Source organism: Paenarthrobacter sp. 22069, assembly GCF_052046035.1.
GTDB lineage: Bacteria > Actinomycetota > Actinomycetes > Actinomycetales > Micrococcaceae > Arthrobacter.
This window is the reverse complement of the sequence record NZ_JBQEQF010000026.1, coordinates 1-55,204: the sequence shown is the minus strand read 5'-3', so window position 1 is coordinate 55,204 and position 55,204 is coordinate 1. Positions and strand designations below refer to the sequence as shown.

Annotated in this window: 57 protein-coding genes (1 of these 57 cut by a window edge); 38 read left to right on the top strand and 19 right to left on the bottom strand. The window is 67.2% G+C overall.

From position 1 onward, the window contains the following. Positions 1-757: the 3' portion of a cation diffusion facilitator family transporter gene (locus ACTJK0_RS18445; RefSeq protein WP_440746194.1), read on the top strand. 26 nt of this gene lie to the left of the window's left edge; the window shows 757 of its 783 coding nt (coding positions 27-783); its start codon lies off the left edge, out of view; its stop codon occupies positions 755-757. 3 nt (positions 758-760) lie between these two features. Beyond that, positions 761-1,684, top strand: coding sequence for a cation diffusion facilitator family transporter (locus ACTJK0_RS18440; RefSeq protein ID WP_440746193.1), 924 nt, complete (start codon positions 761-763; stop codon positions 1,682-1,684). Between the two features lie 90 nt (positions 1,685-1,774). Here the strand turns inward: ACTJK0_RS18440 and ACTJK0_RS18435 are convergent, their stop codons facing one another. After that, a complete protein-coding gene (locus tag ACTJK0_RS18435) occupies positions 1,775-2,944 on the bottom strand; it encodes an acyltransferase family protein (protein ID WP_440746192.1) in 1,170 nt (389 codons plus the stop codon). A gap of 455 nt (positions 2,945-3,399) precedes the next feature. After that, a complete protein-coding gene (locus tag ACTJK0_RS18430) occupies positions 3,400-4,851 on the bottom strand; it encodes an FAD-dependent monooxygenase (protein ID WP_440746191.1) in 1,452 nt (483 codons plus the stop codon). Positions 4,852-5,045: 194 nt separating this feature from the next. Here ACTJK0_RS18430 and ACTJK0_RS18425 point away from each other — a divergent pair, with 194 nt between their 5' ends. Together ACTJK0_RS18425 and ACTJK0_RS18420 are read left to right on the top strand one after the other, a co-directional pair. Next, entirely contained in the window at positions 5,046-5,381 is a 336-nt protein-coding gene (locus tag ACTJK0_RS18425; protein ID WP_440746190.1) for a YciI family protein, read from the top strand. After that, positions 5,357-6,634: an RNA polymerase sigma factor gene (locus tag ACTJK0_RS18420; RefSeq protein ID WP_440746189.1), complete on the top strand. Its 1,278-nt coding sequence runs from the start codon at positions 5,357-5,359 to the stop codon at positions 6,632-6,634. The genes ACTJK0_RS18425 and ACTJK0_RS18420 overlap by 25 nt, the downstream gene beginning before the upstream one ends. A gap of 262 nt (positions 6,635-6,896) precedes the next feature. Here the strand turns inward: ACTJK0_RS18420 and ACTJK0_RS18415 are convergent, their stop codons facing one another. The 4 genes from ACTJK0_RS18415 to pdhA all read right to left on the bottom strand — a co-directional run bounded on the left by ACTJK0_RS18415 (position 6,897) and on the right by pdhA (position 12,105). Then, entirely contained in the window at positions 6,897-7,910 is a 1,014-nt protein-coding gene (locus ACTJK0_RS18415; RefSeq protein WP_440746188.1) for a family 16 glycosylhydrolase, read from the bottom strand. A 291-nt stretch (positions 7,911-8,201) separates the two neighbouring features. Then, a complete protein-coding gene (locus ACTJK0_RS18410; protein WP_440746187.1) occupies positions 8,202-9,743 on the bottom strand; it encodes a dihydrolipoamide acetyltransferase family protein in 1,542 nt (513 codons plus the stop codon). Between the two features lie 2 nt (positions 9,744-9,745). Beyond that, the gene (locus tag ACTJK0_RS18405; RefSeq protein ID WP_440746186.1) at positions 9,746-10,873 is read right to left on the bottom strand and encodes an alpha-ketoacid dehydrogenase subunit beta; all 1,128 of its coding nucleotides are present in this window, start codon (positions 10,871-10,873) and stop codon (positions 9,746-9,748) included. Continuing rightward, on the bottom strand, positions 10,870-12,105 hold the full coding sequence (gene pdhA, locus ACTJK0_RS18400; RefSeq protein WP_440746185.1) for a pyruvate dehydrogenase (acetyl-transferring) E1 component subunit alpha: 1,236 nt from the start codon (positions 12,103-12,105) through the stop codon (positions 10,870-10,872). The genes ACTJK0_RS18405 and pdhA overlap by 4 nt, the downstream gene beginning before the upstream one ends. 160 nt (positions 12,106-12,265) lie before the next feature. On the opposite strand from pdhA, the gene ACTJK0_RS18395 reads away from it, so the two are divergent. Further along, positions 12,266-12,727, top strand: coding sequence for an Lrp/AsnC family transcriptional regulator (locus ACTJK0_RS18395; RefSeq protein WP_043449375.1), 462 nt, complete (start codon positions 12,266-12,268; stop codon positions 12,725-12,727). Between the two features lie 59 nt (positions 12,728-12,786). Further along, the gene (locus ACTJK0_RS18390) at positions 12,787-13,230 is read left to right on the top strand and encodes a YdeI/OmpD-associated family protein (protein ID WP_440746184.1); all 444 of its coding nucleotides are present in this window, start codon (positions 12,787-12,789) and stop codon (positions 13,228-13,230) included. Between the two features lie 185 nt (positions 13,231-13,415). Here the strand turns inward: ACTJK0_RS18390 and ACTJK0_RS18385 are convergent, their stop codons facing one another. Further along, positions 13,416-13,637, bottom strand: coding sequence for a hypothetical protein (locus ACTJK0_RS18385; RefSeq protein WP_440746183.1), 222 nt, complete (start codon positions 13,635-13,637; stop codon positions 13,416-13,418). Positions 13,638-14,209: 572 nt separating this feature from the next. Between ACTJK0_RS18385 and ACTJK0_RS18380 the strand changes: the two genes are divergently transcribed. The 10 genes from ACTJK0_RS18380 (at position 14,210) to ACTJK0_RS18335 (ending at position 22,932) form a co-directional block, all read left to right on the top strand. After that, a complete protein-coding gene (locus ACTJK0_RS18380; protein ID WP_440746182.1) occupies positions 14,210-14,800 on the top strand; it encodes a hypothetical protein in 591 nt (196 codons plus the stop codon). Positions 14,801-14,923: 123 nt separating this feature from the next. Further along, positions 14,924-15,673, top strand: a complete 750-nt coding sequence (locus ACTJK0_RS18375) for a YcnI family copper-binding membrane protein (protein WP_440746181.1) — start codon at positions 14,924-14,926, stop codon at positions 15,671-15,673. A gap of 13 nt (positions 15,674-15,686) precedes the next feature. Next, the gene (locus ACTJK0_RS18370) at positions 15,687-16,256 is read left to right on the top strand and encodes a copper resistance CopC family protein (RefSeq protein WP_440746180.1); all 570 of its coding nucleotides are present in this window, start codon (positions 15,687-15,689) and stop codon (positions 16,254-16,256) included. Positions 16,257-16,689: 433 nt separating this feature from the next. Continuing rightward, positions 16,690-17,160, top strand: coding sequence for a hypothetical protein (locus ACTJK0_RS18365; protein WP_440746179.1), 471 nt, complete (start codon positions 16,690-16,692; stop codon positions 17,158-17,160). Positions 17,161-17,290: 130 nt separating this feature from the next. Beyond that, the gene (locus tag ACTJK0_RS18360; RefSeq protein ID WP_440746178.1) at positions 17,291-18,373 is read left to right on the top strand and encodes a COG1470 family protein; all 1,083 of its coding nucleotides are present in this window, start codon (positions 17,291-17,293) and stop codon (positions 18,371-18,373) included. A gap of 1 nt (position 18,374) precedes the next feature. Next, complete coding sequence (locus tag ACTJK0_RS18355) at positions 18,375-18,878, top strand: hypothetical protein (protein ID WP_110541496.1); 504 nt, start codon at positions 18,375-18,377, stop codon at positions 18,876-18,878. Next, on the top strand, positions 18,875-21,007 hold the full coding sequence (locus tag ACTJK0_RS18350; RefSeq protein WP_110541497.1) for an OmpL47-type beta-barrel domain-containing protein: 2,133 nt from the start codon (positions 18,875-18,877) through the stop codon (positions 21,005-21,007). Before ACTJK0_RS18355 ends, ACTJK0_RS18350 begins: the two co-directional genes overlap by 4 nt. Before the next feature lie 62 nt (positions 21,008-21,069). Beyond that, positions 21,070-21,468 (top strand): nuclear transport factor 2 family protein, encoded by a 399-nt coding sequence (locus ACTJK0_RS18345; protein ID WP_110541498.1) that lies wholly within the window; start codon positions 21,070-21,072, stop codon positions 21,466-21,468. Between the two features lie 172 nt (positions 21,469-21,640). Next, positions 21,641-22,771 carry a glycosyltransferase gene (locus ACTJK0_RS18340; RefSeq protein ID WP_440746177.1) on the top strand — a complete coding sequence of 377 codons (1,131 nt, stop codon included), beginning with the start codon at positions 21,641-21,643 and terminating at the stop codon, positions 22,769-22,771. An 11-nt stretch (positions 22,772-22,782) separates the two neighbouring features. Then, positions 22,783-22,932 carry a hypothetical protein gene (locus ACTJK0_RS18335; RefSeq protein ID WP_181422333.1) on the top strand — a complete coding sequence of 50 codons (150 nt, stop codon included), beginning with the start codon at positions 22,783-22,785 and terminating at the stop codon, positions 22,930-22,932. A 65-nt stretch (positions 22,933-22,997) separates the two neighbouring features. Here ACTJK0_RS18335 and ACTJK0_RS18330 read toward each other — a convergent pair whose 3' ends face one another. Further along, positions 22,998-24,167 (bottom strand): glycoside hydrolase family 26 protein, encoded by a 1,170-nt coding sequence (locus ACTJK0_RS18330; RefSeq protein ID WP_440746197.1) that lies wholly within the window; start codon positions 24,165-24,167, stop codon positions 22,998-23,000. Positions 24,168-24,434: 267 nt separating this feature from the next. On the opposite strand from ACTJK0_RS18330, the gene ACTJK0_RS18325 reads away from it, so the two are divergent. From ACTJK0_RS18325 to ACTJK0_RS18315, 3 genes are all read left to right on the top strand, one after another. Continuing rightward, a complete protein-coding gene (locus ACTJK0_RS18325) occupies positions 24,435-24,836 on the top strand; it encodes an Hpt domain-containing protein (protein WP_440746176.1) in 402 nt (133 codons plus the stop codon). Between the two features lie 152 nt (positions 24,837-24,988). Continuing rightward, positions 24,989-26,062 carry a glucose 1-dehydrogenase gene (locus ACTJK0_RS18320; RefSeq protein WP_440746175.1) on the top strand — a complete coding sequence of 358 codons (1,074 nt, stop codon included), beginning with the start codon at positions 24,989-24,991 and terminating at the stop codon, positions 26,060-26,062. Further along, entirely contained in the window at positions 26,059-27,051 is a 993-nt protein-coding gene (locus ACTJK0_RS18315) for an aldose 1-epimerase family protein (RefSeq protein WP_440746174.1), read from the top strand. The genes ACTJK0_RS18320 and ACTJK0_RS18315 overlap by 4 nt, the downstream gene beginning before the upstream one ends. 144 nt (positions 27,052-27,195) lie before the next feature. On the opposite strand, the gene ACTJK0_RS18310 is transcribed toward ACTJK0_RS18315, so the two are convergent. Continuing rightward, positions 27,196-27,696: a MarR family transcriptional regulator gene (locus ACTJK0_RS18310; protein WP_110541504.1), complete on the bottom strand. Its 501-nt coding sequence runs from the start codon at positions 27,694-27,696 to the stop codon at positions 27,196-27,198. A gap of 70 nt (positions 27,697-27,766) precedes the next feature. On the opposite strand from ACTJK0_RS18310, the gene ACTJK0_RS18305 reads away from it, so the two are divergent. The 8 genes from ACTJK0_RS18305 to ACTJK0_RS18270 all read left to right on the top strand — a co-directional run bounded on the left by ACTJK0_RS18305 (position 27,767) and on the right by ACTJK0_RS18270 (position 36,749). Next, positions 27,767-28,234 carry a hypothetical protein gene (locus tag ACTJK0_RS18305; RefSeq protein WP_110541505.1) on the top strand — a complete coding sequence of 156 codons (468 nt, stop codon included), beginning with the start codon at positions 27,767-27,769 and terminating at the stop codon, positions 28,232-28,234. Beyond that, a complete protein-coding gene (locus ACTJK0_RS18300; protein WP_440746173.1) occupies positions 28,231-28,908 on the top strand; it encodes a gluconate 2-dehydrogenase subunit 3 family protein in 678 nt (225 codons plus the stop codon). The genes ACTJK0_RS18305 and ACTJK0_RS18300 overlap by 4 nt, the downstream gene beginning before the upstream one ends. Continuing rightward, a complete protein-coding gene (locus ACTJK0_RS18295) occupies positions 28,905-30,560 on the top strand; it encodes a GMC family oxidoreductase (protein ID WP_440746172.1) in 1,656 nt (551 codons plus the stop codon). The genes ACTJK0_RS18300 and ACTJK0_RS18295 overlap by 4 nt, the downstream gene beginning before the upstream one ends. Positions 30,561-30,562: 2 nt before the next feature. Beyond that, positions 30,563-32,353, top strand: coding sequence for a thiamine pyrophosphate-requiring protein (locus tag ACTJK0_RS18290; RefSeq protein ID WP_440746171.1), 1,791 nt, complete (start codon positions 30,563-30,565; stop codon positions 32,351-32,353). Between the two features lie 3 nt (positions 32,354-32,356). After that, positions 32,357-33,460 (top strand): enolase C-terminal domain-like protein, encoded by a 1,104-nt coding sequence (locus ACTJK0_RS18285; RefSeq protein WP_440746170.1) that lies wholly within the window; start codon positions 32,357-32,359, stop codon positions 33,458-33,460. Between the two features lie 36 nt (positions 33,461-33,496). Then, on the top strand, positions 33,497-34,126 hold the full coding sequence (locus ACTJK0_RS18280) for a hypothetical protein (protein ID WP_440746169.1): 630 nt from the start codon (positions 33,497-33,499) through the stop codon (positions 34,124-34,126). After that, entirely contained in the window at positions 34,126-34,881 is a 756-nt protein-coding gene (locus ACTJK0_RS18275) for a ZIP family metal transporter (protein ID WP_440746168.1), read from the top strand. Before ACTJK0_RS18280 ends, ACTJK0_RS18275 begins: the two co-directional genes overlap by 1 nt. 62 nt (positions 34,882-34,943) lie before the next feature. Continuing rightward, a complete protein-coding gene (locus ACTJK0_RS18270; RefSeq protein ID WP_440746167.1) occupies positions 34,944-36,749 on the top strand; it encodes a glycoside hydrolase family 15 protein in 1,806 nt (601 codons plus the stop codon). Positions 36,750-36,963: 214 nt separating this feature from the next. On the opposite strand, the gene ACTJK0_RS18265 is transcribed toward ACTJK0_RS18270, so the two are convergent. After that, on the bottom strand, positions 36,964-37,407 hold the full coding sequence (locus tag ACTJK0_RS18265) for a hypothetical protein (protein ID WP_440746166.1): 444 nt from the start codon (positions 37,405-37,407) through the stop codon (positions 36,964-36,966). A 322-nt stretch (positions 37,408-37,729) separates the two neighbouring features. On the opposite strand from ACTJK0_RS18265, the gene ACTJK0_RS18260 reads away from it, so the two are divergent. Next, on the top strand, positions 37,730-38,797 hold the full coding sequence (locus ACTJK0_RS18260) for a S1C family serine protease (RefSeq protein WP_440746165.1): 1,068 nt from the start codon (positions 37,730-37,732) through the stop codon (positions 38,795-38,797). 121 nt (positions 38,798-38,918) lie between these two features. Here the strand turns inward: ACTJK0_RS18260 and ACTJK0_RS18255 are convergent, their stop codons facing one another. The 3 genes from ACTJK0_RS18255 to ACTJK0_RS18245 all read right to left on the bottom strand — a co-directional run bounded on the left by ACTJK0_RS18255 (position 38,919) and on the right by ACTJK0_RS18245 (position 42,517). After that, positions 38,919-39,221: a DUF4193 domain-containing protein gene (locus ACTJK0_RS18255; protein ID WP_440746164.1), complete on the bottom strand. Its 303-nt coding sequence runs from the start codon at positions 39,219-39,221 to the stop codon at positions 38,919-38,921. 179 nt (positions 39,222-39,400) lie between these two features. Continuing rightward, the gene (locus ACTJK0_RS18250; RefSeq protein WP_440746163.1) at positions 39,401-41,830 is read right to left on the bottom strand and encodes a hypothetical protein; all 2,430 of its coding nucleotides are present in this window, start codon (positions 41,828-41,830) and stop codon (positions 39,401-39,403) included. A 6-nt stretch (positions 41,831-41,836) separates the two neighbouring features. After that, positions 41,837-42,517: a peptidoglycan-binding protein gene (locus ACTJK0_RS18245; RefSeq protein ID WP_440746162.1), complete on the bottom strand. Its 681-nt coding sequence runs from the start codon at positions 42,515-42,517 to the stop codon at positions 41,837-41,839. Positions 42,518-42,638: 121 nt separating this feature from the next. Here ACTJK0_RS18245 and ACTJK0_RS18240 point away from each other — a divergent pair, with 121 nt between their 5' ends. Next, complete coding sequence (locus ACTJK0_RS18240; protein WP_440746161.1) at positions 42,639-42,824, top strand: hypothetical protein; 186 nt, start codon at positions 42,639-42,641, stop codon at positions 42,822-42,824. Between the two features lie 44 nt (positions 42,825-42,868). Here the strand turns inward: ACTJK0_RS18240 and ACTJK0_RS18235 are convergent, their stop codons facing one another. Then, positions 42,869-43,843, bottom strand: a complete 975-nt coding sequence (locus ACTJK0_RS18235; RefSeq protein ID WP_440746160.1) for a plastocyanin/azurin family copper-binding protein — start codon at positions 43,841-43,843, stop codon at positions 42,869-42,871. Between the two features lie 549 nt (positions 43,844-44,392). On the opposite strand from ACTJK0_RS18235, the gene ACTJK0_RS18230 reads away from it, so the two are divergent. Then, on the top strand, positions 44,393-45,298 hold the full coding sequence (locus tag ACTJK0_RS18230; protein ID WP_440746159.1) for a DMT family transporter: 906 nt from the start codon (positions 44,393-44,395) through the stop codon (positions 45,296-45,298). A gap of 13 nt (positions 45,299-45,311) precedes the next feature. On the opposite strand, the gene ACTJK0_RS18225 is transcribed toward ACTJK0_RS18230, so the two are convergent. After that, positions 45,312-45,674, bottom strand: coding sequence for a hypothetical protein (locus ACTJK0_RS18225; RefSeq protein WP_440746158.1), 363 nt, complete (start codon positions 45,672-45,674; stop codon positions 45,312-45,314). Between the two features lie 146 nt (positions 45,675-45,820). Here ACTJK0_RS18225 and ACTJK0_RS18220 point away from each other — a divergent pair, with 146 nt between their 5' ends. The 6 genes from ACTJK0_RS18220 to ACTJK0_RS18195 all read left to right on the top strand — a co-directional run bounded on the left by ACTJK0_RS18220 (position 45,821) and on the right by ACTJK0_RS18195 (position 50,059). After that, entirely contained in the window at positions 45,821-46,465 is a 645-nt protein-coding gene (locus ACTJK0_RS18220) for a hypothetical protein (RefSeq protein WP_440746157.1), read from the top strand. A gap of 129 nt (positions 46,466-46,594) precedes the next feature. Continuing rightward, complete coding sequence (locus tag ACTJK0_RS18215; RefSeq protein WP_440746156.1) at positions 46,595-47,347, top strand: hypothetical protein; 753 nt, start codon at positions 46,595-46,597, stop codon at positions 47,345-47,347. A gap of 37 nt (positions 47,348-47,384) precedes the next feature. Then, positions 47,385-48,116 carry a class F sortase gene (locus ACTJK0_RS18210; protein ID WP_440746155.1) on the top strand — a complete coding sequence of 244 codons (732 nt, stop codon included), beginning with the start codon at positions 47,385-47,387 and terminating at the stop codon, positions 48,114-48,116. Positions 48,117-48,168: 52 nt separating this feature from the next. Continuing rightward, positions 48,169-48,645 (top strand): cupredoxin domain-containing protein, encoded by a 477-nt coding sequence (locus tag ACTJK0_RS18205; RefSeq protein ID WP_440746154.1) that lies wholly within the window; start codon positions 48,169-48,171, stop codon positions 48,643-48,645. 159 nt (positions 48,646-48,804) lie between these two features. Beyond that, the gene (locus ACTJK0_RS18200; protein ID WP_440746153.1) at positions 48,805-49,548 is read left to right on the top strand and encodes a hypothetical protein; all 744 of its coding nucleotides are present in this window, start codon (positions 48,805-48,807) and stop codon (positions 49,546-49,548) included. Positions 49,549-49,654: 106 nt separating this feature from the next. Beyond that, positions 49,655-50,059 carry a VOC family protein gene (locus tag ACTJK0_RS18195; RefSeq protein ID WP_440746152.1) on the top strand — a complete coding sequence of 135 codons (405 nt, stop codon included), beginning with the start codon at positions 49,655-49,657 and terminating at the stop codon, positions 50,057-50,059. Positions 50,060-50,126: 67 nt separating this feature from the next. On the opposite strand, the gene ACTJK0_RS18190 is transcribed toward ACTJK0_RS18195, so the two are convergent. From ACTJK0_RS18190 to ACTJK0_RS18180, 3 genes are read right to left on the bottom strand one after another with little or no spacing between them, the layout of a single operon-like run. Beyond that, positions 50,127-50,615: a class II glutamine amidotransferase gene (locus ACTJK0_RS18190; RefSeq protein ID WP_440746151.1), complete on the bottom strand. Its 489-nt coding sequence runs from the start codon at positions 50,613-50,615 to the stop codon at positions 50,127-50,129. Further along, positions 50,540-50,995 (bottom strand): class II glutamine amidotransferase, encoded by a 456-nt coding sequence (locus ACTJK0_RS18185; RefSeq protein WP_440746150.1) that lies wholly within the window; start codon positions 50,993-50,995, stop codon positions 50,540-50,542. The genes ACTJK0_RS18190 and ACTJK0_RS18185 overlap by 76 nt, the downstream gene beginning before the upstream one ends. A gap of 22 nt (positions 50,996-51,017) precedes the next feature. After that, the gene (locus ACTJK0_RS18180; RefSeq protein ID WP_440746196.1) at positions 51,018-52,367 is read right to left on the bottom strand and encodes a glutamate decarboxylase; all 1,350 of its coding nucleotides are present in this window, start codon (positions 52,365-52,367) and stop codon (positions 51,018-51,020) included. A 281-nt stretch (positions 52,368-52,648) separates the two neighbouring features. Here ACTJK0_RS18180 and ACTJK0_RS18175 point away from each other — a divergent pair, with 281 nt between their 5' ends. Beyond that, a complete protein-coding gene (locus ACTJK0_RS18175) occupies positions 52,649-52,792 on the top strand; it encodes a hypothetical protein (protein ID WP_440746149.1) in 144 nt (47 codons plus the stop codon). 170 nt (positions 52,793-52,962) lie between these two features. Further along, entirely contained in the window at positions 52,963-53,478 is a 516-nt protein-coding gene (locus ACTJK0_RS18170; protein ID WP_440746148.1) for a hypothetical protein, read from the top strand. Between the two features lie 321 nt (positions 53,479-53,799). On the opposite strand, the gene ACTJK0_RS18165 is transcribed toward ACTJK0_RS18170, so the two are convergent. Continuing rightward, complete coding sequence (locus tag ACTJK0_RS18165) at positions 53,800-54,906, bottom strand: IS110 family transposase (RefSeq protein ID WP_223992154.1); 1,107 nt, start codon at positions 54,904-54,906, stop codon at positions 53,800-53,802. Between the last annotated feature and the right edge of the window lie 298 nt (positions 54,907-55,204).

Here is a 55,204-nt window from a genome sequence, read left to right as displayed (position 1 = left end):
TATGGAACGCCGCCGGGTCCTAAGCCGCCGGATCAGGCTCTTCGCGGCCGCCACCATTTCCTACAACATCGTTGAAGCGGTTGTGGCGTTATGGGCCGGCGGCACCGCGGACTCGTCCGCCCTGATCGGTTTCGGCCTCGATTCGATCATCGAAGTGGCCTCGGCCGTGGCCCTGTCGTGGCAGTTCTCCGCCAAGGACCCGGAGCGGCGTGAGCACCTGACCCTGCGAATCATCGCCGTCTCGTTCTTCGCCCTGGCAGCGTTCGTAGCGGTTGACGCCATTCGGTCCCTGGCAGGCGCGGGTGAAGCGCAGCACTCCGTGCCGGGCATCGTGATCGCGGCCCTGAGCCTGGCTGTCATGCCGGTCCTGTCCTGGGCACAGCGCCGTGCAGGGCGCGAACTCGGATCACGGACAGCGGTGGCTGATTCGAAGCAGACTCTGCTGTGCACGTACCTTTCCGCTGTGCTTTTGGTGGGCCTGGTCCTGAACAGCACCCTGGGCTGGTGGTGGGCCGACGCCGGCGCGGCACTGGTGATCGCAGGCATCGCCATCCGTGAAGGCGTCAATGCCTGGCGCGGGGACTCGTGCTGCGCTGTTCCCCACGCCGCAGCACCCATCGACACAAAAGACCCCGGCGCGACCGCCTTACTGGCAGCGACCACAGCAGAAGACGGCTGCTGCCCCGGTTGTTCCAGCGCGGCAGCCGCGTCCGACGTACCCCAACCGCTGGGCCTGCCGATCGTCCGGAAGGGCTGACCGGTGGGCAGCGGCCACGGCCACAGCCACAGCGGCGCGGACCCCCACAGCCAGCGAGGCAAACTCCTGCTGGTTTTCGCCATCACGTTCATGGTGATGGTGGCCGAGGTCGTCGGCACGGTTCTCACGGGCAGCCTGGCGCTGCTGGCCGACGCGGGGCACATGTTCACCGATTCGGCCGGGCTTCTCATCGCGGTGATCGCGGCCTCGCTGGCCCTGAAACCCGCGACCTATAAGCGCACGTGGGGGTACAAGAGGGCGGAGATCATCGCCGCGGCCGGCCAGGCCGCGCTGCTGCTGGGGGTTGGCGGGTTCGTCATTGTCGAGGGCATCCGCCGACTGGTTGAACCACCCGCGGTTGGTGGACCGCTGATGTTGTGGTTCGGCGTCGTGGGCCTGGCAGGCAACGCGCTGGGACTGCTGGTGCTCGCTTCCGGGCGCCACCACAGCTTCAATATGAAGGCTGCCTTCCTCGAGGTACTCAACGATGCCCTCGGTTCCATCGCTGTGATCGTGGCTGCACTGGTTATCGCGCTGACCGGGTGGACCAGGGCGGACGCCGTCGTGTCGCTGCTCATCGGCGTCCTGATCATTCCCCGGACGCTGAAACTGCTCCGGGACACCGTGAACGTGTTGATGGAGAGCACTCCCCCGGGCCTGGACCTGTCCGAGGTCCGCCGCCACATCCTGGCGCTCCCGCACGTCATCGACGTGCATGACCTGCATGCCTCCCTGGTGGCCTCCGGGGTACCCGTACTTTCAGCCCATGTCACCGTCCAGGATGAGTGCATGCGCGACGGGCACTCGGCCACCATCCTGGCCGATCTGCAGCGGTGCGTGGCCCAGGACTTCGATGTCAGCGTCGAGCACTCCACCTTCCAGATCGAGCCCGCCGCCCACCGGGACCAGGAGAGCATCCCGCACTGATGACATAGGCGCCACCGGCAGCCAAGCCGCCTGCCGCCGTCGGCGCCGCACGCAACGGCGCCGTCTGCCGGTAGGTCCCCGCTCCCCTGCCTAGGCTGGCACGGACTCCTTGGACCGTTCCGGCACGGAAGGCACGACGGCGGGATCCAGCCTTTTGTTTGCCCAGCGGCGGAGCGGCCGCTCCACGCAGCGGAAGGACGCATAGGCCAGCAACACGGTGAGGGCGGCGGTCAGTGCGATGCGGATGGGAAGGTCCGGGATGAGGGGCATCAGCAGCAGGTAGACAGGCAGGTGCCAGAGATACATGCCGTAGGACAGGTCGCGACCGGGGCGTGCCAGCCAGGGATGGCTGAGGAGGCGCGACAGGACGCCGGCGGGCTGCAGGACCAGGGAGCCGATCAGCACGGCGGCCAGCACCGCGAGCACCGTGGGGCCCGCTGTCCAGAACGCGTTGAACCAGGGGCCGGGAGCGTCCGGTTCCTTGAGCAGGAAGAGCGCTGCCACCAGCGCGAGGCCGGCGGGGGCAGCGGCCCAGCGTGCTGCGGCCGCGAGGAGGGTATGGAGCCGGGAGCCCTGGCGCAGCGCGGTGAACAGCAGGGCGAGCGCGCACCCGACCAGAAGTTCGTCAGCCCGGGTGTCCGGTCCGTTGTAAATGCGGTCCAGCGGTTCGCCGGCATTTACCAGCAGGAACCGGTTCAGGACGAACGCGCCGGCCAGGGCCACCGTGGCCAGGGCGGCCGTACGGATCCTCCAAAAACGGAGCATCACCAGCAGGAGCAGCGGCCACACCAGGTAGAACTGTTCCTCCACGGCCAGGGTCCACGTGGGGCCCATGGTTTCACCGGCAATCGAGTCGCCGAAAAAGCCAAAGTGCGCAAGGTTCATCACGTAGGCGGCCGCCGGAAGGACAAACCCGGCCTGGCCACCCCAGCCCGACTCCGGAAACACAATACCTGCCACGACGATCACGGCGCAGAGTGCCAGGAGCGCAGGCCACAGCCGGGCCAGTCGCTTGGCATAGAAGATGCCGAGGTGGAGCCTGCCGGTGGCAAGGCGCTCCTTCATGATCAGCAGGGTGATCACGAACCCGCTGAGCGTGAAGAACACGTCCACGCCGATGGATCCGCCGGGCATGGATTCGGTGGCGGTATGGAAGAAGAACACGCCCGCCACGGCGATGGTCCGGAGACCGTCCAACGCATGCTTGCGCCCCGCGATGACCTCTGCGCCGGGTGCCGCCGGGCTTCCTGATGCTGACACGTTTCCGCTGCTATTCCTCAAGACCACTAAGCAAGCATATATAACGTTTCCATAACTGCGCTGGGTGAAGTCTGGGTGCACGCTGGTACTGACGTGTCCACGGCCCCTGGTTCCGGAGTTCCTGGCACGCCGCAAAACCGGTGATTGCTGTTGCACAAACAAGTCCGGGAGCCAGCCACGCTGCTGGTTCCCGGATTTCAAGGCGGGGATGTGGCCCACCCCCGAAAATTGGTTTCTCTGGGCCACATCCACGCCGGCTATGAGGGCAGGGGCATGCCAGGAGGTGACGGCAGTGTGGCAGGGGTGGTCATGGCTCGGTCCTCCGACGGCAACTGAAGGCCGTCTGCCTGACCCGGAGTTAGCTTACAAGAGCGACCGCCCGCTGCAACAGGGGGCAGTCCCGCAGTTTTCGCCCAGTTTCCCCGCATTAATGGATATGTGGCGGCCATTCCTGATTAGTGCGCAGGCCGGCCAAACCAGGATTCAAGGGCTTCCGCCAGCCCGTCGGCCGACCCTTCGCCCACCCACGCAACATAGCCATCCGGACGGACCAGGACCGCCGCAGGGGCAGCAACGTGGCCCAGCACCGGAAGCTGCCACCCGCCGTCGTACGTGGCAGCGACGTGCTGTACGCGCCCTTCCGAGGCGCCCGCCTCCAGCGTTTGGCCGCCGAACTCCAGCAGCACCGGCCGGGCGGGGCGCAGTAATTCGTATACCCGGGTTGTTCCTTGCCTGCCAGAAATGTCCAGGTCGGGCATCCGGCGGCCCAGCAGCGGATGCCCCGGCCCGGGGCGGTAGGCAACGTCCAGGCCGGAAATGAGTGCGGCGATGGGCGCACCCGCCCCGTCAACCCGGAGCACCTCGTCGAGCAGGCCGCGCAGCGCCTCCTGCCGGGGGTCGGCCTTCTGGAAGAGGGACTGCGCCATGGTGTATCCCAGTGCCCGGGCTCCGGCGGGGTGGCGCTCGTCATGGTAGGTGTCCAGCAAACCTCCGCCGGAGGTTCCCCGGACCACCTGCCCCAGTTTCCAGCCAAGGTTCACGGCGTCCTGCAGTCCCAGACCGACGCCCAGCCCGCCAGTCGGTGAATGGACATGCGCGGCATCACCCGCCAGCAGCACACGGCCCTTCCGATAGGACTCCGCCTGCCGCGTGGCGTCCGTGAACCGTGACAACCAGATGGGGCTGTGCACGCCGAAGTCCGTCCCGAACACGTCCGCCAGGGCCACCCGCAGGTCCTCCATGGTGGGTTCGGCGGCCGGGCCCAGCGAGGCCTCGGTGACCACAACCCGGACAACCCCGTTGCCCATCGGATACAGCCCGTGGATTCCGCGGGCGTCCACCTTCCCCTGCTGCTCAGGCTCCCCCGCGACCTTTACCTCCGCGATCAGGCTGCTGCGGGTCGCGTCCGGGCCCGCCATCGGAATGCCCGCCGACCGCCGCACCACGCTGCGCCCGCCGTCGGCGCCCACGACGTACCCGGCCCGCAAAGGTCCGTCGGCGGCGAGCTCGACGTCCACGCCGTCGTCGTCCGCGGTAACTCCGGTGACCTCCACGCCGCGCCGGATCTGCACGCCAAGCTCCTCCACCCACTCCAGCAGCAGCCGCTCGATGTGGTTCTGGAACAAAGCCAGCGTGTAGGGGTGGCGCGTGGGCAGGCTGCCCAGATCCAGCTGCGTGCTGCCAAAGGAGGCCGTCTGGACAGTCTTGCCTTCGGCGAGGAACCGATCCGCGATGCCGCGCTGGTCCAGCAACTCGATGGTCCTCGAATGGATGCCGCCGCCTCGCGACCCGGCCAGTTCCTGCGAAGGCCGCCGCTCCAGGACCAGCGCGTCCACTCCCGCCAGCCGAAGCTCCCCTGCCAGCATCAGCCCGGTGGGCCCGCTTCCCACAATTACTACCTCGTGCATCCCAGCCCGCCCCCTCGTTCGTGAACCGCCAGTATGCGCCAACCCCGGGCCCTTGCCGCAAGGCCCCCTGCGCGCGGTACTTTGGAAATGGAAGGGGAATTTCCCTGGCGCTGTCGATGTCCGCTTCCCTTGTGCGTCGTATTGGTAGAGGCTCCAATGGGAAGCCTTTGAAGCCAATCGAAGGGAGCACAAAAATGTCCAAGTACCTGATCCTGATTTACCAGGACGAGACGGTGGCCAGGCAGGCCGAAGGCGAATCCATCAGCGCCAGCTACCAGGAATTCATGCAGCGCCGCGGTTCCTCCCTGCTCAGCGGCGCCGCGCTGCATCCTTCCTCCACGGCCACGTCCATGCGGCGCGACGGGGCAGGCGGGTTCCTGGTGACGGATGGCCCGTTCACCGAGTCGAAGGAAACACTGGGCGGCTACTACCTAATCGAGGCAGCAGACCTCGACGAGGCACTGGAGATCGCCAAGGAGGTTCCCGCCGGCGTCGGGGTGGAGGTATGGCCGGTGCGGGTGGTCAGCTGATGCAGGCGGCCGCCGGCACCGAGGTTGCCGCCGCGGTGGCGGACGCGCACCGCCGCGAGTGGGCCTTTGTGCTGGCGGCCACCGTTCGCGTCGCGGGTGACATCGACACCGCCGAGGAAGCCGTCCAGGACGCGTACGCCAGTGCGCTGACGGCATGGGGCTCGAGCGGGATTCCCGGGAACCCCGCGGCATGGCTGACGGTGGCAGCCCGACGGCGGGCGCTGGACATCCGCCGGCGCGCGGCAACGGCCCAACGGGCGCTGCCGAAGCTGCTGGACCCGGAGGAACGCGGCGGCAGCGGTCCCGAATTCGACGAACAGGAGATTCCCGATGACCGCCTCAGACTGATCTTCACTTGTTGCCATCCTGCCCTGGCCCTTGAGGCCCGGGTGGCGCTAACCCTCCGGCTGCTGTGTGGGCTGTCCACGGGGGAAGTGGCCCGTGCGTTCCTTGTCCAGGAACCCACCATGGCGGCGCGCATCACCAGGGCGAAGAAGAAGATCGCCGCAGCGAACATCCCGTACCGAGTCCCCGCCGTCTCCGAGCTGCCCGAGCGGGTCGAGGCCGTCCTGTCTGTTGTCTACCTGGTGTACACCACCGGGCACACCGCCCCCTCCGGAGACGACCTGATGCGCCGGGACCTGGCCGAACGCGGCCTGGAACTGGCAAGGATGCTGCGGGTCCTGCTGCCCCGGGACCACGATGTGGCTGGACTCCTGGCCCTGATCCTCCTCACAGAGGCCAGGACCGCCGCCCGGGTGGACGAGCACCAGGACGCCGTCCTCATGGAAAACCAGGACCGGTCGAAATGGGACCGGCGGGCCATCGGGGAGGGCACGGCCCTGCTTCGTGAAGCTTTGGCGTCACGTCCGCCCGGCCGCTTCGCCCTCATGGCGGCCATCGCGGCGGTCCATGACGAGAGCGGCTCCTGGGCGGAGACCGACTGGGACGAAATCCTGGGCCTGTACAACCTGCTGATGGAACGGTGGCCCTCCCCGGTGGTCCGGCTCAACCGGGCCATTGCCCTCGGTTTCGCCGCAGGCCCTGCCGAAGGGCTGGCTGAGCTTGATGCCCTGGGAGCCGAACCGCAACTCGCTCGGTATCCGTACCTTGCCGCTGCCCGCGGCGACTTCCTGGCCCGGCTCGGCCGGCTGGAGGAAGCGCGCACAGCGTTCGAGGAAGCAGTGATCCTCACTGACAATGAAGCAGAACGGCGGAACCTCCGAAGCCGGCTGGACGGGCTGGCCCGCTAACGTTGGCCGACAAGGGGAAAGCCCCTCCTAGGAGGGGCTTTCAACGAATTTGTCACTTGTCTTCAGGTAATGGTCAGCGGTGATGCACTCCCCCTTCCCGGACGCCCCCGGCGCCCATCCGGACTATGACCCTCATCACTTTAATAGAGTCCGGAGTTGGGGTAAAGGGGTTTCCTGCCAAAAAGTTGAAAGGACGTACGACGGCGGCACACCGCCCGGGCGTCTTGCCCGGCTTCCAAGGTGGACAGCGTGCCCTGAACGGCTATTCCCTGGTCCAGATGGACACCCAGTCAAGCAGGACGTGTCCCTGCGTTTCCGGCGCGGGGCAGCTTGGCGAGCAGGACTCCGTCTGCAGGATGTAGTGCATTGGCTTGGTCGGCGTGAACCTGGTGGAAACGCCGATTGATTTCCCGTCGAGGAAGAACTCAATGCCATCTGGCCGCCACTCGGTGGTGGCGATGTGCCAGTCCCCGTAGGGCTGGTTGGGCCGGAGGACGTCATTGTCGTGGACGCCGTTTTCCATGCCATGCACGGCAGCATAGATGACCTTGGACAGGTCCCCTTCGGGGAAGTCGATCTCTCCGTCCTCGGGCCACTGCTTGCTGTCGGGCCACAGGAGCCACGCCAGCTTGAAGCCCGGCAGGGCGTCGGCCTTGAAGCGCACGGAGTAGCGGCCGTACAGCAGGCTGTTGTAAGGCCGTTGGCTGGCGCCGTCGAATTTGGGTGATGGCGCCGCACCCAGGGCAACTCCGCCTTCAGAGTGCAAGAACATGTCCAACACGCCGTCGTGGACGGTCAGGACCTTGGACGGGAAATACCCGGAAGTCCGCTGGCCCTTATCCTGCTGCTGGGCCGCCGTGTCCGGCGTTCCGTCAGCGTAGTTGACGCTCCATCGTGTGCTGTAAACGGGGCCCGGGAAGCCGCCAAGGCCAACATCTCCTTCGGCGAAGTCCTCAGCAAAGACCTGGCGCCAGCCGGGGAGGTCACCGGCGGGCATGGCATTGGAGCCCGCAGACGGGTCGGCGGGCCTGGAAGGCAGCGGGGTGACGACGGAGGGCTCGGCGGTCTTGACAGGATCGGCGGCGGTAGCGGGTGCGTCCGTGGTGGGTGCTGCTGAACCGGTGGCGGGTTCCGTATCAGGGTCCTGGGGCGTCCGGTCGGCACTTTGGGGCGGCCCGGAACCCGCTGGACGGCTGAGGTCGCCACAGCCCGCAGAGGTCAGGGTCAACACAGATACGAGGGCCAGAGCCCCGGCGAAGTGCTGGAATGTCTTCATTGGCGTCCATCCCTCCATAGGGAGTGATTGGATTCTACCGCCGGGGCATGCCAAGCCGGCACCGGAACTGCTGCGGCTGTTTGCATGGCCATCCCCCTTGGACTAGCGGGGACGCCGGGTGAAGTCCTGCCCGGCGGCCCCATCCCCTTGTTCGGTCCACCCTACGGACTGCCCGTGAGCCGGTCATGAGTACCGGGTACTCATGTTTCCGGATCCTCACCCCGGCCCGGGCACCCCGGGTACCTGTTTTGCCTCAACAGGCGCCCCGCGAAAGCTGTCCGGTCCGAAGGCTTACAGGTCTAGCAGCAGCCCCTGCGGGTTTTCGATCGCGTCCGCAACGAATCGAAGGAACCCGCCCGCAGTTCCGCCGTCGCAGACGCGGTGGTCGAAGGTCAGGGTGAGCTCGGTGACCTTGCGGACGGCAAGTTCGCCGTTCACCACCCAGGGCTTGTCGATGACCCTGCCCAAGCCCAGGATGGCCACTTCCGGGTGGTTGATGATTGCCGCGGAGCCGTCAACGCCGAACACGCCGTAGTTGTTCACCGTGAAGGTTCCGCTGCCCAGCTCCGCAGGGGTTGCCTTGCCGTCCCGGGCCACCTGTGTGAGCCGGCGGATCTCGGTATCCAGTTCACGGGCACTGAGCTTCTCCGCGCCGCGGACCGAGGGCACCACCAGGCCGCGGTCGGTCTGTGCGGCGAAGCCGAGGTTGACGCCGTCGAACGAGACGATCTCCTGCGACCCGTCCCCTGACGTTTCGATCCGGGTGTTCAGTTCCGGGTACTTCTTCAGCCCCGCGGTGACGAACCGGGCGATGAATGCCAGCAGCCCGGGGACTTCGGCGCCCTTGGCCTTGAGCCCTTCGCGCAGTTCCAGCAGCGCCGTGGCATCCACATCAACCCATACCGTGGCTTCGGGGATCTCGGAGCGGCTGCGGGCCATGTTCGCGGCCACCGCCTTGCGGACGCCCCGGACCGGAGTCCGCGCGGAGACGGCAAGGCCGGTGCGGGCATCGTGTCCCTGCGTTTCTGCGGACTCAACAGGACCCGACGGCGCTTCAACAGGCTCGGCTTCAGGCGCGGCTTCCGGTGTTGCCGCCGGCACTGCCGTCTTCATCGCAGCCTCAACGTCCCGGCGCATGATCAGTCCGCTGTCTCCGGACCCGGAGATATCCCCCAGGTCGACGCCGTGCTCCCGCGCCATCCGCCGGACCAGCGGTGAGATCACGGCCCCAAGCTTTCCGGGAACGCGGGTGCGCAGGAGCGCGAGCTCGTCCTCTTTGGACAAGTCGGGAGCAGCGGAGTCGGAACGGTCAGCCACCGCCACAGAAGACTTCGGCGCACGGGTACGCCGCGCCTGGCCGTGGCCGCCGGGGGTGCCATAACCGATTAGGACATTCCCGGACCCGGCCTTTTCTTCCTCCCGATAGGTCTCGGCGGCTGTTTCCGAAGCAACCGCCGCGGATGATGCCGCCCCGGGAGTGGCATCGGGCCTTCCTGAGCCGGACGGCATGCTGCTTGCAGCATTGCCGTCCGGCGAAGGGGCGGGGGCGGCATCAGCCGCGGCGGACACCGGAGCGGCAACCCCAGTAGAAAGCGGCGTCACTGAGATCAGCGGCTTTCCCACGTCGATGGTTTCCCCCGGCTTGCCGTGCAGCTCGGCCACGATCCCGGCGTAGGGTGAGGGCACCTCGACGGCGGACTTCGCGGTTTCCACCTCGGCGATCGGCTGGTCGACGGCGATCTCATCACCAACAGAGACATGCCAGGAAACCAGTTCGGCTTCGGTGAGGCCTTCGCCCAGGTCCGGCAACAAAAATACGCGTGGTTCGCTCATGGTCAGTTCTCCCACTGAAGGTCGTCAACGGCGTCGAGGATGCGGTCCACGCCGGGCAGGTAGTACTTCTCGAGTTTGGGCGCCGGGTACGGGACGTCGAACCCGGTGACGCGGCGGATGGGCGCGGCCAGGTAGTGGAAGCAGCGTTCCTGCACCCGGGCCACGATCTCGGAGGACACGGATGCGAAGCCGTGGGCCTCCGCGATCACCACGGCGCGGCCGGTCTTCCGCACGGATTCGCAGACGGTGTGGTCATCGAACGGGACGATCGTGCGCACGTCGATGACTTCCAGCGAACGCCCCTCCAAAGCAGCGGCCTCCGCAGCAGCCAAAGCGGTAGGCACGGACGGGCCGTACGCAATCAGGGTCGCGTCGGTGCCGGGACGCGCGACGGCGGCACGCCCCTCGGAGCCAAGTCCCGTCGTCGTGCCTTCCGCAGAACGCCCGTCCTCATGAAGGCGCCGCAGCTCACCCAGGTCCACGGAGTCCTTGGTCCAGTACATCTTCTTGGGTTCCATGAAGACGACGGGGTCATCCGAGTCGATGGCCTCGCGGAGCATCCGGTAGCCGTCTGCCACCGTGGCCGGGGTGTAGACCTTCAGCCCCGCTGTGTGCGCGTAGTAGGACTCGGAGGAGTCGCAGTGATGCTCCACTCCCCCGATGCCGCCGCCGTACGGGATGCGGATGACCATGGGCAGCTTCACGGCGCCCTTGGTGCGGTTATGCATCTTGGCCACGTGGCTGACGATCTGTTCGAACGCCGGGTAGGCGAACGCGTCGAACTGCATTTCGATGACGGGACGCATGCCGTTGATCGCCATGCCCACGGCCATGCCGACGATCCCGGACTCGGCCAGCGGGGTGTCGAAGCAGCGCTGCTCGCCGAACGTGGCGGTGAGGCCGTCGGTGATGCGGAAGACGCCGCCCAGCATGCCCACGTCCTCGCCGAACACCAGGACGGAGGAGTCGGCCTGCATGGCGTCGGTGAGCGCTGTGTTTAGGGCCTTGGCCATGGTGACGGGCTGCGGGCCGGCGGCCTCGGCGGACGCTGCGGCGGAGGCAGCCGCCCGTGCGGTAGCGGCGCTGACGTTGCCGTTGGCTTCGGATGAGGTGGTGATGGTGGGGCTCACTTGCCGGCCTCCCGTGCATCGGAGTTCTGGGTAGCTGCTGCGTCGCGGGCGATCTCGTCGGCGAGCATGGCGGACTGCTCCTTCAGCTGCGGCGTCTGCCGCGCGAAGACGTGGCGGAACAGTTCCTGCGGGTCCACGGGCACGTCGTCGCCGAGGCCCTCGCGCAGCTGCGCGGCAACCGCCTCGGCATGCTCACGGATGCGGGCTTCGCCGTCGTCATCGAGCAGGCCGCGGCCGGTCAGGTAGGTGCGCATCCGGTTGACGGGATCCTTGGCCCGCCATTCCGCAACCTCGCTGTTTTCCCGGTAGCGGGTGTCGTCGTCGGCGTTGGTGTGGGCCTGCATGCGGTAGGTGTTCGCTTCCACCAGCAGCGGCCCGGAGCCTTCGCGGGCGAGCTTCACCGCGCGGTCAAGGACTGCAAGCAGCGCGACGACGTCGTTGCCGTCCACGCGTTCGCCCGCCATGCCGTAGCCCACGGCCTTGTGCGCGAGCGACGGCGCCACGGACTGGTGTGCCAGCGGCACCGAAATGGCGTACTTGTTGTTCTGGACAAAGAAGATCACCGGCAGGTGGAAGACGGCGGCGAAGTTGAGGGCTTCGTGGAAGTCGCCTTCGCTGGTGGCGCCGTCGCCGCACATGGCCATCACCACGGTGTCCTCGCCGCGGAGCTTGGCGGCGTGGGCAACCCCGACGGCGTGCAGCAGCTGGGTGGTCAGCGGCGTGCACTGGATGCCCACCTTGTATTTGAGGGGGTCGTAGCCGCCGTGCCAGTCGCCGCGGAAGATGGTCATCACCTGGACGGGGTCCACGCCGCGGGTCATCACCGCCACCGCGTCCCGGTACGTGGGGAACATCCAGTCGGCGTCGGAGAGGCAGAGCGCAGCGGCCACCTGGCAGGCTTCCTGGCCGTGGCTGGAAGGATAGACAGCCATACGGCCCTGCCGGACCAGGGCGGAGTTCTGGTCGTTGACGCGGCGGCCGACGACGAGCTGTTCGTACGCTGCCAGCAGTTCGTCATTGCCGGGCACCGGGTATTCGTGGCCGGGCTGCGTGCCTTGTTCACTGTCCGGGATGAGCCGGCCGTCCGGATCCACCATCTGGATCTGGTGCCGGGCGGGGAGCATGTAGTCCTCCACCGTGATGCCGAACTTCTTCACAGCCTCCGTAAGCGCATCGTCTGCGGGTGTGGTGCTGGCGGTGTCCGGCGCGGTGTGGTCTGCGGAGATCGTCATTGGTCCGTCCTTCGGTAGCCACTATTCCCTCCCAGTATTGTCCTGACGGAGGTTTCGTATCCACCACCTGCGCAAATCGTGGAGAAGCTGCTCCCAAGTGCCTACTATGGAAGACAATTTGCAACTGTGACGTGGATTACCGACGGGAGTCGTGGACAAAATGGCGGGCAAGGATGCTGCTGCTGAGGTTCCGCTCGATGAGATCGACCGGCGCATCATCAGTGAACTCACCCGGGACGGCCGGATGTCGGTGACGCAGGTGGCGGAGAATGTGCACATTTCGCGGGCACACGCCTATTCCCGGATTGCCCGGCTGACCGGCGACGGAGTACTCACCCGGTTCACCGCACTGGTGGATCCCATCAAAGCGGGACTGAAGTCCTCCGCCTACGTGACGCTGAAGCTGAAGCAGGATTCGTGGCGCGAGCTCCGCGACCAGCTGGGTGCCATCCCGGAGGTACACCACATTGCCCTGGTGGGCGGCGACTTCGACGTGATCCTGCTGGTCCGCGCCGTGGACAACATCGACCTGCGTCGGGTGATTTTCGATCAGCTCCAGACCATGCCCGGGGTGCTGGACACGCAGACGTTCCTGGTCTTCGAGGACGTCGATACGCGGTAAAACCGTTGGATCCGCGTGCCCGCGCGCGGTTCCCCTTCCAACGGCCGCATACTGTGGACATGAAATTCACCACGACAATCCAGGGCAGCGGCAACACGACAGGCATCGAGGTACCCGACGAGGTGGTCAGCGCCCTGGACGCCGGGCGCCGGCCGCCGGTGGTCGTCACGATGAACGGTGCGAGCTACCGCAGCAGCATCGCCGTGATGGGTGGCCGGAACATGATCAGCGTCAGTGCTGCAAACCGCCAGCTCACCGGGGTAGCTGCCGGGGATACGGTCGAGGTGGGCCTGGAACTGGACACGGAACCGCGGGTGGTGGAGGTGCCCGAGGATCTTGCCGCCGCCCTGGCGGCCGAACCCGAAGCGAAAGACTTCTACGGGACGCTGAACTACAGCAGCCAACGCCGCTATGTGGAGCCCATCGCGGACGCGAAGACCCCGGAAGCGCGGTCACGCCGCATCGCCAAGGCGGTACAGGACCTCAAGGCGAAAAAGAAGTAGGCAGGTCACCGCACCTCATGACGCGGCGCATCCACTCGACGGCATAACCGCGGCCCCGGGGCGCATGGAACGCAGCGCCACACTGCTGGACACCACGCCCCTTTGATCAGTCTACTTACTATCTGCGGAATTGTAAGGGGAAGCTGAACGCTGGAAGCCAAACCCAGCCTGGGAGTCAGCTGCCGCTACATCTGCTCAGGTATCCAGTAGGGGGCATCCACTCCCGCCCCCGTCAGGTTGTCGCAGCGGACCAGCTGGCTGCCGATGCGCTCCAACGGACAGTCAACATAGGTGTTGAGGACCTCATCGTCGGAGTCCGACGTTGCGGCGGCTGGTATCGCCGAGAGGAAGAGTGCCGGGAAGACGGCAGCAAGGAATTGAGGGGAACTTGATGCATTCTTGACCAAATCCGGACAAGTCCTTGAGGCATGCCCTCCAAAGTGATGCGTGAAGGACGGGAGCGCAGTTGATGCACCTGGGTACTGGGCCCAGCCACCCCGCTCCTGCGTCGGAGAAATCCGATGGTCTCAGTTGCCTGGCGNCGCGCCGCCAGGCAACCACCTCCACATTCCACGAAAGCCAGGGGCCTGCCGCGGAGGCACGGATCAGCGTCGATCCGAAAAAGCCGGCGGGCCCCCTATCCGTCCCGCGCCGCATGGCTGTGCCCCGACACCACGACATGCACGGCGTTGCCCTCCGCTGTGAAGTCGGTTCCTGACGGGTCACTTCCTGCGGCGCACCACCAGCACGATATACAGGGCGGCGGCAATCGCCACCAGCGCCCCGATGCTGATCCCTGCGCTTGGACCGTCCAGCATGCCGGAACTCCTTTGCAACCTTGCATGGCTAATCGACATCATCACCCTACGCCCGGACCCACGGCCACATCGGCGGCCCCGCACCGGCACCGATTAGCTGCCGAAGCGCAGCTTCCCTACAGTGGAGGGTGGCAACAGCGGATGGAAGGGCGGCGAGTGGCATGAGTGCTCCCTTCCGCTTCCCCCGCGCCGTCGCCTTCACCGCGGCCATGTTCGCCCTCGCCGCAGGAGCCCACGTGCTGGCCGGAGGCCTGCTGCCGCAGCCAGCCATCCTGGCGGGCATCGTGGCGCTGGTCCTGGCACCGGTCACGATGCTCTCGAAGACCAAAATCGATGTGCCGGCGATGATCGGCCTCCTGGGCTCCAGCCAACTGGTCCTGCACTGGGCCTTCGACGCGTTCTCGGTGTCCGCATCGTTCACTCCGACCGACGGCACCCACGTCCATGACGCATCGGCGGTGTCCCCCGCGGCCGTGGCCCTGATGCCGGAACATGCCGCCGTGCCGGGCGCCCTGATGCTGGTCCTGCACGCCACGGCAACCCTTGCGACGGCGTTGGTCCTGGGCAAGGGCGAAGCAGCCGTTTGGGCGCTGGCCGCCTGGCTGCGGCCACTGGTCCGGATCCTGGCCGCCGTCGCCATTCCCGAGTGGCCGCACCTTCCCGCGCCGGCCGCCGTCGTCATTCCTTTCCGGCGGCGGAACCTGCGGTTGCCTGCGCTGCGCGGGCCGCCGCCCTGCCAGGCCGCTCACTAAGCGGCTCCCGACGTTCCGCGCCGTCCCCACCTGCCCGTAGGCAGGGAGGGCCGGCTGCGTTGTCCCCTTTTTTCTGCGCCGCCGCATACGCGGCCCTGAGGCGCACCCTTTGGAAGGCTTGCTTTGAACACCTCATTCCGCCGTACCTTCAAGACCCTCACCGCTGCCGCTGCCGCCGCGGGAATTGTGGCCGCCGGCGCAACCGCGGCGTCCGCCCACGTGAGCGTTGACCCGGACGACACCGGCGCGAACGGCTACTCCCACCTGACGTTCAACGTCCCCAACGAGTCCCCCACCGCGAAGACCAATAAGCTCGAGGTCACGCTGCCCATCGATACGCCGTTCACCTCCGTCTCTGTCAAGCCTGTGGAGGGCTGGACCGCGCAGGTGGTCACGGGTGACCTGCCCAAGCCGGTCACGGTGGCGGGCACCACTGTCACCAAGGCGCCGGTCTCGGTGGTCTGGACTTCCGACGAAGCGCACCAGCTGGGCCAGAACCAGTACCAGTCCTTCTCGCTGTCCGTCGGCCGGCTTCCCGCGGAGGGCACCAAGGTCACACTGAAGGCGGCCCAGAGCTACACCGACGGCAGCGTGGTGAACTGGGACGAAGAGAGCGCTGAGGGGCAGCCCGAGCCGAAGCATCCGGCCCCGTCCTTTGTGACAACGGCCGACGACGACGCTGCCGCCGGCGGTGCGTCAGCGTCCAGCGCATCGCCGCCAGCGAACGCCGAGGCAGTGTCCCGGACCGCCCAGGAGTCCAGCGACGCGGCAGCCGTGTGGGGCGTGGTGCTGGGTGCGGCAGGCTTCGTGCTCGGCGCCGCGGCTTTGGGGCTGGTCCTTGCCGGCCGCCGAACCCGCGCCACCGGGAAATAGATTGGGGAAACGAATGAAGACGACATCTTCCAAGAGGCCAGCCGCCTGGCTGGCACGGGTGCTGCTGGCGCTCACCACAGCCGCGTTCGTGCTGGCTTCATCGGCACCTGCACAGGCGCACGACTCCCTGGAGTCCAGCACCCCGGCCGATGGTTCCACCGTCAGCGCGATGCCCGCGAAGATCGAGCTGACCTTCGACCACACCCCGATCGCCATCAACTCGATCGTGAGGGTGGAGGATGCCACCGGCACTGACCAGGCGGACGGGCCGGTTCAGATCCTTGACAACCAGGTCAGCCAGCCGGTCAAGCCGGGGGCACCCGAAGGAAAGTACACCGTGGTGTGGCGGGTGGTGTCCTCTGACGGTCACCCCATCGAAGGAACCTTCACCTTCACCGCCGGTGGCCCGAACACCGCCCCGGCCACCTCCGCCGCCGCTGCCACGCCTGCTGCTGCAGCCAGCTCCGGGCTTCCGGGGCAGCTGGTTGTGGTGGGGATAATTGCGGCCGTGCTGGTCATCGGGCTGGTGTTGGCCGGAGTGGTGATCAGGCACCGGCTGCGGAACCCCGAGGGCGAGGGATGATCATGACCTCGGCCTGCAGGGTCCAGGGTTAAACCAGGTCCAAGTTGGAAGCAGCGCGTCCGGTTATTGCCGGGCGCGCTGCTTCTCTTAATGGCTTTCATACTCGTTTAGGGCAAGTTTTTCGGGCGTTCGGGCTCTCGTGCAGACACGGTAAGCGGCGGTTCGATGGCACCACTTGCTTCGGTCAAATTCGCCATGAATTCCGGACCCGGACCCAATCCTCGCAGTCAGGACGGGGGGGGAAGCTTCCTGAGTATTGGGTCATCCAACCAAGTAGTGGATTTCGCGGCCGGACGAAAAGTCGGGTACCGGTACGTGTTGTTGGGGCGGGGGCGCAAAAGAAAACATTGGCTCATCGATCCACCGAAAGGCACCTGGATGGGGCCGCTCATGGGGGAACGGGTTCTCACTCACATTTACAAGGAGTCTTTCCATGCGCCAGATGACCAAGAAGAACAAGATCGCGGCCGTTGCCGCTTCCGCAGCGCTGGTAGCCGTCGGCGGCGGGGCCGCCTACGCCTACTGGAGCACCACAGGTTCGGGCAGCGGCTCCGCTGCAGCAGCCGCCGGAACATCCCCCGTCGCCATCAACGTGACCATCGACTCCGGCGACATGACCCCAGGTGGGCCTGTCAAGACCATCACCTACACGGCCAAAAACCCGAACTCGGGCAGCACCCAAGTTACCCTCACGGACCCCCAGGTTACCTTTGACACTGCCCACTCGGGCTGCTCGGCGGCGTGGTTCACAGCTACCCTCCCGTCCCCGGCCGGGCCCACAACCGTGCCAGGAAACAACGTGACAACTGCCTTGGGCACTGGCACGCTCACCTTCTCGGACAGTGCCGCATCCCAGGATGCCTGCAAGGGCGCAACCATCACGGTAACCGTCGGCAGCAACTAACAAGCGAGCGGGCCGGGGGCGGTGCGAATCCGCTCCCGGCCTGCCGTCATTTGCACCAACTGGGAAGGGGCACGGGGTGCACAACGAGGACGGGCATCCGCGGCATCGCTTGCGGAATGCCATAAAAGTAGTGCTGATCGGGTTAGCCGTGATGCTGGCCAGCGCGGGGGCGCTGTTTGCGGCATCGCAAAGCACCAAACCGGGCATCACGGTGCAGGTCTCCCCTGCCAGTCAATCCGTCCAGCAGGGCCAGGCGGCTGCCTATACGGTGACGGTGACATCCAGCGGCGGCTTCACCGGCGCGGTCAACCTGGCCGCAGCGGGACTGCCGGCCGGCGCGGCAGGCGCCTTCACGTCGTCGTCCGTCACCATCAACTCCGGAAGCACTGCAACCTCAACCCTGAACGTCACCACTGCCGCCACAACGCCGGCAGGCACCAGTTCCCTGACCATCACCGGCACCAGCGGCAAGGTCTCCGGCAGCGTCACCGCCGGCCTCACCGTCAACTACAAGATCTCCTCGGCTATCTCGGTCGCCGCTTCCCCGGACTCCCTGTCGGTCCCGCCGGGCGCCACCGCGGTGTACACACTGCAGCTCACCCGGAGCAACCTCTCCGGCCCGGTCACCTTCAGCGTCCTGGGCGGCCTTCCCTCCGGCGCCACGGCATCGTTCTCGCCGAACCCGGTAACCGGCACCTCCACCACCCTCCAGGTGGCCACCACGGCCGCTTCCCCCACAGGAAGCTACAGCCTGTACCTGGTAGGCACGGGCAAGGATTCCAGCGGGAAGTCGCAGTACGCCTACGCAAACGTGCAGCTTGTCCTGGACGCCACCATCAAGCAGTTCGTCCTCTCCGGCAACGTCCCCGGAACCCTCTCCCCCGGCACCTCGGCCGGGCTGGACCTACAGATCAACAACCCCAACAGCAAGGCGTTGTCACTAACGAACGTGTCGGTGGCCGTGGCAGGGGTTACCCGCAGCGCGGACGCCGTGGCCAAGAACCTCGCCTGCACCGCGGCAGACTTCACCGTTACCCAGTACACCGGCCCCTACCCCCTTAGCGTCCCCGCAGGCATCAGTTCCCTCTCGGGGCTCCGGCTTGCACCATCGGTATGGCCGCGAGTGGGAATGCTGGACACCTCCGCCAACCAGGACGGCTGCAAGGGCGCCACCCTCCAGCTCACGTACTCAGGATCAGGACAGGGGAACTGAGATGACCGCCAGCACCAGGACTGCCAAAGCCGGCAAGGGCCTCAAGGCAGCGGCCCTCGCCGGGATCCTCATCGCCGGGGGCGCCGGAACCGCCTACGCCTACTGGGCCGCCGCCGGCACGGGCGCCGGAACTGCAGCCGCCGGCACCATGCAGGCCGTCACCGTGGACGCGCTCGTAGCCGGGGACGGCCCCGCGGCGGCGCTCGTTCCAGGGGGCACTGCCGACGTCGTACTCCGCCTCACCAACCCCAATCCCTACTCCGTGCAGGTCTACAGCGTCACGGCCAACGGGCCGGCCACCGCGGACAGCGCACATTCCGGCTGCACCACCACCGGGGTCAGCTTCACCGGAACCACGGCGCCGCTGTCACCGGCAACCTTCATTCCGGCAAACTCGTCCACCCTGCTCACTCTTCCAGGAACGGCCGCCATGGATACCACCTCTCTCGCAGCCTGCCAGGGCGCCACCTTCCACCTCCCGGTTACGGCGGAGGTGCGCAAATGAGCCTCGCCATCCGAAAGTCGCCGCTCGGCTTCCGCCTCCCCTCAGGACGGCTGGCATGGATTGTCACCGCGGTCCTTCTCCTGCTCGGCACGGCCACCGCTGCTTACGGCTTCTGGGCCTCGACCACCAGCAGCAACAATGCCGCCGCCGCGGCGGACGCCCTGTCCCCGGGATCCAAGCCCGCCGTCACCGCCAACGGCGCCTCGCTCAGCGTCACCTGGGCAGCCGGTACCACGGTCAACGGCCGGGCGGCCACCGGATACACGGTCACCAGGTACGCGGCCGCCACGGGCGGCACCGGAACGCCGGCGACCGGCGGATGCGCAGGGACGGTCACTACCCTGACCTGCACCGAACAGAACGTCCCTGGCGGCACCTGGTACTACACGGTCACCCCCACCATCGCGCTCTGGACTGGCGCCGAAAGCCCGCGCAGCACCGGCGTCAGCAGTGACTCCATCGCCCCGGTAGCCACGGTCTCCGGCGTGTCGCCAACGCCCAACGCCGCCGGCTGGAACAACACCAGCCCGGTCACTGTGACCATCACCGCCGACGACGGCGTGGGCGGCTCAGGCGTCGCCTCCATCAGCTACACGGTCGACGGCGGCACGCAGCAGACGGTGAGCGGCGCGTCCGCCACTGTCACAGTCAGCGGCGACGGTACCCACACCGTTTCCTACTTCGCAACCGACAAGGCGGGCAACGCCGGCACGCCACAGAGCAAGACGCTCCAGATCGATACCACGGCTCCGGCCGCCCCCGGGCTGGGCGTTCCCGCATACGTGAACATCGCCAACGTCGCCGCCGTACCCGTCACGGGAACCGCAGAGGCCGGCGCCAAGATTTCCCTTACGGCCACCGACACCGGCACAGGCACCCCTCATTCCGCGTCCGCCACGGCAACCGCCTCGGCAACGGGGGCGTGGTCAGTCAACCTGGACATGGGCACCTTCAAGCAGGGAACGGTCAACTACAGCGCCACGGCCACCGATCCCGCAGGGAACACGAGCGCGGCCAAGGCAGCAACAAGCATCAAGGACACCGTGGCACCTGCAGCGCCCCAGGCCCTGAGCGTTCCGGCGTACGTGAACGTCGCCAACGCTTCATCAGTGCCTGTCTCCGGCACCGCTGAGGCCAATGGAACAGTGACCGTCACCGCCACGGACGCCGGCGCAGCGCACAGCATTTCGGGTACGGCAACCGTCCCAGGCGGCGGCGCATGGTCCATGAACCTGAACCTCGGTACCCTGAACGAGGGAACAGTCAGCTACGCCGTGACCGTGAAGGATGCGGCTGGCAACAGCAGCAGCACGGCTACCGTTACGGACACGAAAGACACTGCGGCGCCGGTCCTGAGCATCACGGCACCGATGTATGTGAACCTCAGCAACTACACCGCGGTCCAGGTCAGCGGTACCACGGATACATCCGGCACTCTCAACGTGACTGCCCGAAGCAGCGTGACTAACAGCGTCACCAAGCAGGTCACGGCGTCGGGCTCCACCTGGTCCACAAGCATGGACCTCACCTCGCTCGACCAGGGCACGGTGACCTTCACCGTCTCGCTTACCGACGCTGCAGGCAACACGGGCTCGGCGAGCGCCGCGAGTAGTACCAGCAAAGACACCATTTCCCCCACGGTTTCGGCCATCTCACTGGTAAACAGCGGCGGCACCGCGGGTCTGGGGAAAGCGGAACAGGGAGACAGCCTGGCAATCCAGTTCTCGGAACAGATGGACGCAACCAAGATCTGCTCCGCATGGAACAACACCGGCACTCAGACCTTGAACGGCAACGGCGACATCACGGTCACCATCAGCACGGCCAATGTACTGACGGTCACCAGCGGAACCTGCACGTTGAATGTTGGTTCCGTCGCCCTGGGATCGGATGCCAAGTATGGATCCGCAGGCGCACTCAGCTTCAGCGGAAACGGCGCCAATGCGAGTTCGGTGACCTGGAACGGATCAAGCACCCTGACGATCAAGCTTGGAAAGGTTGGCACCGCAACTTCCGGGACGACCACGATAGCCAATGCACCCTCGTATACAGCGGCAGCCGGCCTTGCCGACATCCCAGGGAACCCGCTTGGAGCTGGACCGTTTAGCGGAGCCGCAGCCCGGTTCTGAATGGAGCAGCCGCGACTTCCTGGGGCCTCGCACTGGCGGGGCCCCAGGATCATACTGATGGCATGGATGATCGAGAGGATTTCCTGGAATGGGTGAGGACCGATCTCTACGCTGCGGAACTCGCCCTCCACAACGGTGACGCCGGCCCGCGCAGGGCGCTCTGGTCCCGCACGGAACCCGTCAGCGTCCTCGGCGCCTGGCGGAACGCCTTCGGGCAGCAGGACCTGGACGAACTGTTCACGAGCCTGGGCAAGCAGTTCTCCAACTGCACCTCGTACCGGCTGGAGGTGCTCGCCTGCGACGTGGTGGGTGACATGGCCTATACCGCCGCGCTGGAACACACGTCAGCGTCCGTCGACGGCGAACCCCGCAGCTACGTGCTCCGGGCAACGCAGGTTTACCGGCGCGAAGACGGGGCCTGGAAGGTGGCCCACCGGCACGGCGATACGGTAACCGGCTGACCAGCACTGAAGCCTGAGGAAGTTTCCGCAGGTCAGGCGCGTGTGCGGGATCACGCGGCGGGAGCCGGACTTTATCGAACCTTGAGGGTAAGCAGGGGCCAAAGTTGAGTGGCCGCTTCAAGAATGGGAAGCGGCCCGATGGGGGGCCAACCAACCAAACCAGGAGCCCTCCATGCCCACCACCGCGTCCACCCTCCCTGCCCGCACAGCGGGAGTTCCGCAGGCTGCCCGCGCTTTGCGGGTTGTGGTCCTGGTTCCGGCCTACAACGAGGCAGGCTCGATCGGCGCCACCCTTGATGGCCTGATGCTCCAGTCCCGCCCGGCGGACCTGGTGGTGGTGATTCCCAACGGGTGCACCGACGGGACGGCACGGGAAGCACGCAAGTACCCCGTCACCGTGATGGAGCTGCCGCGGCTCGAACACCGCAAATCCGAGGCACTGAACCGGGCCTGGAACGAACACGCCCACGACGCCGACGTGGTGGTCTGCCTCGACGCGGACACCGTCCTCCCACCCAACGCCCTGGCCGCCTGGGAGCGCGAGTTCATGGGGCGCCGCGCCGCACGCGTGGGCGGATCGTCGTCGAAATTCACCATGCAGGACCCGGGCTTCCTCAGCAGGCTGCAGAAGGCCGAGTTCGCCACCTGGACGGACACCGCCCTGCGGCGCCGGCAGACCAGCGTCCTGGCAGGCACCGGCTGCGCGATCAACAACGCCGTCCTGCGGCGGATTGCAGCCCGGGACGACCGCGAAGGGCCCTGGGTCTACACCTCCCAGGTGGAGGACTTCGAGCTCACCTACCGGATCCGGGAACTCGGCTACGTCTGCCAGGTCTCCCCTGACGTCCGCGCCTACACCGACTCGATGAAGACCATCAAGGCGTTGTGGGGCCAGCGGATGAAATGGCAGGTAGGTACGGTCGAGGACCTCCTGGACCTGGGCATCAACCGCCTGACCCTCCGTGACTGGGGGCAGCAGGCCATGGGGCTGCTGGGCGTGTTCCTGAAGCTTCTGTGGATCGCCGTCATTGCCCTGTCACTCGCCCTGGGCGTCTTCCAGTTCGTCCTGTTCTGGTGGCTGGTCCCCATCCTGTTCGTCGCGCTGGACATCAAGCGCGCGCTGCGGATCCCCCACCGGGACTGGAAGGACGTCCTGCTGGCGGCCACGTTCTTCCCCCAGGAACTGTTCATGTGGCTGCGGTCCGGGTGGTTCCTTGCCTCCTGGTGCGCGGTCCTGACCACCAAGATCACCCGGCGGCGCATCGACCGCTGGGAAGCCCAATACACCGCAGAGGACATCTGAATATGTATGGAATGACCACCGCCATCCCCGCCACCGGGGCCGCAGCCCTGGCCTACACGGGCCTGAACGTGGGCTCGTCGCTCCTGACCGCCCTGGGCGTCCTGCTCATTGGCGTGGCCCTGCTGTCGCTGCTGCGCAAGGACAGCAAGGTCAAACCCTGATGCCGCCCGCGCTGGCCCTGGCCGGAGCACCGTCCGGGCCAGTCGCGGATGCGCAAAACCCGTTGTCAGGAGGTGCGCCGGGCCTGCAGGGCGTTCTTGAGGGCCGTGGCGGAGCTGGTGCTGCTGTTGATCCTCCAGTCCGTTTCCTTTTGCATGTGGAACCACACGAACCCCGTGACGTCCGGCTGGGCGGCCAGGTAGGACACCAGCGCGGAGTTCCACGCGGCTTTGTCCCCGCCGGCCTCGCTCGAGGCGGTCTCGGCAACGAGAATCGGAACACCCGGGGCAAGGGCCCGAAGCTGGGCTATGCCCGGCCCGAAGAGGTCCTGCGGGGTGATCCACGCGCTCCACGAGGCGGACGTTCCCCAGTTGTAGCCGTCCAGGGCCACGACGTCGGCGTACCCGGCACCGGGATACAGGCCCGCAAGGTCGGTGGAGCCGTAGTAGGGAACGTTGGGGCTCCAGACCCAGGAGACGTTGCTGGCACCCTGTGCCGCGACAACGTCATGGACGTGCCGCCAGGCCTGGGCGTAGTCACCCGCCTGGTTGCCGTTGACGCCTTCGGCCCACGGATACCAGTTGCCGTTCATTTCGTGCGCAAACCGCAGCTGCACGGGGTAGCCCCAGGCGGCCAGCGACTGGCCCCACTGCGCGATGTACGCGTCGAAGGCACCGGCGGTGATCCTGTCCAGGCTGTAGGCGGGCTGGTCCACACCGCCGCCCCAGAGCCAGGGTTCCCACGTCACCAGCGGCACAGCACCCCGTGCCCGGACGGCGTTCATCTCGGTGATGGGGGCCGGCTGGGCGAAATCTTCGTAGAACAACACACTGGACGGCGCCTCACCGGCAAGGACGGCCACCTCGTCGAGCTCGCTGCTGGCAAGGGGACCGCCCGCCGTGGCTGCGCCGAAGCGGAGCCTGGCGTTGCTGATGGGCGGCACCGCCGTGGTGGGCGCGGAAACCGTGAACACCGCGGAGGCCTGCACGGAGGACGTCTTGGCAGTCACGGTGACCGTTCCGGCGGCTGTTGCGGGAATGGTGGCCGGGGCGCTGAAGGCTCCGGCCGACGTCGTCTTCAGGGGGAAGGTGGCCGAACCAATGATCACGGTTCCGGTGGTGGAGGCTTTGAAGCCACTGCCGGTGACCGTGATGGCCGTGCCGGCAGGTCCGGTGGCGGGGCTCAGCGAGATCTGTCCCGCGGCAGCCTGGGCGGCAACCGGCTGAACCACCGCCATGGCCAGGGCAAGGCCCAACGCCGCGGCCACTGCCGCCAGGTACGTCTTTATGGAATTAAGCAAGGCAATCGATCCCCAGAATCGTTGTGGCAGCAGAGCCTGCTGCCGGCCAGGTGCACCACGCGGCACACGCCTGATCGTAGAGGCCCTGCGCTGAAACTGAGCAGCCCTTGATCGAATACTGTGCAAAAACTGTGCCGAAACAGGCACCACGGCGGTTGAAGGACACCCGCCGGCATCAGCTCCGTGCCTTTGGAAGGACGACAAGTGACATGGTCCGCTGATCCCGAGCAGCTCCTCCTGGATCCCGTAGTCCTCACCCGGCTGCGCGGTGAGCTCGACGACGACGAGGGATGGCTGCTCTTCATCCGGCGCTACATCGCCCAACTGCAGTTCAGGGTCCGGAAGCTCCGTACGGGCCTGCTCGATGGGGACCACGGGCTGGCCATGGACGCCATCCTCAGCCTCAAGATCTCGTCCCAGATGGTCGGAGCTGCACGGCTCGCAGGGATGGCGTGGGACCTGCAGTGCTGCGTCGAGGCTGCAGACCCGGACCACGCAAGTTCCGCCCTGCCGGAGCTTGCGGACCCGCACCTCCTCTTGATCTCAGCCTGCGCCGACGAAACGGCCGTATCCCTGGCACTCATGGTGGAACGGGCGCGGCAATAGTCCTCCAGGGCCAGTCGCGCGAGGAGCATGGGAACCCGCGCGCGCCCTGCTCCCCCAGCCGATTCACATCCTTTTCCCAGCCAACAACGGTTGCGGTAGCGCAAATAACGGGGGAGACTGGCGTTACCACCCCCTGCGTTTGAGGAGAGGCAATGCAAGCATTGACAGTAACTCCGGGGAAGAAGGACTCACTGAGCCTTCGCGGCGTCCTTGAGCCGCCTGCCAGCCAGGGGCCGGTGCTGGTTGAGGGACTGGCGGTTGGCCTCTGCGGAACCGATACCGAGATCATTGCCGCAGAGTACGGTGAGGCCCCGGCCGGCCAGGACTACCTGGTCCTGGGCCATGAAAACCTTGGCAGGGTCCGGGAGGCGCCGGCTGATTCCGGCCTCGCCCAGGGGGACCTGGTGGTCGGCATTGTCCGCCGGCCGGACCCCGAACCGTGCAAGGCCTGCGCCGCCGGCGAGTGGGACATGTGCCTTAACGGCAAGTACACCGAGCACGGCATCAAAGGACTGGACGGGTTTGCCAGGGAGCAGTGGCGCGCGGACCCGGATGCCATGGTGAAGCTGGACCCGGACTTGGAGGATGTGGGCGTGCTGCTGGAGCCCACCACCATCGTGGCCAAAGCATGGGAGCAGATCGGCCGGATCGGGCAGCGCGCATTCTTCGACCCCCACGTCGCCGTGGTGACCGGGGCCGGGCCTGTTGGCCTGCTTGCGGCACTCCTGGCCGTCCAGCAGGGTCTGGAGGTACACGTCTTCGACGTCGTCAAGGACGGGCCCAAGCCCGAGCTGGTCCGGGACCTCGGCGCCACCTACCACAGCGAGTCCCTGCCGGATTCGGGCCTCAAGCCGGATGTAATGGTCGAGTGCACGGGAGTGACGCCCGTGGTGCTGGACGCCCTTCGCTGCCGCGCCCAGGACGCCATCACCTGCCTCACCGGGGTCTCCGGCACGGGAAAGCGAACTGGAGTGGATGTGGGGGCGCTCAACCGCGAGGAAGTGCTCATGAACGGTGTGGTGTTCGGCAGCGTCAACGCGAACCGGCGCCACTACGATGCCGGCGCCAAGGCCCTGGCCGCCGCCGACAAGGACTGGCTGCGCCGGCTCATCAGCCGCCGCGTGCCCCTCGACAAATTCGCCGAGGCCTTCGACCACCGCACGGATGACGTCAAGGTTGTCCTGGACCTCCAGGCAGCCGGCAGCGGCGGGACCGGCCAGTCATGAATCCGGCAGAAACGGGTGCCGTACAGGAAAGTGCCGACGCGCCCGGGGCCACCGATGGCCATCGGCTCCCGTCCGGGCGCCAGTACGAGATCCGGCACGGCCGTCAGACTGTATTACTGACCGAAGTCGGCGGGGCGCTGCGGGACTACCTGCTGGACGGCCGGCCCCTGCTGGACGGGTACGGGCCGGACGAGATGTGCACGGGCGCGCGGGGACAGTCCCTGATCCCATGGCCCAACCGGATCAAGGGCGGCAGGTTCGCCTGGGACGGCACCGACCTGCAGCTTGACCTCAGCGAGCCGGACAAGGGCGGCGCGATCCACGGCCTGACCCGCTGGCGGAACTGGGCGGTTGCGGACCAGGCGGAGGACCGCATTTCCTTCACCTGCACCCTCCACGCCTGCCAGGGCTGGCCGTGGGTGCTCGACTGCCGGCTGGACTACACGCTCGACGACGGCGGTCTGACCGTGCAGACCACGGTCACCAACCGCAGCCAGCGGCCGTGCCCGTTCGGGACAGGTGCCCACCCCTACCTGAGCCTGGGGCTGTCGGGCCAGGTCATCGACGCAGGCCTTGTCCAGGTTCCGGGGCGGACATACCTTCCGGTGGACGATCGGGGTATCCCCACGGGCCGTGAGAAGGTGGACGGCACACAGTACGACCTGCGCGAACTTCAGCAGCTTGGCGGCCGGCACATCGACGTAGCCTACACCGACCTGCTCCGCGGTCAGGATGGCCGGGCCCGGGTGAAGCTGGTGCGCCATGACCGCTCCGCTGCGGTGGAGCTTTGGGTGGACGGGACGTACCCCTACCTGGAAATCTTCACCGGGGATACCCTCCCCCAGGCGGATAGACGCCGGACGGGCCTGGGCGTGGAGCCGATGACGTGCGCACCGGACGCATTCAATTCGGGGGAAGGCCTGGTCACCCTCCAACCGGGGCAAACCCACACCGGCCAGTGGGGCATCTCCCCCTGGCCCGACATCTGAGCAGCCATGGACACCACGAACCGTGGCACGGCAGCCCCTCAAAACCGGTGCTTTCCGCCAACTCTTTCGCGAAGCTCAACTATTGCGCCCCTGCAAGCGCGGCAGTTCAATGAAGGTATGGGTTGCGCCTTCCGGTGCCGGCCCTCAGGCCCCGGCTCCCAACGTGAAGCGGCCATCAGACGTTCCCTGGCCGCCGGCCGCGGCCGCGAAGGCCTCCATGGCCGCCGCAAGCGCGGGACGGCGTCCGGCCGGCATCCGGGAGATCACCCCGGCAATGGCCTGCCGCCGGTGCTCCAGCACGGTATTGACCAGCTCTTTCCCTTTCCCGGTCAGTTCCAGCAGGACGTACCGGCGGTCCGCCGGGTCCTCCCGCCGCTCGATCAGTCCGGCCGCCACCAGCCGGTCGCTGATGCGGGTCGCGTTGGAGGCATGGACGCCGAGTTCGGCCGCCACCCCGCCCAGGTTCTGCGGCCCAACGTTGTGGATGCGGACCAGGACGCGCAGCTGGGGCGTGTTGACCACATCCTCCACCTCGGCCACCGAGCTGGCCACCACCCGCAGCAGGACGTCGGCAGCCGCGAGCACGGCTTCAACTTCCCGGCTTGCCGGCGGCGTCAGTTCCTCCGATGAGGCAGGTGTGTCCATAACCACTAGTTTCGCCGGATAGTTACCAAACTGCAAAGGTTGCGCACATCAGGGCCGGATAAGGAGAACCATGAAGACCCACCAGCAAACAGACCCGGTGACCAGCACGGTCAACGGTATCGACCGGCTCATCCGGAATGTGCAGACCGGCAGGTTTGAGCGTTCCCTGTCCGGCCTCACAGCGGCAGGGGCACTGGTGACCGCCGCCGAAATCTACCTCGAGCATGACAAGGCCAGCTTCGGCAACAAGTGGATGTGGGTGCCGGTGGCGCTCGGACCGGTGGGGGCGGCCGCCGGGGTGGCCGGTGTCTTCAGCCGGCGGATGGCCAAGACGGCGCTGCCGCTGGCCAGTGCCGCCATCATCGCCAACGGACTGCAGGGAACGTGGCTGCACCTGCAGGGCATCCGGCAAAAGCCCGGTGGGCTGTCCAACCTGCGCTACAACGTGGAGATGGGCCCGCCCCTGTTCGCTCCGCTGCTGGTCACCATGGTGGGCGGAATGGGAGTGCTGGCATCGATACTGAGGCGGGAACCATGAGCAGGCTGCCGCTGGAACTGTCCGACGGCGGCGGCCGCTACCCGGGCTTCAGCACCCTTGCCCAGGCGGGGCATTGGGACCGGGCCACTGCCGCCGTCGTCGAATCCCGCCTGGGCCGGCCGCCGGACATCCGCTTCTTCACGCCTGCGGAAGAAGCCGCCGCGCAGGCACTCTTCGACCAGCTGCTCGCCCAGCACGGCGAACCCCGCGTGCCCGTTGTAAACCTGGTGGACGCCCGGCTGGCCGAGGAGCAGACCGACGGCTGGCACTATGACAACCTGCCCCGCGACGGTGAGGCCTGGCGCGCCACGCTCGCTGCATTGGATGCCGAGGCCGGTTCCCGCGGCGGCCGCACTTTTGCGCTGCTCGATCCGGAGCAGCAGGCGGCGCTGCTGCAGGACATCTGCGACCTGCACCAGGAACTCTGGCACGGCCTGCCGGCGGACCGGGTATGGGGCCTGTGGACCCGCTACGCCTGCACCGCCTTCTACTCCCATCCGCTGGCATGGGACGAGATAGGCTTCGCCGGACCGGCCTACCCGCGCGGGTACAGGAACCTGGGCGTGGACCGGCTGGAGCCGTTCGAAGTCCGGGACGCCCGCCCGGATGACGATCCAACCCACGGGCCGGCCCGCCAGCCAACCTCCGGTCCAGCCTCCGGGGCGGACAAGTGAACAGGGTCCGCGAGCGCAACGGGTCCGCCTGGCTGCTGCCCGCCGGGCCCGGCAGCAACGGGCAGCTGCGGGCTGACATGCGGCGGTACAACGACGCCGATGAGGTGGACATTGTGATCGTGGGCTGCGGCGCCGGGGGTGCGACGCTGCTGCAGCGCCTGGCAAGGACCGGGTGGCGGGCCGTGGCGCTGGAGGCGGGACCGTTCTGGGAACCGGAGCGGGACTGGGTGAGCGATGAGGCAGGGTCCCACCACCTGTACTGGACCGAGCCACGCGTCATCACGGGGACGGATCCGGTGCCCTTGGGGTCCAACAATTCCGGCCGCGGCGTGGGCGGATCGATGGTCCACTTTGCGGGGTACACGCCGCGGTTCCACCCCAGCGATTTCCGGACCTTCACCGCGGACGGCGTGGGCGCGGACTGGCCCCTGGAATATGCGGAGCTGCGGCCGTACTACGAGGACATCGAGGCGGAGCTGCCCGTGGCCGGTGAATACTGGCCGTGGGGCGACCCGCACAGCTACCCGCACCGGCCGCATCCGGTGTCCGGCAACGGTGAAGTGTTCCTGCGCGGGGCCAACGCGTGCGGCGTTACCGCGAAGGTGGGGCCGGTGGCCATCGCCAACGGCAGGTTCGGCAACCGGCCGCACTGCATCTACCGCGGCTTCTGCCTGCAGGGCTGCAAGGTCAACGCCAAGGCCTCCCCGCTGATCACGCATGTCCCGGACGCCCTGCAGCACGGCGCCGAAATCCGGGCCGAAGCGATGGCCACCCGGATCGGGTTCGACGAACGGACCGGGCGCGCCACCGGCGTCGAATATGTCCACGGCGGGGTGGCAAGGTTCCAGCGCGCCCGGATGGTGGCCGTGGCCGGCTACTCGATCGAAACGCCGCGGCTGCTGCTGAACTCCACGTCAACGCGCTTCCCAGACGGGATGTGCAACGACTTCGACCAGGTTGGCCGGTACCTGATGGTCCAGGGCGCGCCGCAGACCGCCGGGCGGTTCCAGGCCGAGGTGCGGATGTGGAAGGCCCCTCCCCCGGAGGTCAGCACGGAGGACTTCTACGAGACGGACCCCAGCAAGCCCTACAAGCGGGGCTTCTCCATCCAGTGCGTATCCCCGCTGCCCATCACCTGGGCCGAGCACGTTGCCGCGCAGGGGCACTGGGGTCCGGCGCTGCGCCGCTACATGAGCGACTACCCGCACTGGGCGTGCCTGGGTGCGCTGTGCGAGTTCCTCCCCCTGAAGGAAAACCGGGTGACCCTGGCGGACGAGACGGACCGCCACGGCATTCCCGTGGCCCGCTTCAGCTACAGCCAGTGCAGCAACGACCGGCAGCTGATGTCCGCCGCGCAGAAGGTCATGGAGGAAATCCTGACTGCTGCCGGGGCGGAGGAGGTCATCACCATCAACCGCTACGCCCACCTGGTGGGCGGCGCCCGGATGGCCGCCACCGAGGACGCGGGCGTGGTGGACCGGAACTGCCGCAGCTTCGCGGTACCCAACCTCCTGGTCACCGACGGCAGCGTGCTGCCCACCCAGGGCAGCGCCAACCCGGCCCTGACCATCATGGCGCTGGCGGCCCGCGCCGCCCGCGTCCTGGTCCACGGCGCCCGCACCGGCGCCCTGACGAGCACAAAGGAAGACTGATCATGGCAACCACAGTGGCCGACTACCTGCTCTCCCGGCTGGGTGAGTGGGGTGTGGACAAGGTATTCGGGTTCCCCGGAGACGGCATCAACGGAATCCTCGCCGCCTTCGGCAAGGCGGGGAACCAGCCGAAATTCATCCAGGCAAGGCACGAGGAGATGGCGGCGTTCGAGGCCGTGGGCTACGCCAAGTTCGGCGGCCGGGTTGCGGTGTGCATGGCCACCTCCGGTCCCGGCGCCATCCACCTGCTCAACGGGCTCTATGACGCCAAGCTGGACCACGTTCCGGTGGTGGCCATCGTGGGCCAAACAGCGCGCAGCGCCATGGGCGGCTCCTACCAGCAGGAGGTGGACCTGCTGACCCTGTTCAAGGACGTCGCCTCCGACTACGTCCAGATGGTGACCGTCCCGCAGCAGCTGCCCAACGTCATCGACAGGGCCATCCGGATCGCGGAGGCCCAGCAGGCGCCCACCGCGGTCATCATCCCGGCCGACGTGCAGGAACTGGAGTATGCCGCGCCCACCCACGAGTTCAAGATGGTGCCCTCCAGCGTCGGGGCCCGCTGGCCGGAGATGCAACCGGACAGCGACGCGGTCCGGGGTGCCGCCCAGCTCCTGAATGAAGGTTCCAAGGTGGCCATCCTGATCGGACAGGGCGCCCGCGGCGCGGCCGCCGAGGTCCAGGAAGTGGCCGAACTGCTCGGGGCCGGCGTGGCCAAGGCTCTGCTGGGCAAGGACGCCCTGCCCGACGACCTGCCGTACGTCACCGGATCCATCGGGCTGCTGGGCACCCGGCCCAGTTACGAGATGATGCGGGACTGCGACACCCTGCTCACGGTGGGTTCCAGCTTCCCCTACACGCAGTTCCTGCCGGAACCGGGACAGGCCCGCGGCGTGCAGATCGACATCGATCCCCGGATGATCGGCCTTCGTTACACCAACGAATTCAACATCGTGGCCGACGCCGCCACCGCGCTGCGGGCCCTGACCCCGCACCTGGCCCGCAAGCAGGACCGGTCCTGGCGGGAGAACCTGGAGAAGGGCATCAGCCGCTGGTGGGAGACCATGCATGACGAGGCCATGGTCGGCGCCAACCCGGTCAACCCCATGCGGCTGTTCGCGGAGCTCTCCACCCGGCTGCCCGCGGATGCGATGCTCAGCGCGGATTCGGGCTCGTCAGCGAACTGGTATGCCCGGCAGCTGAAGTTCGTGGACGGGGTCCGGGGTTCACTGTCCGGCAACCTGGCCACGATGGGTCCGGGTGTCCCCTATGCCATCGGCGCCAAGTTCGCGCACCCGGGCCGGCCGGCCATCGCCTTCGCCGGTGACGGCGCCATGCAGATGAACGGGCTGGCGGAGCTCATCACGGTCAAGCATTACTGGCGCGAATGGGAGGACCCGCGGCTGGTGGTGGCCGTCCTGCACAACAATGACCTGAACCAGGTCACCTGGGAGATGCGCGCGATGGGCGGGGTGCCGGCCTTCCGCGAGTCCCAGGCCCTGCCCGACGTCGACTACGCGGGTTTCGCGGAAAGCCTCGGCCTGCAGGGCCTCCATGTGGAGGATCCCGACGACGTCGGGCCGGCCTGGGAGAAGGCCCTCGCCGCGGACCGGCCCACGCTTTTGGACGTCCGCACCGACCCCGACATTCCGCCGATCCCGCCGCACGCCACCTTTGAACAGGCCCGCAAGACCGCCGAGGCCATGATCAAGGGCGACGACAGCGCCTGGGGCGTGGTGAAGGAGGGGGTCAAGACCAAGATCCAGGAATTCCTGCCGCACAAGGAGGGCTGACCGGTGCCCGCCGCAGCCACAGTCACCGCCGTCCGGGCCAGCGCCTACACCGTCCCCACCGACGCCCCGGAAGCGGACGGGACCTACAGCTGGGACTCCACCACGCTGGTCCTGGTGGAGGCGGACGGCGGCGGAAAGCACGGTCTGGGCTGGACCTATGCCCCGGCCGCGGCGGCAGCCCTGGTGGAGGACCTGCTGGCCCCGGCCGTCCGGGACATTGACGTCCTGGACGTGCCGGCCGCCGCGGCGGCGATGGCCAAGGCGGTGCGTAACCCCGGCCGGACCGGGCTGGTGTCCTACGCCGTGTCCGCCGTCGACTGCGCCCTGTGGGACCTGAAGGCGCGGCTGCTGGAAGTGCCGCTGCACAAGCTCCTGGGCGCCGTCCGGGACAAGGTTGCCGTCTACGGCAGCGGCGGCTTCACCAGCTACGGCGAGGACCAGCTGCGCGACCAGCTCCAGGGCTGGGCACTGGAGCAGCACATTCCCAGGGTGAAGATCAAGATCGGCCAGGACAGCGGAACCAACGTGGCGCGGGACCTGGACCGCATCCGCCAGGCGCGTGCCGCCGTCGGCCCCAACACGGAACTGTTCGTGGACGCGAACGGTGGCTACACCGCCAAGCAGGCAATCCGGGTGATGCAGGAAGTGGAAGGCGAGCGCGTCACCTGGTTCGAGGAACCCGTTTCCAGCGATGACCTTGCCGGGCTGCGCGCCGTCCGTGCCGCCGTCGCCGCTGATGTGGCGGCCGGCGAATACGGCACGGGGCTGTTCTACTTCCGGCAGATGTGCGCCGCGCACGCGGTGGACTGCCTCCAGGCCGATGTCAGCAGGTGCGGCGGGATCAGCGAGTGGCTGCGCGTCGCGGCCGTCGCCGCCGCTCACGGCCTGGAGCTCTCGGGGCATTGCGCACCCCACCTGAGCGCCGCCGTTGCCGCAGCCACCCCCAACTTCCGGCACCTGGAATGGTTCCATGACCACGTCCGGATCGAGAACCTGTTCTTCGACGGAACGCTTGACCCGGACGGCGGGTGGATCCGGCCCGGAGACTCCCCCGGCAACGGACTGGCATTCCGCGCCACCGACGCCGCCCCCTACCGGGTCAGCTGACGACCAGGCGGAAGACCATCAACCGAAAGGAAGCCCATGAGCACCAGCCCCGGCAGCGTTAACCCGGATGCAGAGCCCCTTGACCCGGACCCTACCGGGCAGGACCCGAGCGCGAAGGACCCCGCGGCGCAGGAGAAGATGCTGCTCCAGGCGGCGATTTTTGACGTGACCCGCGAGGCCGCCGGCAGGAGCCTGCCCGAAATCAAGGAGATGCTCCAGGCCGGGTTCGCGCGCCGCGGCGTGCAGGCGCCCACCCCCATGTGGCTGGACGCGGTTGCCTCGGCAGCCTTCCACGGCGAGTCCTACATCATCGATTTCCCCGCAGCCCTGGCGGCTGAGGGCGCGGCGCCTGCCCCCAACCAGGCGGTACGGGAGCGGCTGGCCGCACGGCGTGGGCTGAGGGAGGAAAAGTTGCCCGCGGGGATCTTCCCTCCCGCGTCGGCCTGGGAGCTGGATGACAACGACGTCACCAGTGGGGACCCGGAAACCGGCCGGCGGCCGAACGCGCGGGCTGGATGGGGAGGCAGGACAGGGCTGTGGAAGGCAGTGTCCGCTGCCGGGCTGGCGGCCCTCCTGGCCTTTGCGGCGGTCCGCGCCCTCGCGGTGAACAATGCCCGGAGCGTTAAAGGCCCGGGTGCCAAACGAACGACGGCGGGTGGCGCGTGATGCCCGCATGGCTGCAGGCATGGATGTGGGGCACCATCGCGGGTGGGGCCTTGGTGGTGGGGTGCGCGTTGGCGTGGAAGTGGAGGATTCCGCCGAAGGTGGTGTCCTCCGTGATGTCGTTCGGCGCCGGGGTGCTGATTTCAGCGCTGTCCTTTCAGCTCGTGGAGGAGGCCGTGAACGGCGGCGGGCTGTGGCCCACCATCGCCGGATTCGCCACCGGCGCCCTCGTGTACGTTGCCGCCAATGCCGTGCTCGCCAGCAAGGGCGCCAAGCACCGGAAACGTTCGGGCGGCAAGCAGCCCTCGGAAAAGGACAAACCAGGCAGCGGCACGGCCATTGCCGTCGGCGCCCTGCTGGACGGCATCCCGGAATCGGTGGTCCTGGGCGTCGGGCTGGTCACAGCGGGCGCGGTCAGCCCTGCCATGCTGGCCGCCGTCTTCATCTCGAATGTCCCGGAAGGGTTGTCCAGCACCGCCGGGATGAAGAAGGCCGGCCGCGGGCCAGGGTACGTGTTCGGCGTATGGGGCGGCATCGCCGTCCTCTCCGGACTTGCCGCGCTGGTCGGATACCTGGTCCTGCAAGGCGCCCCGGGGGAAGTGGTGGCTTTCATCACCGCCGTTGCAGCGGGGGCCATCCTGGCCATGCTCGCCGACACGATGATTCCCGAAGCCTTCGAGGAGCACCACATGCTCACCGGGCTGATAACGGCAGCAGGATTCCTGGCGGCCTTCACCGTGGACCAGGTGGGCGGTTAACACCCGGGCTGCCGCTGCCGCGGGAGCCGCACCATTTACGACACACAACCCGGGAGGGACTGATGGCAAGGATCGAAGACTACGCAATCATCGGCGACCTGCATACGGCAGCCCTGGTGGGCAGGAGCGGGTCCGTTGACTGGATGTGCCTGCCCAACTTCGATTCGCCGGCCTGCTTCGCGGCCCTGCTGGACTCCCCGGACGCCGGCCGCTGGCTCCTGGCCCCAGCGGGGGCGGGCGATTGCACCCGCCGGCGCTACCGGCCCGGAACGCTGATCCTGGAGACGGAATGGGACACCGCCGACGGAAGCGTCAGGGTCACCGACTTCATGCCGGCCCGGGACGATTCGGCGGACATGGTGCGCATTGTGGAGGGCCTGAAGGGACGCGTCCCCATGAACGGGGAACTGCTGCTGCGCTTCGACTACGGGCGCATCGTCCCCTGGGTCCGGCGGATGGACCACGGCATCAGTGCCATCGCCGGCCCGGATGCGGCCTACCTCACTACCCCGGCCCCGCTGAAGGGCAAGGATATGCGGACGGTCAGCGAATTCACCGTCAACGCCGGTGACAGGATCCCGTTCGTCCTGCGCTGGGCCCACAGCTACAAGCCCGTCCCGGACCGCACCGACCCCGAACGCGCCCTTGCCTCTACCCAGGAATTCTGGGAGCAGTGGACCGACCGCAACACCATGGCCGGGGACTACCAGGACGCAGTGGAACGCTCCCTGATCACCCTCAAGGCCCTCACGTATGCCCCCACCGGCGGGATCGTCGCCGCGGCCACCACCTCCCTGCCCGAAGACCCCGGCGGCAGCCGCAACTGGGACTACCGCTACTGCTGGCTCCGGGACGCTACCCTCACACTGCAGTCCCTGCTCGCCTGCGGCTACACGGAGGAAGCGGCGGCCTGGCGGGAGTGGCTGCTGCGTGCCGTGGCCGGCAACCCTGCGGATTTGCAGATCATGTATGGTCTGGACGGCACCCGCCGGCTGCCCGAAGGGGAACTCCCGTGGCTGGCCGGATTTGAGGGCTCCAAACCGGTCCGCACCGGCAACGCCGCAGCCCCGCAACTGCAGCTGGACGTCTGGGGTGAGGTGCTGGACGGCCTGGCGCTCACCCGTGCCGCGGACCCCGGCACCAAGGACGATTCCTGGGACATCCAAATCGCCTTGATGGAGTTCCTGGAGGGCGCATGGGACCAGCCGGACAACGGGCTCTGGGAAATGCGCGGCCCCCGCCGCAAGTTCACCCACTCCCGGGTCATGGCCTGGGTTGCGGCGGACCGGATGGTGAAGGCCGTCGAGGAGTCCGGGCTTCCGGGGCCCGGCGAACGCTGGGCGGCACTGCGGAAGCAGATCCACAACGACGTCATGACCCACGGCTTCGACGACAAGCACAACACCTTCGTCCAGTCCTACGGCAGCACCGAACTCGATGCGAGCCTGCTGCTCATCCCCCGCGTGGGGTTCCTCCCCCACGACCATCCCCGTGTTGTGGGCACCGTGGACGCGATCCAAAAGAACCTCACCGAAGACGGGTTCGTCCTGCGGTACCGGCCGCAGGCGAGCAACGACGGGCTTCCCGGCACCGAGGGCGTCTTCCTGGCCTGCTCCTTCTGGCTCGCCGACGCGCTGCTGGGCATCGGCCGCCGTGACGAGGCTGTGGAGTTGTTCGAACGCCTGCTCTCGCTGCGCAACGACGTGGGCCTTCTCAGCGAGGAGTGGGACCCGCGCAACAACCGCCAGCTGGGCAACACGCCCCAGGCGTTCAGCCATTTCCCGCTGATCCACTGCGCCCTGCAGCTGCAGCACGGGGTCCACCACAGCAACACTCCCGTCAAGGGCCACCATTCCAAGCTGGGGTGAGCCGGGCAACGGCTGCCGGGACCACCTATGCCGCGGGCTGACCTAAACCAGTCCAATGTCAGCAGGACGGCGGAGGGGTGGAAGCAGCGAGATTGCCGGTGCAGGAGCAGAGTCCCGGCAGCCGGCGGGAAGTAGTGGTGTCGGCCACTGGTCAGAAAACCGTCCTCAGAGTCCTGCGGCGGTTTGTCCTCAGGGCCAGGGACTCCGCCCCCGATCAGCGCATAATGACGTCGTTCCAGACGGCCAGGCGTCCAAAGGCGGAGGCGAGGCCGACGGTTGCCCAGAGCCCAAGGGCTTCCAGCGTCCAGCCGAAGCCGAAAAGGGAGCCCAGTGCCCAGAATGCAAAGGTGGGCACGATGAAGAACGCGCCAATGTGGATCCATTGGTTCCGGATGGGGCGCAGCAGGAGTCCCAGCAGCCAGCCCAGCGGCAGGCCAAGGAACAGGGCGGCGGTGTACCCGTACGTTCCGATCATGAGGGCGAGGTTGAGCAGGAACCCTTGCGAGGTGGCCGCCAGCACGGTGTAGAGGCCGATCAGCCACAGGGTCGTGGTGATGGCCCAGCCTTTAAACAGCGCCCGGCCGGTGAGAATGTAGCCCTTACGAACCAAAACATAGTTGTCCGGCCCCTCCTCCAAGCCCGGGCCCTCACCTGCCACCTCTAATCCTTCCGCTCACCGATGCGGTCAGCTGGGAAGAAGGCCCATCTCCTCGAGCCGCCTGCGCTCGTCGTCTGACAACGGCACGATCCATCGCCTTCTTGGGCTGAGTTCCTCGGTTGCCCTTTTGATCAGGCTAGGCAATTCACCCAAGCCATTCAACGGCCGTTGTCCAGTCGTGATGGCGGCAGGGCATCCTTGACAGCCTTGTTACGCCCGGAGCATCAAAACGGACCGATTAGCCATTGCGCAAACGCAACTACTGCGGTTTTATAAGAATTGTACGGAGGTGCGCCGGGATGCCCGAAGGAGACGAGGCCCCATGAAATCAATCAGGCTCTGCGCGGCCGCAGGCGGAACCGCCGCAGCCCTTGCCCTGGCAGGCTGCACCGGCAGCCCCGGGCCCACCCCCGCCTCCACCCAGGCGCAGCAGTCCGGGTCCGCTTCGCCCACCCCCCAGGCCGACGGCGGCGGCCTCCCCGCAGTGCCGGGCGTGGTCAAGGACGTCGAACCTTCCGTAGTGACGATCCGCACCGACATCGGCCTGGGCAGTGGTGTCATCTACCGCAGTGATGGATCCATCGTGACGGACGCGCACGTGGTGGAGGACCAGCAAAAGCAGCCATTCAAAACCGTCCAGGTTCAGTTCGCGGACGGCTCCCAGACCCAGGGCACGCTGGTGGGCGTGGATGACGTCACCGATGTCGCAGTCCTGAAAGTCGGCCGCACAGGGCTTCCCGCCGCCCGCTTCGCGTCCTCCGACCCGGAAGTGGGCTCGATGACCGTTGTCATCGGCAGCCCCCTGGGCCTGGCAGAAACGGTGACCGCCGGCATCGTCTCCAGCCTGCACCGGAACATGCCGCCGTCGCCGGAATCCCCGCACGGCGCCATCGACCTGCTCCAGACCGACGCACCCATCTCCCCGGGCAACTCCGGTGGTGCCGTCGCCGACTCCAGTGGACAAGTCATCGGACTCTCCGAGGCCTATCTGCCGCCAAGCTCCGGGGCGGTGGCCATCGGCTTCGTGACGCCGTCGGGCACGGTCACCGACGTGGCCGACCAGCTGCTCGCGAGCGGTTCGGTCAAGCACGCAGCCCTCGGCGTCGTCCCGACGGACATCACGCCACAGCTTGCACAAAGGTTCTCGCTGCCCACCACGGCGGGAGCGCTGGTGGTCAGCGTGTCCGCGGGCAGCCCCGCAGAAAAGGCAGGCATGAAGGCGGGTGACATCATCACCAAGTTCGCAGGTGCAGACGTCGGCAACGTAACGGACCTGCTCGTGGCACTCAGGAAGCAGAATCCGGACCAACAGGTCGACGTGGACGTTCGGCGCGGCACCGGGTCGCAAACGCTCCACGTCACTCTCGGGAACCTCGCCGACCAGTCCTGACTGGCCGCGCTTGCAGGAGCTGACAGCATCCGCGGTGAGACGCGAACCATTGCGAACGCGCAAGCGTAGATGCCCTACATTGCCAGCCAGGGCCAGCGAGGAATTCCGACGGAAACGGAAGTCAGCCCTCGCATTCGCGGCAGTAGAGATGCCCGTCCTTTTCCCTCGCGATTTGCGAACGGTGCCGCACCAGGAAGCAGGAGGCGCAGGTGAACTCATCCTTGGCTGCGGGCACAACCACCACCGTCAGTTCCTCGGCCACGATTTCGCCCCCGGGGATGCCGAGTGCGTCGGCGTCGTCGGGGGCATCCAGCTCCCGGACCACGCTGCGCGCGTCCGGGGCGTTGGCGGATTTGACGTCCTCGAGCGAGCTCTCCTGCGTTTCCTTGACGTCGGTACGCAGTTCGTCGTAGTCAGCAGCCATAGCATCCTCTTTCCCTTGGCGTCCCGTATGAAACGAACCCGCAGCCGTGGTTGTTCCCGACGGCTGCCTTCTCCCTACCAGGCACACCGACCGCGCTTTCCTGGTGGGCGAGGCGTCGACCGGCTGGTTGCACACCAAATCCTGCGCAGCATCGCCACGTAATCCTCCGCTTTGGCCGCTCAGCCGGCCCCGGACGTCGCCAGCGGGGTGGTGACGGTTCCCGGGTCCAGGTTCGGTTCCGTCGTGGGGTAGGCAACGGACGACGTCGGCTGCGGGCCTTCCGTATATTGTCCGGACGGTGCGGTGGCACCGGCAGTCGGGGCCGGGTTGGGATCACCGGCGGGCCCGGTCGCCTGGGTGGAGGGTTCAACGCCGGCACCGGACGACGTGGGGCCGGGCTCTGAACCGGCCGAGGCCGTCGCCGATGCAGACGGCGACGATGTTGCCGTTGCAGTACTGCCCTTGATGATGGCCGTGATCTGCTCCTTGTACCCGTTGAGCGTGGCCTGGATCTCGGAGAGCGGCACGTCCTGGATGGTCCGGCCGTACTCGGCGATCTGGGCCCACAGCGCTTCGAGCTGCTGCCTGCTGTCCCCGTCCAGCGGGCCGTCCAGGGTGAGGACCAGCTGGCTTGCCAGGGCATAGGCGAGGCAGTCCAGGCAGTTGTAGTTGGCGGCGGCGGAGAGGTTCTGCGGCACGACCACGTCGGTCTGCCCCACCACCAGGACCACCTGGAATCCGACAGCTACCGCCGCGCAGCCACTGCAGTTGGCGAAGGCGTAGGCCTCGTTGGTGGTGGTGACGGGCTGGCCATCCTCGGCCCACACCAAGGCGAACGCCACGCTGTATTGGACGGACCCGTCGGTGGTGTTGACGGCGAGCGCCTGGTTTCCGTCGCCTTCCGGGGCGGCCGGCCGGTCGAACGGGAACACCCAGGACGGCGCAGCAGTGGACGAACCGCCGGCGGTTGCGGGAGCCCCGACGGCAGACGCCGGCACCAGCACCATGCTCAGCTGCGGGTTGTCCCGGGTCGGTTTGGCGGCGCCGGTCGGCCACAGGGCGACGGTCCGGCCGGCAGCACCCTGCCGCAATGCCCCGCGGTCGCGGACGGGAAGAATCGCCCGGGTGGCATCCCCCAGCGTCCCGCGTTCGTAGGCCTGCACCGGACGGTACGTCCCGGCGTCGGGCCACCATGCCCAAGCAAGCCCGGCCAACAGGGCCCCCACAGCGCCCATGGCAACGGTCCGCTGGACCGCCTTGCCGCGGGTCTTCTGCCACAGCCCGGTAACCAGCTGCCGCAGCAGCCGCACCACGATGTACAGCACGCCCAGCACCGGCACGGCCACCACCACCATCGCCAGGGCGCGCACCACAACGCCCAGGATGTCCCCGGACGCAAGGCTGGCGGCCAGCAGCTCCTGCTGCTTGCCCACGCCGGCCCAGCCGGTGGCCAGCAGCCGCGGCAGGGACAGGACCATCATCACCATGCTGAACAGCAGCACGGGGACGGTCACCAGGACCCAGGCGGTGACCACGGCGCGTGCCCAGGGTTTGAGCACCTTGCTGTCCGGGTTGCCCCAGCGCCAGGGAAGGAGCCCCAGGAGGGTGGGCTTGATCCGCTGGAACAGGTCCGGCACTCCGGTGGCGTCGGCCAGCATGTGGTAACCGTCGTACTTCACCAGCGGGATCAACTGGCGGACCATCTGCAGAATCTGAGTGACCACCACCAGCAGCAGCGCGTCGAAGCCGGTGGCCCACCACAGCGCCATGATGGCCACCGCCACGATGGCGTTGAAGTACAGGCCGCCCAGGTCCGTGCGGATCCGGCCGCCGCGGCCCAGCCGGTAGGAGTCCGTGACGTCCGTGAAGAACGCCGGCCACAGCAGGTACAGCCCGGCACCCATGGCCCCGGGGGTCGCCCCTCCCCTGCGGGTGGCGGCGGCGTGGCCGAACTCGTGGAAGCCCGCGGACAGGATGGTGACGGCAAGGATCAGCAGCAGGAGGGCGGGCTGGGCGAAGGCCTCGTGGGTGGCAGAGCCGAGGCCCTTCACCATCAGCACCCACCAGCACGCCGCCAGGAACGCCGCAGTCACGGCCACCACGATCAGCGGGTTGAACAGCACCGCGAACGGAGCCGTGATGCGGCGGGTGCGCTCAGGGTCGGAGACGATGTAGCGGAACCGCAGGCCCAGCAGCGGGTTGGACTTCTTCACCTCGGGCTGGGTGCCGTCGGCCAGCCGGAGCAGGCCCATCGGGAGCAGCTGGGAGTCCATCAGCGTGCGCACGTTGTCCGCGCTGACCAGACGCCCGGACCCTTCGCTGACGTGGCGGGCAATGGCGTCGAGATCGTGCGTGCCGTCGGCAGCCTCCAGCACCAGGTACAGGAGCCGGGTCAGTTGGAGGGTCTGGCCGTCGGCGCGGCGCACCAGGGCAGGCGGCTCGCGGTAACCGGAACCCTCCGCCGTGCCGAGCAGCTGCACGCCGTCAGCCAGCGCTGGAAGGTGGGCACCCGCCGTCGTGATGGTCCGGACGGGCGGGTCCTGGGCAAGGTCAGCGTACGACGACGGCCGACCCGCCTCGGGAGGCGGGCCGCCGTGGGTCTGGGTCATCTTTGCTTACTGCTGCAGGTCGGACTGCTGGCCGGCCGTGGCGTTGGCCTCGCCGTCGATGTGCTGCGAAATCGTGGCGCTCTGGTCCGAGATGGCGTAGGCCTGGCTGTCGATGGAGCCGATGTTGGCGGCGACCGCAGCGTCGATGGGCGCGGCCACGTTGGCGTTCGCAGCCACGGCACCGTTGATCGGGGCGGCGATGGCGGCGTCGGCGTCGAGGTTCACGTCGACGTTGAGCAGGTTGCCGTTCAGGGCGCCGGCTGCGTCCGTCAGGCCGCCGGTGCTGGTGGTTCCGTCCGCAGTACCGGTGTCAGTGGTGCCGGCGTCAGTAGTGCCGGTGTCGGCGGTGCCGGTGTCAGCGGTGCCGTCGCCCTGGCCGATCACGCTGTCCTGGGTGGAGTCCGCGTTGGCGTCAGCGGTGATGCCCTGGTCGATGGCGGCGTCCTGGCTGGAGAGTGCCTGGGCGTCGGAACCGTAGGACAGGATGTTGGCCGAGGCGGCGGCATCGATGGGCGCGGCCACGTTGGCGTTGGCGGCCACGGCAAGGTCGATCGGAGCTGCGGCGTTGATGCCCAGGTCCAGGTCCGCGTTCAGATCCAGGACGGACGCCACTTCCTTGTCCGGCAGGGCGGTGGCCTGCTCGGACATCAGTTCTTCATCAGTGAGGGGACGCATTTCGTTGTCCATGCTTGAGACCTCCGGTGCGGCGCGGGTGCTCTGCCCCCAGCGGGCAGCCTACGCCCCATAATGGTAAGCATGATTAGTAGTTTTGCGAAGTGACGGCGGTCTTCCTGTGGAACCTTCAGCCATGCCGTTCGTCTTCCTGTCGCTTTCCGCCGTGGTCTTCGTGGCCTCGATGGTGCTGTACGACCAATGGCTGATGGCGGACCGCCGGGGCAAAACCCTGCAGTACAAGAAGGGGTGCTGGATCAGCATGTGGGCCGGGTTGGCGGTGAGTGCGGCCTTCGCCCTTCTCTTCGTCCAAACAGGCTGACGACAGTGACCGGCCGGCGGGTTGTCCGCCGGCCGGCACGTTGATTAGTCGACCACCACGACCTTGCCCACCATGCCCATGTAGTCATGCAGGGCGCAGATGTACCTGAACGTTCCCTCGGTCTTGAACGTCACTTTGAACGTGGAATACGGGCCCGCGTTGGCTGGGATGATCCCGGAGTTGAGATCGCCGCCGCGATAGTCCCCAGGAACTCCGCTCGGGTCAAAGATGTTCGCGGGTTCATTGCCGAAGGTGACCGTGTGCGGCGCACCCATGCCCGGATTGATGAAGGTGACGCTTTCACCGACGTGGACCGTCACGGTCGGCTGGACAAAGCGCATGACCATGGCCACGCCGTCGTCATCCCCTGCGTAGACCATGTGGTTTGTTGCCTTTTCGGCCAGGGCGTCGTCAAGTTTCATCCCGTCCTGGATGATGGCGGCTTCCTGGGCCTTGGATGAGTGGTCGTAGTCCCACTGGGAGTGCGGGTACGCGGATCCGCGCTCCTGGACATGGACCGTGCCCTTCATTGCCATGCCGTGAACCAGGCAGTAGTAGGTGAAGTTACCCTCGTTGGGGAACCTCAAGCTATAACTTTTCACTGAAGGGAACCCGGGAACGTCAACGTTCGCCAAGATGCCTGAGTTGTAATACGACTGGCCGTCGTACCACTTGCCGCCCTGCATGAAGAGCTCATTGGCATTGCCTGGGTCAAAGGGCTCCAGGGACTCCAGCGTTTGGCCTGCGGCCAGGAACGTCACCGTGTGGATCTCGGCCGAGTTGGCCTGCCAGTTGATGGTGTCCCCTTCGTTGATGGTGATGTCCGAGGGGAGGAAGGCCATGCCCTGGATTTCCTGGTCCCAGGACTCGGACCCCACCTGGACCGTCCAGGTCCGGGGGGCCTTGCTGGACGCGTCAGCAGGCGCGGCCCATGCCACCATCACCACAAGGGAAATTGCGGCCGCAAAGATGTAAGGAATTTTGTGGAACCCTGAACGGATTCCGTGTTTGTGTTGCATCAGAATGCTCTCTACTTGAACGATGCTCAGCCCGTGAAGGCATACGCTCAGCGTGACCGGTGCGTCCTGGGAAGAGGGTGCAGGCGGGTCACCTTTGTGGGAGCAGGGAACCCCGGCTGTCCTTGCTACGGCCTTGGGCTCCCGGTGCTTCCAGGGCTGTAAGGCCGAACAGGCGCCGCAAACGGCGCCGCGAAAGACTAAATTCTGAATCCACGTGCCCTGGTAATCATGCCCGCGAACAGGCACGGACCAGAGGACGCAACTAACACAATGCTCCTCCGCGTCCACCTTGTCCAGATGTTCCGCAACCGGGAATAAGGGGTGCCGCCGCCACACACTTGGGGGGTCATGGGGCGACGGCACTGAACCCAACATAGACCCGTGGATGGACCAGCAGCCGGACATTGAGGCCCTGACGCGAATTCCTTGACGCTTTCTTAACGGTCCACCCCGCGCACCCCAGGGAGGCGGGTCGCCAAGACAGGAAGTACGACGGCGGGTGGGCGCCATTGCTGCTTGGCATGCGCCCCGGACGGGTAAGGTCTGATCATGATCCAGGCCGCGGCGGTGTCCGCACTGACGTCCTATCACTGGCTCGGGATTCCGATCGCCGCGGCCGGCGCCGTCCTGCTCGCCCTGGGAACGCTGTTCCAGCACCGGGCCGTGGGCGACGAGCCGGCAGCCTCCGGACGCGCCGCGGGCAGCATGGGCGGCGGCCGCCTCCGGGCCCTGGTCCGGAGGCCGATGTGGCTGGGCGGGACGGCGATGCTCGGCGCCGCGATCCTCCTCCAGCTCACCAGCCTCCGGTTCTCGCCCCTGATCGTGGTGCAGCCAATCGGTGCCGTGGCCCTGGTGGTCACCACGCTGGCTACCGTCCGGACCACCCGCCGGTCCCCCGGGCGGCGGGTGCTGACCGCCGTCGCGCTCTGCGTTGGCGGGGTGGGTGTGTTCGTGGCCGTGGCGGCGCTGTCCGCGGAGGACGTGGAGATCAGCGACCGGCACCTGGTCACCATCCTGATCGTGCTCGCCGCTGTCCTGGCGTGCGTGGGCGCGGCCTACGTAATGTGGCGCCACCAATCGCACGCGGTGGTCTTCACTGCCGGGGCCGGGATTCTGTTCGGATTCGTGGCGGCCCTGGCCAAGACCGTCATTGGCCGCCTGTTCCAGGGCGACTTCGAGTGGCTGTCCCTGACCTGCCTGGCGGGGCTGATCATTGCCGCGCTGGCCGGCAGCTTCCTGGTCCAGAATGCCCACACCCGGGGATCGCCCGAGCTCGTGGTCGCGGGCCTGACCGTCATCGATCCGCTCGTCGCGGTGGCCATCGGCATCACCATCCTGGGCGAGGCTGACGCAGCTCCCCCGTTGGCCATCGTGCTGTTCCTGCTGTCCGGAGCCACCGCCGTCGCGGGCGTTCTCCTGCTGGCAACGGTCAAGAAGCCCGTCCCAGCGGAATAGCCTGAAGCCGAGCCTAGGCGTCCACAGCCCCGGCGGTGGAGCGCCGGATGTTGATTATCCGGGCCGCGACGCCCACCAGCACCAGGAGCACCCCCAGGGCGATGAGGCTCCAGACGGGGATGGAGTCCGAATCGATGTTCCGATAGCAGGCGGCCGCGGCCCCGATGCCTGCCTGCTCCAGGTCAACCAGTTCGGCGGCCTTGCTGGTGGGAATCAGGGGGCTGCCGCAGAGCGGGCCCGCCGGCTGCAGCCCGATGACGACGCCCAGGATGTAGACGTCGAATCCGGCAGCAACAATCCAGAGCCACGTCCGCTGCTGCCACAGGCCCGACTTGGCGGGAGGAACATTCCTCGCCGGAGAATTACGCCTTCCCATGCTCCGAGCATAATTGGATTCAGGTCCGCTGACCGCACCTGCACAATTTCGCCGTCCCGCACCGGTCCGTATTGGCGGGCGCTCCGAACTCTTCGATAGAGGGCGTGATGTCACGCCAGTGCAGGGATTCTCCGGAAGGTGCAGCCATGGGTTCACAAAGCAGGCCACAAAACGGGCTCCGGTGCCGGATGCGGACAGCGGCTCCCATTGCAGTCCTGATGCTGGTACTGTCCGGCTGCGCCGCCGCAAGCGGTGGAACGGCGGTATCCGATGACCCTTCGACTGGGTCCATCGCTTCTTCGGAAACCTCCGGGGCCGGCACGTCAACACCACGGCCGGCTGATGTCACCAGTGCGGCGGCGGATGGTCCCTCAGCTGCCGCTCTGATGGTGTGCGGGGACGAGACGCGGGCGAACATCATGCAGACCCTGTCCCTGCCGGCTGATCCCCCCACCACCAGTTCCTGGGCGGAGAAGCTCTACACCTGCACGTACACGCTGCCAGCAGGATCTTTGGTGCTCTCCGTCAAGGAGGCCTCCGACGCCAAAGGAGCCCGCGATGATCTTGCCGCGCTGCAGCGGGCAGCTGACGGCGCCGCTCCAATAGAAGGGCTGGAAAACCTGGGCTTTCCCGCATTTCAAACCCCTGCGTCGGCCGTCTTTGCCAAGGACAACTTCGTCCTGACCGTGGACGCCGCCGCGCTTCCCGACGCACTGGGCCCGCATAACGTGTCACGGGATGCCTTTGCTTACCAGGTAGCCACTGCGGTACTGGCCTGCTGGTCTGAGTAGGCCGCGGCCAAGCGCAAAGAAACATTCGCCCACTCCCATCCGTGGCTTGGATCACAACGAACCCTAGTTGTCACCATCGTGGGCGAGCCCATCAGGGGAGCGTCCATTTCCAATGGAGGAAAAAGAGTCATGAAGAAATCTGCTTTCCTGATCGCCCCGGCCCTTGCCCTGGGCGCCCTCGCACTCTCCACGAGCCCGGCCCTCGCCGCCGACAACAACACCATGTACCAGGCGAACCTCGCTGCAATCAACGGCAGCAACGCCTCGGGGACCGTGATGATCACCGTCAGCGGTGACCAGGCAACCGTCACAGAGAAAGTCTCCGGGCTCGCTGCCATGTTCAACGGCAATCCCTACCCGCACGTCCAGCACATCCACATCGGCGCCAAGGGCACCTGCCCCGACATGTCCGCCGACACCAACAAAGACGGCGTGATCAGCACCACTGAAGGCGGGCCCTTCTACGGCGGTATCGGTGCGACCCTGTCCACCAGCGGGGACACCAGCCCTGCAGCGGGAACGGATCTGAAGGTCGCGGGCATGGGCGGGTCCTACACCTACAACCGGACCTTCACCCTGGACGCCAAGACCGCTGACTCACTCAAGGCCGGCACCGCCGTTGTCGTCGTCCACGGCCTGGACCCGGCCACCCTGTCCGACGCGGCCCAAAAGGCTCCGAGCGACCTCGTCCCGTCCCTGCCCTTGGCCGCAACGTCACCAGCGCTGTGCGGGACCTTGAAGGCCATGCCTGCGGGCGCCCCCGGCACCGGCATCACCATGCCTGCCCCCGCCGGTCCTGACCTGGGTCTGCTCGCTGCAGGCGGCGGCATGATCCTGGCCGCCGGCGGAGCGTACGCCATCCGCCGCAAAATGGCGGCCTAGGGCAAGGGAAAACACCGGCAAACAGGCAGGGAACTGAGTGGGACCTGGAAAAAGCAGCCGCCGCGGACGCCTCATCGCGTCCGCGGCGACCGCGCTGCTCCTGTCAGGCGGCATCACCTCCATCGGCCTCAGCCTCCAGGCAGAACCACCCGGACCAGCCGGGACGGCCGCCGTCGCCTCCGCAGCCCCCGGCAGCCCCCGATCAACGGCGCCTTCTCCCAACCCCACCGCCGCACCCGCGCCCTCAGATTCTCGTGCCGCCACCGGCTCCGCCACTGTTCCGGCCGCGCCGGACGCCGCTCTGACGGCCTCCGTGCCGGTCCGGGTCGAGGTCCCGGCCATCGGCGTGGACGCCGCCATTGCTCCCTTGGGCAAGCAGGCCAGCGGCGAAGTCCAGACCCCCTCCGGAGAACCCGGCTCACCGGCCGGCTGGTACCAGGACTCGCCCACGCCCGGCCAAACGGGCTCCGCCATCATCCTGGGCCACGTCAACAGCACCACCAGCGATACCGGCCTGTTCTACCGGCTCCATGAACTCACCCCGGGCCAGACCGTGACCGTCACGCGCGCGGACAACACCGCCGCGGTCTTCACCGTGGACAAGGTCGACGTCTACCGCAAGTCGACCTTCCCGACGGTGGAGGTTTATCAGAACGCGGACCGCCCCGAGGTCCGCCTCATCACCTGCGGCGGCTACGACCCTGCCACCAGGGAGTACCTGGACAACACCGTCGTCTACGCCCACTTAACCTCCCGCCACCCAGCCTGAACCCGCACTGCCTCCGCCGGGAGCACCCCACGAGCTCCTGAAAGGGAACACAATGAAGACGACAAAAACCCGGCAACGCCTGGCCATAGCCCTGATAGGCGCCGCCACCATCATCGGCTTGAGCGCATGCGGGAGCGGCGGGCCAGGAACCACCCCATCCACAGGATCATCCACCGCCATGGCCTCCCCGCACGCATCCATGGACGGCATGGGATCGTCCCCGATGGCATCGTCCATGGGAGCCCCAATGGGAGCCAGCTCCGACGGCTCCATGGCAATGAGCGCCGAGTTGACCATCCACATCAAATCGTTTGCCTACACGGGCACGGACAGCGTCCCCGCCGGGGCCACGGTGACTGTGATGAACATGGACACTGTGGCCCACACCGTCACAGCGGACGACGGCTCCTTCGACGCCGTCGTCAAAGCCGGCACCAGCGCCACCTTTACTGCTCCCGCCAAGGCCGGCACTTACTCGTACCACTGCACCTACCACTCCAACATGCACGGAACCTTGACCGTCACGTGAGCCAGGACCCCTCGGATGTGAACAAGCTTGGAGCACCAGGTGGCAGCACCAAGAACCGGCTTTCAGCGTTTCCCCAGCCTGCGCTCCTACAGTAATTCTGTGCGTGTCCACACGGCTCGGTGATGGACGCACGCGCGCTGATTCCTGGAAGGACACACCGTGGTGAAGACATCTATCCCGTCAATGAAAACCCGCATCGGCGTCGGAGCGGCAGCAGTCCTGGCCGCCGGGGCCATGGCCGCAGCGGGCGTGGGTGCCGCGTCGGCATCCACCAGTCCAACAGTCGTCTCCGCAACAGCCTCCGCCGCAACCTCGGATACCGGCACAGACGCCAAGGCAGGCAGGGGCTTCGGCGGGCTGGAGGCCTTCCTGCGCCTGAACGCTGACAGCCCGCAGGCTGCCGGTGACCGCGCGGCGAAGGCGGCCGCGGCCCTGGTGGACCACCCGAAGCTGTTCGCCAAACTTCCCGCTGCCCTCCAGACGGATGTGACCACCCTGAAGGACGCCGCCCCGGCTGACCGGGTGAAGGACGCGTACAAGATCAAGACCACCGCCCTCTCCGGCGGGTACGGCCCCGAGATCCAGAAGCGCGCCGAGGCGCTGGAGAAGACCGCCACGGGCCTGGCCGGCCTGCGGCAGGAGCTGCGTACCGCGTTCAGCTCGGACAACCCGGGTGCCGCGCTGCAGAAGGTGGCCGACCAGTTGATCAGCCACCCGAAGCTGTTCGCCAAGCTCCCGGCAAACCTGCAGTCGGACCTGACCGCCCTCAAGAACGCCGCTCCGGCTGACTTGGATGCCCAGGCGAACAAGATCAAGGACACCGCGCTGAACGGCGGCTACGGCGCCAAGGTGCAGAAGATGGCCCAGGCCCTGCAGAAGAAGGCGGCAACGCCCAGCACGTAGGGCAGCTGACGTCCGGACCGCCAGGGGACGAACTCGTTGTCTCCCGGGCGCGTTGACAGACTAAGAAGTGGGGCGTATTCCTGAGTCCAGATCAAGGAGGTCCCCAATGGCCACCGTCAGCGTGCGTTACATCGTCGATGATGTCGATGCCGCAATCACCTTCTACCGCGACCATCTGGCATTCACGCTCGTCATGCATCCCGCCCCGTCCTTTGCCATGCTCGACCGCGGTGATCTGAGGCTTCTGCTCAGCGCTCCGAGCGGCCAGGGCGGAGGAGGCCAAAGCATGCCCGACGGCACCATCCCCGCGCCGGGCGGCTGGAACCGATTCACGCTGGAGGTGTCCGACCTCGAGGCCACCGTGCGGACCCTCCGCGAGGCAGGGGTACAGTTCCGCAATGACATCGTGACGGGAGTCGGCGGCAACCAGGTACTGATCGAAGACCCTTCGGGCAATCCGATCGAATTATTCGAGCCGAAGATCCCCGAGGCGCGGCTCCCGGCATCCTGATCGGGTATTTGCCAAAAATCGTATCGGACGGCAGAGGCAGGGTAAGAGCCGCGCGGACGTCCGGCCTTCAGGACGTTTGCGACGCCGCCGCGGACGGATCCAGGTCGGCGAGCGTCAGCGGGTGGGCGGGTTGGTCCGGGAAGGGGTAGGTGCAGGTCACCGCCAGGTCCGGCCCAACGTGCACCAGCTCCCCTGCTGCCAGTGGACGCCAGCCGGGGTTGTGGGTCATGGGTTCGGTGGCAAACAGGACTGACCGGGCCGCCGACAGTTCGGTGCTTCGTGAGTGGATCCGGTGGCTTCTGGCGTCCAGGGGCGCGGCCGGGGCGGGCTCGGCTGCCGGGTCCCTTTCCAGGATGTACAGCGGGTGGGTGGCCGGGTAGCGGAGCGCCCAGAGGTCCGTTGCCGTGGTTACGATGATGTTCAGGGCCAGGACGGGCAGCTCGGCGGCCACCCATCCCACCGCACGGGTGATGCCTTCCGCTACGTCCCCGCCAGCGCGGCGGCTCTCGGCGGTGATGAGGGCGAAGAGTCGTTCGCTGTCGGTCTGTCCCTGCACCAGCCCCGCCACGCCGAGGTCCAGCAGGCGCGCGTCCAGCCGGTCCAGGCCGTGGAAGGCGCCGTGTGCGCGAACAGCCGGCCGTCCTGCTCGAACGGGTGGGTGTTCACCAGGGTGTGGGCGCCGGTGCTGGCGTAGCGGACGTGGGCCAGGAAGGTGGTGCTGCTCAGCTGCCGTGCCTCCCGGGCGAAGGCGTGGTCCTCCCATGCGGCGAGTGGCCGTTTGCTGACCCGCGCGCCGCCGTCGTAATCAAACGTGCCGATGCCCGCGCCGTCGGGCTCCCGCCTGCTCTGCTCGGCCAGGCTGTCCGGGGCATCAAGGAGCCAGAAGGTGGCGTGGACGGGCCGGGACCCGGCGTGCAGCCCGAACAACCGGCACATGGACCCTCCTTACGGCAAGAGGCTAGTGGTGGAAGGCTTCCTTCTCTTTCTGCGGCGGCATGGGCGCAGCGAGGGCGTCCAGGTAGTCCACTTCCTTCTTGAGGTCAGCCAGGAAGCTGGCGGCCAGGTCGCGGGTGAAGCCGTTGCGGACCACAATCCGCTGGACGGTAATGTCTGCCAGTCCTTCCGGCAGGGTGTAGGCCGGGACCAGCCAGCCGTTCATGCGGAGGCGTTCGGAGAGGTGGTGCAGGTTCCAGTTGTCGGTGCGGCCGTCGGTTAGCTGCCAGGCGAAGACGGGGATGTCGGACCCGTCGCTCCACAGGGTGAAGGCGTCCATCGCTCCGATTTCATGCGAGAGGTAGAGGGCCACGTCGCGGGAGCTGGCCTGCACGGACCGGTAGCCGGCGAAGCCGAGCCGGAGGAACAGGTAGTACTGCAGCAGCACCTGGGCGCCGGGCCGGGAGAAGTTCAGGGCGAAGGTGGGCATGTCGCCGCCCAGGTAGCTGACGTGGAACACCAGGTCTTCGGGGAGGGCCTGTTGGTCCCGCCACACGACCCAGCCCAGGCCGGGATACACCAGCCCGTATTTGTGGCCGGAAGTGTTGATGGAGGCGACCCTGGGGAGCCGGAAGTCCCACTCCAGTTCCGGCTGCAGGAAGGGGGCCACCATGGCCCCGGAGGCGCCGTCCACATGGATGGGGATGTCCAGGCCGGTGCTGGCCTGGATCCGGTCCAGGGCGGCGGAGATCTGCTCCACGGGTTCGTAGGCACCCGTGTAGGTGACGCCCATGATGGCCACCACGCCGATGGTGTTCTCATCCACGTACTGGTCCAGATCGTGGCCGTCCAGGGCGGGGTGCTCCGCGGACACGGGGACGTAGCGGGCTTCCACCTCCCAGTAGTTGCAGAACTTTTCCCAGCACACCTGCACGGCGGAGCTGAGGACAATGTTGGGTGCGTCCGTGGGCTTTTTATCGGCACGACGGCGGTGTTGCCACCGGCGTTTGAGGGCCAGGCCGCCGAGCATGCACGCCTCGGAGGATCCCACGGTGGAGGTGCCGATGCTGACCGACGGGTCCGGCGCGTTCCACAGGTCAGCGAGCATCCGCCAGCACCGGGTCTCGATGAGGGCGGTCTGCGGGTATTCGTCCTTGTCGATCATGTTCTTGTCGAACGTTTCGGCGTAGAGCTGGGAGGCTTCCCGCTCCATCCAGGTCCCCACGAAGGTGGCCAGGTTCAGCCGGGAGTTGCCGTCCAGCATCACTTCGTCGTGGACCACTTGGTAGGCGGTGCCCGGCAGGGACTCCCCGTCCGGGATAGTGAAGCGCGGGAAGATGGTGGACTCCCCCGGCCGGCTGAACAGGGGGTTCAGTTCAACGCTCGTTTCGGGCTCGCGCCGTACACTCCGGTGTGTAGCCCGGAGAGGCGCAACAGATCGTAGACGCCGGCACCGGCAGCGGGGCGCGGCTGTTCATCCAGAACACCGACACCACCCAGTGGGCGACCGGCGACCTGCTCTACGCCGAAGTCGAGTTCGAGACAGACCCGGACACCGCAGGCAGCTATGGGCTTGGCATCAACCTGGACTTTTGGAACGGGCTCGGCACGACAGCGTCCATCAAGAAGTCCAGTGATGACGGCACGCTGCCTGCGGTGGACGTCTACCCGCGCAGCGGCCTGATCCGCACCCCTGCCAAGGCTGTACCGGCTACCGCGGCCCGGCTGCAACTCTTCATCAACGTCCCCAAGGGCACGACCCGCATCCTGTCCGTCAACGTCCGGAAAGTGGACTACTAACATGTTGGAGACCCAGCAAGGATCACAGGCGAAGGTTGACCGGCATGCGGCAGGCCCGCACCCTAACGCCGTTGCAGGCAAGCCGGGCGTCCTGCCCGCCGGAACCGACCAGTACGCATTGGTCTATAACGCCGCCACGGGGGCGTGGGAGCCCGCAGCCATCGCGGGCAGTGGAGTTTCGGCTGCGAAGGCCGACCCACAGAACCTCGGCTTCCCCGCCACGATGGACCCCCCCGAACATCGCGTTCACGGGAGGCGTCGGGACGGCGAACCACGCCTACTACCACCGGATTACCGGCGGCGGGACCATCACCAAGATTGGCCTCTACGTCGCCACCAGCTCCGGCAACATCTGCGTGAGCGTGTACGGCAACACCGGAACCGGGCGGGCATCCATGCCAGGCGCCCGTGTCGCGTCGTCCGGGTCCGTCGCCTGCCCCGCCGTGGGATACGCGGAAATCTCGCTAGGCGCGTCCGTGAACGTCAGCAGGGGTGACTTCTGGTTCGCCGTCAGCATCGACAACTCCACGGCCACCCTCGGCACGGCAGGGACAGCAGGCCAGGCAATTCAGGGCATGTCAGCCTGGCAGGACACGGCATTCCGTTGCCCGGCCACCGCAACGCCACTGAACGGCTCCGGGGCCGGCGGCGGTTCCCGGTGGTTCGGGCTTATCGGCGTGGCTTAGCGTTCAGCTGATATGTAGATCTCGTTGTCAAGAGTGCATGGATGAGCGGCTCCTGGGTTTGGTTCCCGGGGGCCGCTCATCGTGTGCCGGCCGGTTGTGATGCTGTGGGGGGCGTGGCGAGTCTTTTTCGACTGGGGCAGTGTCAGGCTGACATTCGCGGGTTGGTTACCGCATGACGATTTGTTCGGCTGGAGCGTATCGGTGTCTAGGATCGAGCGTCGATGGTGGTTTGGACCGTCTGCTCATAGCTGAAGCCCGAGTTGGCTCCGGGTGCTGTCATCGCCCCCCGCAACTGCTCACTGTCGGCGGGCAGGTTCCGGGTCAGGCCGCTTTCATGTGTTGTCCTTCCTGGAGCGGGGCGGCCAGTGACCAGCACCAAGCGGCGAGTTCGCGGGCGATCGCCGTGTTGGCCTTCACTGACATTTTGTGGCGTTCATCGAAGTGTTCCCATTTGCGGTGCAGCCGGTGGTTTCCTTCGAGGGCCCGGATGCGGGTTGCCGGCGCGACCAGGTCAAGTTGGCGCAGCAGCCGTTCTCCGGGCCGGGCGTAGGGGCGGCGGTGCTGCCAAGCCGCTTCGATGAGGAGTTTCCGGGCATAGGTGTTGCCGGCTTTGGTGATCGGGCCCTGGTGCCGGGACTGGCCGGAGGATTCTTCGCTGGGGACCAGACCGAGATAGGAGCCGATGGATGAGCCGGTGAAGCGGGTCCAGTCACCGATTTCCACGGCCAGACCGAACGCGGTCGTGAGCTGGATGCCGCGTAAGCACATCAGCGCGTCAATCACTGTTGCGTAGCGGCACGCCGCCGCTGTGATGGTGATCTGTTTGTCGATGCGAGCCAGATGCGCTGCAAGCAGCTCGGCCTGCTCGACATCGGCGTCGTAGGTGAACTGCAGCGCCGGGTCGTGAAAGCTCTGGCGGTGCAGCCACCGACTGTGTTCTGTAGTCCACCTGCTGTCCTTGGGGTAGCGGATCCCGTGCCGGAGCAGGACGGCGTTCACGTGCTGCCGGGCATGCGCGAGGTCTTTGGCGGTGCCCGAGCGCAGCCGGGACAGGTCCCGCAACGCCTCTTCGTCCGGCTCCGGGATGCGGACTTCGGTGACCGAGCCGACCGCGAGCATCTCAGCCAAAACCCGGGCATCCCGCCTGTCGGTTTTTACCCGGTCCCCGGGAGCGCGCAGCAGCTTCGAGGACGCCGCCACCACACAGTTGATGCCCGCGGCCCGCAGGTGCCGGGCCAGTACAAACCCTGTCGGGCCTGACTCATAAACGACCTTGACGGGCGGCTCGAATCGCCGGACCCACTCCAGGATCAGGGCCGGGTCAGCGGCCATCGTGTGGAGACTGATTTCACCAGTGCCTGGGTTCAGCGCATGGCCGACGACATTGACCGCGTGAACATCCAGACCAATGAAAGTATGCTCAAACATAGCCGGGACCTCCCAAACCTCACATGTGGCACTACCATTGCACCCCCAATGAGCCTCGCAGGCCACGGGAGCCGCCAATGGCAACCCACGGACCCTGTGAAACAGAAGGCCCCGGCCCCCCATGCTCCCGCCAGAACCTGCCCTTCCGGGATAAGGGACATCACTGCCGGGAACAGGTCCTGCAGCGGCCAGATCCCTCTCAGGGCCGCCGATCACATCAAGCCGGCGCTGCAGGACCGCCCGGCGATAATGGACCGACCCCGGACGGGCAGGTTCTGTTCCTCTTCATATCGTCTAG

Bases quoted from the DNA above. Each gene is read 5' to 3' on its own strand.
- ACTJK0_RS18430 (WP_440746191.1), bottom strand. From the start codon at position 4,851: ATGCACGAGGTAGTAATTGTGGGAAGCGGGCCCACCGGGCTGATGCTG.
- ACTJK0_RS18425 (WP_440746190.1), top strand. From the start codon at position 5,046: ATGTCCAAGTACCTGATCCTGATTTACCAGGACGAGACGGTGGCCAGG.
- ACTJK0_RS18420 (WP_440746189.1), top strand. From the start codon at position 5,357: ATGGCCGGTGCGGGTGGTCAGCTGATGCAGGCGGCCGCCGGCACCGAG.
- ACTJK0_RS18415 (WP_440746188.1), bottom strand. From the start codon at position 7,910: ATGAAGACATTCCAGCACTTCGCCGGGGCTCTGGCCCTCGTATCTGTG.
- ACTJK0_RS18410 (WP_440746187.1), bottom strand. From the start codon at position 9,743: ATGAGCGAACCACGCGTATTTTTGTTGCCGGACCTGGGCGAAGGCCTC.
- pdhA (WP_440746185.1), bottom strand. From the start codon at position 12,105: ATGACGATCTCCGCAGACCACACCGCGCCGGACACCGCCAGCACCACA.
- ACTJK0_RS18395 (WP_043449375.1), top strand. From the start codon at position 12,266: ATGGCGGGCAAGGATGCTGCTGCTGAGGTTCCGCTCGATGAGATCGAC.
- ACTJK0_RS18390 (WP_440746184.1), top strand. From the start codon at position 12,787: ATGAAATTCACCACGACAATCCAGGGCAGCGGCAACACGACAGGCATC.
- ACTJK0_RS18380 (WP_440746182.1), top strand. From the start codon at position 14,210: ATGAGTGCTCCCTTCCGCTTCCCCCGCGCCGTCGCCTTCACCGCGGCC.
- ACTJK0_RS18370 (WP_440746180.1), top strand. From the start codon at position 15,687: ATGAAGACGACATCTTCCAAGAGGCCAGCCGCCTGGCTGGCACGGGTG.
- ACTJK0_RS18365 (WP_440746179.1), top strand. From the start codon at position 16,690: ATGCGCCAGATGACCAAGAAGAACAAGATCGCGGCCGTTGCCGCTTCC.
- ACTJK0_RS18355 (WP_110541496.1), top strand. From the start codon at position 18,375: ATGACCGCCAGCACCAGGACTGCCAAAGCCGGCAAGGGCCTCAAGGCA.
- ACTJK0_RS18350 (WP_110541497.1), top strand. From the start codon at position 18,875: ATGAGCCTCGCCATCCGAAAGTCGCCGCTCGGCTTCCGCCTCCCCTCA.
- ACTJK0_RS18345 (WP_110541498.1), top strand. From the start codon at position 21,070: ATGGATGATCGAGAGGATTTCCTGGAATGGGTGAGGACCGATCTCTAC.
- ACTJK0_RS18340 (WP_440746177.1), top strand. From the start codon at position 21,641: ATGCCCACCACCGCGTCCACCCTCCCTGCCCGCACAGCGGGAGTTCCG.
- ACTJK0_RS18335 (WP_181422333.1), top strand. From the start codon at position 22,783: ATGACCACCGCCATCCCCGCCACCGGGGCCGCAGCCCTGGCCTACACG.
- ACTJK0_RS18330 (WP_440746197.1), bottom strand. From the start codon at position 24,167: ATGGCGGTGGTTCAGCCGGTTGCCGCCCAGGCTGCCGCGGGACAGATC.
- ACTJK0_RS18320 (WP_440746175.1), top strand. From the start codon at position 24,989: ATGCAAGCATTGACAGTAACTCCGGGGAAGAAGGACTCACTGAGCCTT.
- ACTJK0_RS18315 (WP_440746174.1), top strand. From the start codon at position 26,059: ATGAATCCGGCAGAAACGGGTGCCGTACAGGAAAGTGCCGACGCGCCC.
- ACTJK0_RS18310 (WP_110541504.1), bottom strand. From the start codon at position 27,696: ATGGACACACCTGCCTCATCGGAGGAACTGACGCCGCCGGCAAGCCGG.
- ACTJK0_RS18305 (WP_110541505.1), top strand. From the start codon at position 27,767: ATGAAGACCCACCAGCAAACAGACCCGGTGACCAGCACGGTCAACGGT.
- ACTJK0_RS18300 (WP_440746173.1), top strand. From the start codon at position 28,231: ATGAGCAGGCTGCCGCTGGAACTGTCCGACGGCGGCGGCCGCTACCCG.
- ACTJK0_RS18290 (WP_440746171.1), top strand. From the start codon at position 30,563: ATGGCAACCACAGTGGCCGACTACCTGCTCTCCCGGCTGGGTGAGTGG.
- ACTJK0_RS18280 (WP_440746169.1), top strand. From the start codon at position 33,497: ATGAGCACCAGCCCCGGCAGCGTTAACCCGGATGCAGAGCCCCTTGAC.
- ACTJK0_RS18275 (WP_440746168.1), top strand. From the start codon at position 34,126: ATGCCCGCATGGCTGCAGGCATGGATGTGGGGCACCATCGCGGGTGGG.
- ACTJK0_RS18270 (WP_440746167.1), top strand. From the start codon at position 34,944: ATGGCAAGGATCGAAGACTACGCAATCATCGGCGACCTGCATACGGCA.
- ACTJK0_RS18260 (WP_440746165.1), top strand. From the start codon at position 37,730: ATGAAATCAATCAGGCTCTGCGCGGCCGCAGGCGGAACCGCCGCAGCC.
- ACTJK0_RS18255 (WP_440746164.1), bottom strand. From the start codon at position 39,221: ATGGCTGCTGACTACGACGAACTGCGTACCGACGTCAAGGAAACGCAG.
- ACTJK0_RS18250 (WP_440746163.1), bottom strand. From the start codon at position 41,830: ATGACCCAGACCCACGGCGGCCCGCCTCCCGAGGCGGGTCGGCCGTCG.
- ACTJK0_RS18245 (WP_440746162.1), bottom strand. From the start codon at position 42,517: ATGGACAACGAAATGCGTCCCCTCACTGATGAAGAACTGATGTCCGAG.
- ACTJK0_RS18240 (WP_440746161.1), top strand. From the start codon at position 42,639: ATGCCGTTCGTCTTCCTGTCGCTTTCCGCCGTGGTCTTCGTGGCCTCG.
- ACTJK0_RS18235 (WP_440746160.1), bottom strand. From the start codon at position 43,843: ATGCAACACAAACACGGAATCCGTTCAGGGTTCCACAAAATTCCTTAC.
- ACTJK0_RS18230 (WP_440746159.1), top strand. From the start codon at position 44,393: ATGATCCAGGCCGCGGCGGTGTCCGCACTGACGTCCTATCACTGGCTC.
- ACTJK0_RS18225 (WP_440746158.1), bottom strand. From the start codon at position 45,674: ATGGGAAGGCGTAATTCTCCGGCGAGGAATGTTCCTCCCGCCAAGTCG.
- ACTJK0_RS18220 (WP_440746157.1), top strand. From the start codon at position 45,821: ATGGGTTCACAAAGCAGGCCACAAAACGGGCTCCGGTGCCGGATGCGG.
- ACTJK0_RS18215 (WP_440746156.1), top strand. From the start codon at position 46,595: ATGAAGAAATCTGCTTTCCTGATCGCCCCGGCCCTTGCCCTGGGCGCC.
- ACTJK0_RS18205 (WP_440746154.1), top strand. From the start codon at position 48,169: ATGAAGACGACAAAAACCCGGCAACGCCTGGCCATAGCCCTGATAGGC.
- ACTJK0_RS18195 (WP_440746152.1), top strand. From the start codon at position 49,655: ATGGCCACCGTCAGCGTGCGTTACATCGTCGATGATGTCGATGCCGCA.
- ACTJK0_RS18185 (WP_440746150.1), bottom strand. From the start codon at position 50,995: ATGTGCCGGTTGTTCGGGCTGCACGCCGGGTCCCGGCCCGTCCACGCC.
- ACTJK0_RS18165 (WP_223992154.1), bottom strand. From the start codon at position 54,906: ATGTTTGAGCATACTTTCATTGGTCTGGATGTTCACGCGGTCAATGTC.